The organism is Stenotrophomonas lactitubi (assembly GCF_002803515.1).
Classification (GTDB): Bacteria; Pseudomonadota; Gammaproteobacteria; order Xanthomonadales; family Xanthomonadaceae; genus Stenotrophomonas; species Stenotrophomonas lactitubi.
Map to the genome: position 1 here is coordinate 3,119,893 of NZ_PHQX01000001.1, position 57,671 is coordinate 3,177,563.

The following is a 57,671-nucleotide window of genomic DNA, read 5'->3' on the forward strand; positions in this document are numbered from 1 at the left end:
ACTGAGAGCCCCTGGCGATGACGCCAGTACCGGCGGTTATCAGGTTGCCCGGGATTCAGGCAGTCGTCATGGGCCATTGCTAGGCTTCGCCGCCGGGCCTTTCGCCCCGGACAAGGACGCCCTACCGATGCAGCCCTCCCCGTGGACTCCCGCCACCGGCAACCCGACCCAGGTGCTGCTGGTCGAGGACGACCGCCGCCTGGCCGAGCTGGTCAGCGACTACCTGCGCGAACATGGATTTGCCGTGCAGCACGTACCGCGCGGCGACCTGGCCAGCGCGGCCTGTCGCCAGCACGCGCCGGAACTGGTGGTGCTGGACCTGATGCTGCCTGGCCTCGGTGGCATCGACGTGTGCCGGCAGATCCGCAGCTTTTCCGACGTGCCGATCCTGATGCTGACGGCGTGCGAGGACGATATCGAACAGGTGCTGGGCCTGGAGTCCGGCGCCGATGACTACGTGCACAAGCCGATCGAGCCGCGCCTGCTGCTGGCGCGCCTGCGCGCACTGCTGCGCCGTCGCCATGGCAGCGGCCCTGCGGGCGTGCCTTGCCGGCTGATGCATGGCAAACTGCTGATCGATCGCGTGCAACGCGAGGTTCACCTGCATGGGCAGCCGGTGGAACTGGGTACCACCGAATTCGAGATCCTCTGGCTGCTGGCCAGCCAGCCCGGGCAGATCCTCTCGCGCGACCAGATCCTGCAGGCGGCGCGTGGCATCGGTTTCGATGGCCTGGACCGCAGCGTGGATGTCTGCATCGGCAAGCTGCGCCGCAAGCTGGGCGACGACGCGCGCGAACCTCGCCGGATCAAGACCGTCTGGGGCCGCGGCTACCAGTTCAACCCGTCGGCCTGGTCGGCGTGAAGCGCCTGTTCCTGTGGCTGTGGTTCGTCACTGGTGCCTGCCTGCTGGTGTCGGTGTTCAGCCTCAACCATCTGCTGGACCGCATCTACACGCCCCTGCAGGAACGTGTCTTCGTCGAACAGGTGCGCGGCCAGGTGTATGCACTGCGCAGCGGACTGGCCGGCCTGGACCGCCCGCAGCAACAGCAGCGTGTGGCGCAATGGCAACCGCACTACGGCATTGCACTGTCACTGCTGGATGCGCCGCCGCAACTCGATGACGAAGAGCGCGCTGCCCTGCGCGGGGACGGCTTCATCGTCCGCAACCGCTACCAGCAGGTACTGCTGCCCATCGAGGGTGCTGACGGACGCTGGCTGGAGCTGCGCTTTCCCGGCGAAGTGCAGATGACCCTGTACATGACCGCTGCCGCCTACCTGTGCATCCTGCTGCTGGTGGGCGCCTGCCTCTATGCCTGGGTACGCCTGCTGTGGCGCGACCTGGAGGCGCTGCGGGGTCATGCAGACCGCATCGGTGCCGGCGACCTGCAGGCGCGTGCGCAGGTATCGCCGCGCTCGCAGATCCGGGTCATCGTCGAGCATTCCAACCGCATGGCAGCGCGCGTGGCCGAACTGGTGCAACGGCAGCGCGATCTGACCCATGCCATTTCCCACGAGCTGCGCACGCCGATCGCGCGCCTGGCCTTCGGCCTGGACCTGATGCAGGACAGCAACGATCCGGCGCGACGGGCACACCTCGCTGCCGGCCTGCATGGCGATCTGGCCGAGCTCAACCGGTTGGTCAGCGAGCTGCTGGCCTACGAGCGGCTGGAACATCCCAGCGACGCCGAGCCCATGCAGCGGATCGAAGCGAACGACTGGCTGCAGGCCTGCATGGAAGACGCACGGCGCGATGCCGAGCGCGCGGGCCTGCTACTGCAGGTCTGGCCCAGTGCGCTGCCACGCGTGGATGCCGAGCCGCGCCTGCTGCAGCTGGCCCTGAGCAACCTGGTCGGCAACGCGATGCGTTATGCACGCACCCGTGTGGAGGTGTCACTGGTCAGCGTGGCCGGCAAGGCCTGCCTGCGCGTGGATGACGATGGCCCCGGCATCGCCGAAGGTGATCGCGAAAAGGTGCTGCGCCCGTTCACCCGCCTGGATGACAGCCGCAGCCGCGACACGGGTGGCTTCGGCCTGGGCCTGGCCATCGCCGGGCGCATCGCGGTTCGTCACCACGGAGAGCTCCGCGTGGGACGCGCGACCCTCGGTGGCGCGCGCCTGGAAATGCACTGGCCAATGGCTGCCAGCTGAACGGCGCAGGCCGCCCTTACAGTTGCTTACAACTCCCGCACAACTGCGGACGGATTGGTCGCCGGCGTCCCGCCACGCTGGCGACCCTGCAGCACGCGCCGGATGCGCGCGCTGCACTTCCTCCCAATTTAGAGAGTTGCCATGTCCCACCTTCGCCGTTTCCCCACCCTGCTCGGCCTGGCCCTGTTGCCCTTGTTCGCGACGTCCGCAGCGCATGCCAAGGATGACAAGTGGACCTTCGAGCTTGCTGCTGGCGGCGGTGTCGCCCCGCGTTACAGCGGCAGCGAGGAATTCCAGGCCGCACCCACACTGTCCTTCGACGTGACCTCGCCGGGTGGCTGGTTTCTGGGTACCAGCGGTGCGGGTTGGGGTACGGCGATCGGCGAACACACCCGCGTGCGTGCCTACGTCGGTGGCAGCGGCAGCCGCCGCGAGAAGAACTCGATCCTCGGCGGCTCGGACTTCCTGCGTGGCATGGGCGATATCGATACCCGGCCCCTGGTCGGCCTGGCAGCTGGCTATACGCTGGGTGAGGCAGTACTGAGTGGTTCGTGGCAGTACACGCTGAAAGACGACGACAAGGGCGACAACGGCCTTGCCACCCAGCAGATCCATCTGAATCTGGAGATGCCGTTGTTCGATCTGGCCGGTGGTGTGGTCAGCGGCAGCGTCTCCACCGACTACGGCAACCGCGGCTACATGCAGACCTGGTATGGCGTCAGCCCTGACCAGGCCGCTCGCACCGGTTTCGCCCAGCACAAGCCCAAGGCCGGTCTGGTCAGCGCCGGCCTGGGCATGAAATGGAGCCATCGCGCCGGTCGCAACGGCAACTGGTACATCGCCGTGGAAGGCACCCGCCTGCTGGGCGGTGCGGCAGACAGCCCGATCGTGCAGAAGGCCAACCAGTTCGGCTTGATGACCGGGTATACGCACCGGTTCTGAGCATTGCCGGCATGCGCCGGATGCGGCCGGTCGCTACAACGGAAACGGGGCGCTGCGATCATGCAGCGCCCCGTTCGGCTCAGGCCTTGGCGAACACCAGATGGCCGCCGTCGTTGCCCACTTCGATGGTATCGCCGTTGGCGAACGCACCGGACAGGATCTGCTGCGCCAGCGGGTTTTCCAACTGCGCCTGGATCGCACGCTTCAGCGGGCGCGCTCCGTAGACCGGATCGAAGCCAACGTTGCCGAGCAGATCGAACGCCGCATCGGACACCACCAGCTTCAGGCCACGCTCGGCCAAGCGCTTTTCCAGGCCACGCATCTGGATGCGCGCGATCTGCTTGATCTGCTGCTTGTCCAGCGGATGGAACACCACGATGTCGTCCAGGCGGTTGATGAACTCCGGACGGAAGTGCGCCTGCACCACCCCCATCACCGCCGCCTTCATCTGCGTGTAGGCCTCCGGCGTGTCATCGCCACTCATGTCCTGGATCTGGTGCGAACCCAGGTTGGAGGTCATCACGATGACGGTGTTACGGAAGTCCACCGTGCGGCCCTGGCCGTCGGTCAGGCGACCGTCGTCCAGCACCTGCAGCAGGATGTTGAACACATCCGGATGCGCCTTCTCCACCTCATCCAGCAGGATCAACGAATACGGGCGACGGCGCACGGCCTCGGTGAGGTAACCACCTTCCTCGTAGCCCACGTAGCCCGGGGGCGCACCGATCAGGCGTGCAACGCTGTGCTTCTCCATGAACTCGCTCATGTCGATGCGGATCATCGCGTCGGCGCTGTCGAACAGGAACTCGGCCAGTGACTTGCACAGTTCGGTCTTGCCCACGCCGGTCGGGCCCAGGAACAGGAACGAGCCACCCGGTCGATTCGGATCGGACAAGCCAGCGCGCGAACGACGCACCGCGTCGGACACCACCTTGATCGCCTCTTCCTGGCCGACCACGCGGTTGTGCAGCACCTCTTCCATGCGCAGCAGCTTGTCACGCTCGCCTTCCAGCATCTTGTTGACCGGGATGCCGGTCCAACGCGAGACGACCTCGGCGATCTCCTCGTCGGTGACGCGGTCCTGCACCAGCTTGAAGTCGTGGTTCTCCACTTCCTGGGCGGCGGCCAGCTGCTTCTCCAGCTGCGGCAGCACGCCATACTGGATCTCGCTCATGCGGGCGAAATCCTGCCGGCGCTGCGCAGACTCCAGTTCAACCTTGGCCTGCTCGACCTGTTCCTTGAGCTTGGTCGTGCCCTGCAGCGCGGCCTTCTCCGACTTCCAGACCTCGTTGAGATCGGAGAACTCGCGCTCCAGCGCGTCGATATCGTTTTCCAGGTCGGCCAGACGTTGCCGCGAGGCATCGTCCTTTTCCTTTTTCAGCATCTCGCGCTGGATCTTCAACTGGATCAGGCGACGTTCCAGCCGATCCAGTTCCTCCGGCTTGGAGTCGATCTCCATGCGCAGGCGCGAAGCAGCTTCGTCCATCAGGTCGATGGCCTTGTCCGGCAGCTGGCGGTCGGTGATGTAGCGGTTGGACAGGGTGGCCGCGGCGACGATGGCCGGGTCGGTGATCTCCACCCCGTGATGCACCGCGTACTTTTCCTTCAGGCCGCGCAGGATCGCGATGGTGTCCTCCACCGTCGGCTCACCCACGAACACCTTCTGGAAGCGGCGCTCCAGCGCGGCGTCCTTTTCGATGTATTTGCGGTACTCGTCCAGCGTGGTCGCCCCGACGCAGTGCAGTTCACCGCGTGCGAGTGCCGGCTTGAGCATGTTGCCGGCATCCATCGCGCCGTCGGCCTTGCCCGCGCCGACCATGGTGTGCAGCTCATCGATGAACAGGATGATCTGCCCTTCGCTCTTGGCCAGGTCGTTGAGCACGCCCTTCAGGCGCTCCTCGAATTCGCCGCGGAACTTCGCACCGGCGATCAGCGCGCCCATGTCCAGCGACAGCACGCGCTTGCCACGCAGGCCTTCGGGCACTTCGTCGTTGATGATGCGCTGGGCCAGGCCTTCGACGATGGCGGTCTTGCCCACGCCGGGTTCGCCGATCAGCACCGGGTTGTTCTTGGTACGACGCTGCAGCACCTGGATGGTGCGGCGGATCTCCTCGTCACGGCCGATCACCGGGTCGAGCTTGCCGCTCTCGGCACGCGCGGTCAGGTCGATGGTGTACTTCTCCAGCGCCTGCCGCTGTTCTTCGGCGTTCTCCGACTGCACGTTCTCGCCGCCACGCAGCTTGTCGATGGCGGTCTGCAGGCGCGCCTTGTCGGCACCGGCAGCGCGCAGCGCCATGCCCAGCGTGCCGCCGTCTTCCAGCGCGGCCAGCACGAACCACTCGCTGGCGATGAAGGCATCGCCCTGCTGCTGTGCCAGCTTGTCGGTGTGGTTGAGCAGGCGGTTGAGATCGTTGCCGATCGACAGGTTGCCGGCCTGGCCGGACACCTTCGGCAGTGCTTCAAGCGCCTCGTCCAGGCGCTCGCGCAGCACCGGCACGTTGACGCCGGCCTGGGCCAGCAACGGCCGGGTGCTGCCGCCCTGCTGGTCCAGCAGGGCACTGAAGACATGTACCGGTTCAATGATACTGTTGTCGCGGCCTACCGCCAGCGACTGCGCGTCTGCCAGCGCCTGCTGGAAACGCGAGGTGAGCTTGTCCATGCGCATTGTGAAACCTCATCGGTCATCTTGGCCGGCCGCGCCGGCGATGCTTGAGAGATGCGGTTGCCCCACCCCGTTTCAAGGGTGGCTGCGACTGCATTCGAAGGCCAGTCAGCCTGCGGCCAGCATGCCGGACGGGGTGTTGTCGGCGCGTTGATCCGGATCACATCCGCACGACGGGGGCTCTCAACGGGTGATCGCGCCCCGGATCGCCCGCAGCTGCTGCTTGACCGCCCGCGCCTGCCCCGCGTCCATGCGCAGCAAGGCCTTCTGGCCGATCGAGCGCGACTGAAGGGTGGCATCGACGAAGCGGTAGCGTCCGCGCTCATCGCGCTCCACCAGCGGCGCTTGAGCCAGCTCAGGGGTATCCAGCAGATGATCGATGACTGACACCAGGCGATCATTGAAGTAGCCATCGGGCTTTCCAAGATCGACGTAGGCCTGCTGGATCAACGGATAGAAGCGCTTGTAGGCCAAGGCCGCCGCCGCCGGGTCGAGCGCAGTGAAGGCCTGCACATAGGGCGCATAGCGCGCTGCATTGGCCGCAGCGATGCGTTCGCCGCCCTCGCCCTGCTCCACCTGCAGGCTGCCCGGCAGCGGCCGAGCGGCCAGCGCGGTAGGCGGCACACTGGCCTTGTCCAGGTTGTCGACCTGGGTAACCAGCCGCTGGATCAGGTGATCACGCAGCAGCACGGTCAACGCACCCTCGCCCTTGAACAGTTCGCTCAATGCGCTCCAGGCGGCGGTATCGCTGTCAGCGAGCTTCGGCAGCGCCGGGTCAGCGGCGGCCTCGGAATCCAGCGGATGCCTGATCGGCGGTGGTGCGGGCTCTTCGACGGCAACAGGCTTCGGTGCGGCGCCTGCCGAGGTCGGCGCGGATTGCACCGGCACCGATACGCCATCTGCCAGGCTCTGCAACTGGTCGCGGAACAACCATGTGCCCGCGCCCCCCACCACCACCACGCCCAGAACCCAGGGCCAGACCGCTTTTCCACTCTGCATGATGCAGTACCTCGCTTTTCACCTGCATGGACAAGGTGTGACTCCCCTCATTCGGCAGGGTTCCCCATCCATTCCGCTGGCGTTGTGGTTCACGCCTGCTTTGCGCGATACGCGCGACCCTGCTGTTCTTGTCTTGCGGAGAAGCCTTCATGCAGTACGCGCTGTACTACTGGACCGGCATCCAGGGCCGTGGCGAATTCGTGCGGCTGGCGCTGGAAGATGCCGGCGCCGACTATGTCGACATGGCGCGGGTGCACGGCGACGCGGTGATGCAGCCGTTCCTCGACGGCCACAGCGAAGGTGCGCAACCTTTCGCGCCACCGTTCCTGAAGGCCGGGCGACAGGTCATCGCACAGGTTGCGGCCATTCTCGATTTCCTCGGCCCGACGCTGGATCTGGTCCCGCAGGCCGCCTCGCGGCGCATGCAGGCGCTGCAGTGGCAGCTGACCATCGCCGATCTGGTGGCCGAGGTGCACGACACCCACCATCCGATCGCTGCGTCGAAGTACTACGAAGACCAGAAGACCGAAGCGAAGGCACGCGCGGCAGCGATGCGCGGTGAGCGCCTGCCGAAGTTCCTCGGCTACTTCGAGCAGGTGCTGAAGGCCAACGGCGGTCGCCACCCGTTGCGCGAACACTCCTACGTGGACCTGTCACTGTTCCAGCTGCTGAGCGGGCTGGACTACATGTTTCCGCGTCGCATGCAGGCGTTGTGGCCCACCCTGCCGCTGCTGCGCGCATTGAAGGATCGGGTGGAGCAACGGCCCAACATCGCCGCCTATCTCGCTTCGGAGCGGCGGCTTGCCTTCAACACCAACGGCATCTTCCGGCATTACCCGGAGCTGGATTCAGAGCGGTAGCGCCGGGCCATGCCCGGCGGCGACGCAACCCAACGCCGGGCATGGCCCGGCGCTACCGGTCAATGGGCGTTTTCAGCCAGCGGCTTCACCGCCTGCTTCTGCAGCGACAGCAGCCCCAGCAGGATGGCCAGTGCCACATACGCGCCGGCGAACTGCCAGCTGATGACACGGGCCAGGCCCTGCAGATCCCACGGCAGGTAGATGCCGCCGCGCGGATCCACCGAATGGATCAGGCCGAACAGGGTGAGCCCCGCCGCCACCAGCAGGAAGCCACAGGCGCGACGCAGGCGCCCATCGACCATCGCCGCGACGGTGGCAATCCACAGCATCGACGTGATGATGAAGCCGTTGCCCAGTGCGAAGATCACCGCCAGCTCCGGCAGGCCGTGGCCATCGACGTGGGTCAGCAGTGCGCCCATCTGCTCGGCCGGAATCCAGCCCGGTGCCTTGATGGCCAGCAGGTAAGCTGCCGACGGCAGGAAGCCCAGCACCATCGCGCCGGCATGCTGGCGCGGCGTCGCCTGGAACGCCTGGGTGGTGATGTCGATTGACACGTACACGATGATCGGCGCCAGCACCGCCAGCGGCAGCCACTGCACCAGCCCGGAAATGATGCCGAGCATGCCGCCGATGCCAACGAAAAGGCCGGTCAGCAGCGTGTAGCCGCTGCGCGCGCCCATGTGCTTGTAGGCCGGCTGACCGATGTACGGGGTGGTCTGCGCAACGCCGCCGCAGACGCCAGCCACCAGCGTGGCCACCGCTTCCACCAGCAGGATGTCGCGGGTGCGGTAGTCATCGCCGGCCGCGCGCGCGCTCTCGGATACGTTGATGCCACCCACCACCATCAGCAGGCCGAACGGCAGCAGCAGCGGCAGGTAGGTCATCGCGGTCGGCAGGCCCTCGATGAAGCCCAGCGTCGGCAGCGGCAGTACCACCTGCGGCGGCACCCAGGCCGGAATCTGGAAGCCGGGCACGCCCAGCCCGGCCAGGCCAAGCCCGTAATACAGGACGGTGCCGAACACGAACGCCAACAGCACACCCGGACCACGCAGCGGCAGCTTGCCCTTGGCGATCAGCACGTACAGCAGCAGGCCCAGCGTGGTGAAGCCGACCAGCGGCGAGCGCAGGGTTTCCAGCAACGGCAGCAGGCCCATCAGCACCAGTGCAATGCCAGCGATGGAGCCCAGCAGCGCGGCACGTGGCAGCGCGCGGGTCACCGCTTCACCGAAGAAGGACAGGATCAGCTTGAGCACGCCCATGATGACCAGCGAGGCCATGCCCAGCTGCCAAGTGGCGATGGCGGCGGCATGCGGGTCCAGGCCCTGCTGCTTGAAGGCCAGGAAGGCCGGGCCCAGCACCAGCAGTGCCATGCCGATGCTGGTCGGCGCATCCAGGCCCAGCGGCATGGCGGTGACGTCATCGCGCCCGGTACGCGCGGCCAGGCGCCGTGCCATCAGGGTGTACAGCAGGTTGCCGACCAGCACGCCCAGGGCAGTGCCGGGGAACATGCGGCCGAAGACCACGTCGGCGGGGAACTGGAACATCCCGACCAGGGCCATGGCAATGAAGCCGAGGATGGAAAGATTGTCGACGACCAGGCCGAAGAAGCCATTGAAGTCGCCAGCGACGAACCAGCGGCGCGGCGCGGTGGAAGCGGGAGCGGACATGGAAGGGGCGGTGGGGGTGGGGACCGCCGATGGTAGGCCCAGCGGGGCCGGCGCGCCAATTCCCGCGTGGAATGATGGGTTCCAGCCAACGGCGGAGCCCCTCGTGGTTGGTCGCGAACTACGATTTTCCGTGTTGGGCCGGGTGGGTAGGCTGCGCGGGGGACGCCGTGAACCCATCCTTGGGGGCTTGGCCGCGGCATCCATGCCGCGGACACCCCCGCGCAACCTACCCGCCCGGCCCCTGACAGTTTCCTGCGGGCGCCAGCCACGGAAGAGAATCAAAAGATCAAAAGCAGAAGCCGGTCGCTTCGCTCGCGAGCCGGGCATGGCCCGGCTCTACAGAGATCACATCCGTCGATATGCCCAGAAATCCACCCACGCATCGCGTGGATCGACGTGTCGACCAAGGTCGACACCCACCAAAAGCAGTCGACACCCACCAAGAGCAGGCCATGCCATTCCGACAGATCGTGGAAATCTGTCGAAGGCGGGGTGGGTCCGGTTGCGGGGGTGTCCGCGGCATGGATGCCGCGGCCAAGCCCCCAAGGATGGGTTTACGGCGTCCCCCGCAACCGGACCCACCCCGCCATCCCAGGGATAGCAAGCTGTTGCTGTTGCTTCGGCTGTTGCTTTGGCTTCGGCTGTTGCTTTGGCCTCGGCGGGTGCAGGGCGCAGCCCTGCATCAAACCCAACCTCTTACTTCTTCAGGAAGTTGTCCACCAGCAGATGCTTGACGTCATCGATGCGGCCGCTCAGCACCGCCTTGGCCGCGTACAGCGCCGTACCCGCCACCTGCTTGGCCTCGATCTGCGGCGGCATCACCAGCTCCGCGCGACTGGTGTGCACGTCCAGCAGGGCCGGCCCACGCTGGGCCAGGAAATCCTGCACCGCTTCCTCCAGATCCTCGCTGCGGGTCACCGTGCGGCCGTGGAAGCCGATCACCTCGGCCAACCGCCCGAAGTCCGGATTCTTCAGGTCGGTGTAGTTGTCCAGCAGGCCCTCCACCTTCTGCTCCAGCTCGACGAAGTTCAGCGAGCCGTTGTTGAACACCACCACCTTGATCGGAAGATTTTCCTGCACCGCCGTCAGCAGATCGCCCAGCAGCATCGCCAGCCCGCCATCGCCGGACAACGAAATGACCTGCCTTCCCGGAAATGCCTTCTGCAGACCCAGCGCCTGCGGCATCGCGTTGGCCATCGTGCCGTGCAGCAGGCTGGTCAACGTGCGGCGCCGGCCGTTCACCCGGATGTGGCGCAGCACCCACACCATCGGCGAGCCACCGTCCGCGGTGAACAGTGCGTCGTCGGTAGCGTATTTGGACAGCAGCGCGGTCAGGTGCTGCGGATGGATCAGCTCGCCTTCACCCGGCTGCTCCTCCTGCTCGCGCTTCTTCAGCGCCTTGTCGCGATGCTCGATGCATTCGTCCAGGAAGCTACTGTCTTCGCGAGGAGGCAGCAGCGGCAGCAGCGCATCCAGCGTCGGCGCGATATCACCGACCACGCCCAGGTTCACCGGGTGACGACGACCGAGGTGGCTGCCGTCGCGGTCGACCTGGATGATCGTGGCCTTGTCAGGATAGAACTGGCCCCAGGCGAAATCCGCGCCGAGCAGCAGCAGCGTGTCGCACTCCATCAACGTATGGAATCCGGATTCGATGCCGAAAACACCGGTCATGCCCATGTTGTACGGGTTGTCCGGTTCGACGAAGTCCTTCGCACGCGACGTGTGCGCCACCGGTGCCTGCAGGCGCCGCGCCAGTTCCAGCAGCTGCGTATGCGCGCCCTGGCAACCGGCGCCGGCATAGATGCCGATACGCTTGCCCTGCCCCAGCAGTTCGGCAATCTGCTGCAGTTCGCTATCGGATGGGCGCAGCACCGGCTGGGTGTAATGCACCGAGAACGGCACATCGTGCTTCACTTCCGCTTCGCTGATGTCGGCCGGCAGGATCACCACCGCCACGCCGCGACGGCTGATCGCCGCCTGGCAGGCCAGCGCCACCACGCGGCGTGCCTGCGCCGGGCTGTGCACCTGCTCGCAGAACACCGTGCAGCTGCCATACACCGCCTTGAAATCCACTTCCTGCGGGAACTCCATGCCGAGTTCGCTGGTGACCACCTGGCTGGCGATCAACACCATCGGTGCACGGTTGCGGTTGCTCTCGAAGATGCCGTTGATGAAGTGCAGGCCACCAGGCCCGCACGAGCCCGCGCAGGCGGTCAGCTGGCCACTGATCAATGAATCGGCACCGGCCGCGAACGCGGCGACCTCTTCATGGCGCACATGCACCCACTCGATTTCACTGCGATGCAGTGCGTCGGTGACATGGTTCAGGGTGTCGCCGACGATGCCATAACAACGGCGGACGCCCGCCTGCTGCAATGTATCGACGACGATCTCGGCAACGCGCTTGCTCATGGTGCTGCAGCCTGGTTCGGGGGAAACCCGAGGCTAGACCCGGTGAAGTGATGCTCCCGTGGGCAAGAGGCCGATCGCCTTGTTGTGCAAACTCCGGGCAGCGCTGCCGTCAATCGTTGACGTTGATCCAGCCCTCGATCGCGCCCTGTTTCGGAGTGCGGTAACGCAGCTTCACCCAACCATCCTGCTCATCCAGCATCTCCACGCGATCGCCCTGTACCAGGTAGCGCTTGGTGCTTGATGCGCCGGGCCGGTCGAACAGGAACAGGCGCGCAGGCAGCACGGTGGCATCCAGGCCCCGCAGCGGTGCGCCGCTGGCGGGTGCACCCAATCCGTCACCAATGGCGCTTTCCAGCACCTTGCCGGCGGGATCATAGGTGCGCCACACCGCCAGCGGGCCTTGGCTTTCGGTCTCTTCCCAGTGCAGCGCCCGGTTGAGCGTATCGCCCAGCATCAGCACATTCTCACCCCGATACAGATAGAGCTGCGGGCCGTTGAAGCGATACACGTCGGTGTACCACATCGGCCCGCTGCGGCAACTGGCAGTCAGCGTGCGCGTGGCGGCATCGGCAGTGAGGCCCATCAGCTCACCGCACTGATCGTGTCCATGAGTCACCGCCTTCAGCGCGCGGAATTCACCACTGCCCGCGTCGAAGCGATAGACCGCAACAGCCTCATTGACCATGCCCACCGCTGCGCGCACGACCAGTTCAGGGTGTCCATCGAAATCGAGGTCTTCTGCGCTCAGGCGCGAATTGCCATCGGCGTCCGGCGCGCCAGGCAATCGCTGGCGCTTCCCTGCCGGCTGCAGCAGCACGGCAAGCATGCCGTCCTCCTGCACCTCGGCCGACACCTGCACGCCCGCTGCCGGCGAGAACCGCAGCGGGCTCCGGTCCTCATCCTGCGCCCGCGCCACGGGCACCAACACGCCGGCAAGCATCGCACCCAACAACACATCCCTGGGTTTCATCGTCATTCCCTGCAGCGCCACTATGGCGCCTCTGGGTCAGAACGATACGTCAACCGGCTGCCGCGACCACAGCACCGACTGGTGCTTGGTCTGCTGCTTCCACGCCAGCCGGATCGCTTCGATGTCGGCACGGCGCTGCGGGCTGTCCTCGTGCAGCACCACCAGCACCTTGGTGCGCAGGCGGTTGGGCGTGGCATCGCCGCGGAACAGCCACTGGCCGTAGGCATCGAACACAGTCAGCCCATCCGGGAAGCGCGGTGTCACTTCCTTGTCCAGGAAAGCGCGCCACTGCGCATCGCTGATGGTGTCGGCCTGCGGGCGGTCACCGGCGCCCTGCTCCTCGCCCACACCGAAGTACAGCTCGCTGCGCACCCAGCCGTGGCCGCTGGACGGACGCGCGGCGTCGCCCTGCAGGTCGGCGGTGGTGGCATAGGCGCTGGGCGCCTTGGAAGACAGGCTGGCGCAGCCACTGGTTGCCAGCAGCACGGCGAAGACAAGGCCAAGGTGTTTCATCGGGAACAGCACTCCGGGAAGGGGAAAAAGCACGACGAAGGGGCACGGAGGGTACACCTGCGCCTCGGTTGCGGCTGCAACCAATGGCCTCATGCCGGCAGGGCATGAAGTGATGCGATGGGAGCCGGGGCTTGCATCGCACCACCTCCTCACGCCAAGATAATATATCGCTTCATCCGGATGGATGTAAGTGAAACTATCTCCCCCCCTTCCCCACGTCGTTGCTGCTGGAGTCCGCATGTCCCCCCGCCTGTCCGCGTCGCCGCTCGGCCTCGCCATCGCGCTCGCCCTGTCCCCCGCCCTGGCTTCGGCCCAGGACGCTGCCACCAACCTGGACACGGTGATCGTCACCGGCACCCGCGCTGCCGACCGCACCGTGCTTGAATCCACTTCGCCGGTGGACGTGCTGACCGCCGAGGACATTCGCAAGGCGGGTGTGGTCAATGGCGAGCTCGGCAGCGCCCTGCAGGCCCTGCTGCCCTCGTTCAACTTCCCGCGCCAGTCCAACTCCGGCGGCGCCGACCATGTGCGCGCCGCGCAGCTGCGCGGACTGTCGCCGGACCAGGTGCTGGTGCTGATCAACGGCAAGCGCCGCCACCATACCGCGCTGGTCAACACCGACAGCAAGATCGGCAAGGGCACCACCCCGGTCGATTTCAATTCGATCCCGGTCAGCGCCATCAAGCGCATCGAAGTGCTGCGCGATGGCGCCGGTGCGCTGTACGGCTCCGATGCGGTGGCCGGCGTGATCAACGTGATCCTCGACAACGGTGGCGACGGTGGCGAGATCGAAGCCAGCTACGGCGCCAACCACACCGATCTCAAGCCGATCGGCCGCACCCTCACCGATGGCCAGACCGGCAACATCAGCGCCAAGGTCGGCACCTCGCTGGGCGAGGACGGCGGCTTCCTGCGCGTGGGTCTGGAATACAAGAAGCGCAACGGCACCAACCGCGCCGGCTTCGACCAGATTCCGCCGTGGGACCAGACCGAGGCCAATCTCGCCCTGCAGGGCAAGCGCAACTACGTGCTCGGTGATGGCGCCAGCAAGGACATCAACCTGTGGCTGAACACCGAGATCCCGGTCGGCAAGACCGCGACGTTCTATGCGTTCGGCACGTTCAACCAGCGTGATACCGAGGGCGCGAACTACTTCCGCTACCCCGACGGCGATGCCAACTGGAAGCAGGTCTACCCCAATGGCTACCGGCCGATCTCCGAAGGCGAGAACCGCGACGTGCAGGCGGTGGCCGGCGTGCGCGGGCAGTGGGGCGAATGGGCTTACGACGGCAGCCTGGATTACGGCCAGAACGACTTCACCTACCGCCTGCGTGATTCGCTGAACGCCTCGCTGGGCCCGACCAGCCCGACCCGCTTCAAGACCGCCGACTACGAGTACGCGCAGACCGTGGGCAACTTCGATCTGAGCCGCGTGTTCTCCCAGTCCGACAGCATCAGCCACACCCTGGGCCTGGGTGCGGAAGCCCGCCACGAGCGCTACCAGACGCGTCCAGGCGACCCGGCCAGCTACGCCGCCGGCCCGTACACCGATCGTCCGACAGGCTCGCAGGCAGGTGGCGGCCTGACCCCGCAGGACGCGGCCACCCTCTCGCGTGATGTGGCCAGCGCCTACGCCAGCCTGTCCAGCCAGTTCGGCGAGAAATTCTCCACCGATCTGGCAGCGCGCTACGAACACAGCGATGACTTCGGTGGCGAGCTGACCGGCAAGCTCGGCCTGCGCTACGAATTCACCCCCGCATTCGCCCTGCGCGGCGCGATCTCCAACAATTTCCGCGCGCCGTCGCTGGCGCAGATCGGCTACGAATCCACCTCCACCGGCTACAACGCCGGTGGCCAGCTGGTGCAGGGCCGCCTGCTCTCGGTCAACAACCCCATCGCCCGTGGCCTGGGTGCGCAGGACCTGAAGCCGGAGAAGTCGCTGAACACTTCGCTCGGCTTCACCAGCCGCATCGGCGAGCACTTCGACCTGTCGCTGGACTTCTTCCAGATCGACATCGATGACCGCATCGCATTGTCGGAGAGCATCACCGGCGATGCGCTGACCGACTACGTGGCCGCCAACTACGGCGTCAGCGGCCTGCAGAGCGCCAGTTTCTTCGTCAACGCCGCCGACACGCGTACCCGCGGCGCCGAGCTGGTGAGCAACTGGCGGCAGTCGCTGGGCGATGGCCAATTGTTGCTGACCGGCACCTACGCCTACACCAAGACCACCTTGAAGAACGTATTGGCCACGCCCGCGCAATTGCAGGCGCTCGACCCGGACTACGTACTGTTCGGCATCGAAGAGACCAATACGCTGACCGATGCCACGCCGCGCACCCGTGGCAGTTTCGCGGCCAGCTGGAGCAACGACCGCTGGTCGCTGAGCAGCCGGGTGAACCGCTACGGCAGCGCCACCCGCGTATTCAACTTCGGCGATGGCTACATTCCGCGCCAGACCTACCAGGCCGAGTGGCAGCTGGATGCGGAAGTGGAGTACCGCATCACGCCGCAGTGGAGCGTGGCCATCGGTGGGCAGAACCTGACCGACAACTACCCGGATCGCTCCAACGAGGACATCCACTACTTCGGCAACCTGCCCTACGACGTTCTGTCGCCGATCGGCAGCAACGGTGCGTATTACTACGGGCGCGTGCGTTACACGTTCTGATTGCTGCGAACGGCGTGCCGACCAACGGTCGGCACCCACCGGGACGCCATTGATCGCTGCGGGTGGGTGCGGACCGTTGGTCCGCACCAGCCGGCGCTACCAGCCGTAGCCTGACCTCGACCCCACGTACACGCTGGCGCTGGCATGGTGGTCGCCATGGCTGAACCGCTCCCCCTGCGTCCGCCACCTCCATTGCTGGACGACGCCTGTGCGTTGTTCCTCGATGTGGATGGCACCCTGATCGAATTCGCTGCACGCCCCGACGCCGTGCAGCTTCTCCCCGATGTGCGTGAAGCCATCGGCCGCATCAGTGATCGACTGGAAGGTGCCGTGGCACTGGTCAGTGGTCGCCCGCTTGAACAGCTGGACCAGTTGTTCGCGCCGCTCAAGCTTCCCGCCGCGGGCCTGCATGGCCACGAGCTGCGTGCACAGGACGGGCACGTGATACGCGATGAGCATGGCGACGACACCGCCGACTGGCTGCATGCCCTTCATCAACAAGCCATGCGTTTCGCCCATGGCCACCCCGGCGTACTGGTCGAGAACAAGGGCGTAGGCCTGGCCCTGCACTGGCGTGGCGCGCCGCATGCAGCCAACGACGTGCGTGCCTTCGCCGACCGCCACATCCGCGGCCGCGCCAGCTACCGCCTGCAGCCCGGCGACCATGTCGTTGAATTCGTTCCGGTGGCTACCAACAAGGGCCGGGCCGTACGTCGGCTGATGCAGTACCTGCCGTTCCGTGGGCGTCTGCCGGTGTTCCTCGGTGATGACCTGACCGATGAATTCGGCTTCGATGCAGCCAACGGCCTGCATGGCTGGAGCGTGTTGATCGGTGAACGTGAACCCAGCGCGGCGGTGTTCGCGCTGCCCGACATACGCAGCGTGCACGCCTGGCTGCGTGAGAATGCGTATTGACCCCGGCCCCCACGGCCGCAACCGAGATGTACCGCGTGATGACCCAACCCGATCTTGATCTGGGCGTGGTCGGCAACGGCAGCTTCGGCGCCCTGGTCGACAAACACGCCCGTGTTGTCTGGAGTTGCCTGCCGACCTTCGACGGCGACCCGACCTTCTGTGCCCTGCTCAGCCCCAACCAGCAGACCGGCGGCGACTTCGCCATCGAGCTGGAGGACTTCGCCGACAGCGAACAGGAATACCTCACCAACACCGCGATCCTGCGCACCGTGCTGCGCGATGCGCATGGCGGCGCGCTGGAAATCCTAGATTTCGCCCCGCGCTGGCGCCAGAACGATCGTTTCTACCGGCCGGTCAGCCTGATCCGCCAGGTGCGTCCGTTGTCCGGCAGCCCGCGCATTGTCATCCGTGCGCGCCCACTGGCCGACTGGGGCGCGCGCGTGCCCGAGTCCACCTGGGGCAGCAACCACGTGCGCTGGATCCTGCCCGAGCATGTGCTGCGCCTGACCACCGACGTACCTGTGCGCTTCGTGCGTGATGGCATGCCGTTCGTGCTCAACCATCCCATCCACCTGATCCTGGGCGTGGATGAATCGCTCAACCGTTCCATCAGCGGCTACGTGCAGGAAGCCTTCCAGCGCACGCGCGACTACTGGCGCGAATGGGTGCGCTACCTGTCCATTCCGCTGGAATGGCAGGACGCGGTGATCCGCAGTGCGATCACCCTCAAGCTCTGCCAGTACGAGGACAGCGGCGCGATCATCGCGGCGATGACCACCTCGATTCCGGAGGCACCCGGCAGCGTGCGCAACTGGGACTACCGCTACTGCTGGCTGCGCGACGCCGCCTTCGTGGTGCGCGCGCTGAACCGTCTGGGCGCCACCCGCACGATGGAGCAGTTCTTGGGCTACATCTTCAATCTGGCCACCACCGACGGCACCCTGCAGCCGCTGTATGGCATCGGCTTCGAAGCCAAGCTGGACGAGGATGAAGTACCCAGCCTGTCCGGCTACCGCGGCATGGGCCCGGTGCGGCGCGGCAACCTGGCCTGGGTGCAGCGCCAGCACGATGTCTACGGCAGCGTGGTGCTGGCCTCCACCCAGCTGTTCTTCGACCGCCGCCTGCAGGATCCGGGTGACAGCCATACCTTCGCACGGCTGGAACCGCTGGGTGAACAGGCCTTCGCACTGCACGACGTGCCCGACGCCGGCCTGTGGGAATTCCGCGGCCGCACCGAAGTGCACACCTACACCAGCGCGATGTGCTGGGCGGCGTGCGATCGCCTGTGCAAGATCGCCGTGCGCCTGAAGCGTGATGACCGCGCGCAGTACTGGCGCGAACGTGCCGACACCATCCACGCACGCATCATGGAAAAAGCCTGGAGCGAGGAGCTCGGCCACTTCACCGATACCTTCGATGGCCATCGACTGGATGCCTCGTTGCTGCTGCTGGCCGACATCGGCTTCATCGACGCCAACGACGCACGCTTCGTCGCCACCGTCGAGGCCATCGGCCGTGACCTCAAGCATGGCAACGCGCTGTACCGCTACATCGCACCGGATGATTTCGGCGAGCCGGAAACCAGCTTCACCATCTGCACGTTCTGGTACATCGATGCGCTCGCTGCGATCGGCCGCATGGATGAAGCGCGTGAGATGTTCGAAGCGCTGCTGCAGCAACGCAATCATCTGGGCCTGCTGTCGGAGGACCTTGCCTTCGACGGTGGTGAAGCCTGGGGCAACTTCCCGCAGACCTACTCGCATGTCGGCCTGATCACCGCGGCCATGCGCCTGTCGCGTTCCTGGCAGGAGGCCTCGTGAGCCGTCTTGTCATCGTTTCCAACCGCGTGGCCGTCCCCGGTGAAAACCGCGCCGGTGGCCTCGCCGTGGGCCTGCTGGCGGCATTGAAAGAACGCGGCGGGCTGTGGTTCGGCTGGAGCGGCAAAAGCGTGCGCGAGGCCAGTGGCGCGCTGCACGAACAGCGCGATGGTGACATCCAGTACGTCACCATGGACCTGGCCAAGCGCGATGTGGACGGCTACTACAACGGCTTTGCCAACCGCACCCTGTGGCCCCTGCTGCACTTCCGCCTGGACCTGGTCGACTACGACCGCGGCACCCGCGAGACCTACCACAGGGTCAACGCACTGTTCGCCGACAAGCTGGCGCCGCTGCTGCGCGAAGACGACATCGTCTGGATCCACGATTACCACCTGATTCCGCTCGGCGCGATGCTGCGCGAGCGCGGCATCGGCTGCCGCATCGGCTTCTTCCTGCACATCCCGATGCCCTCGGCCGACCTGCTGCAGGCCATGCCCGACCATCTGCGGCTGTTCTCGGCGCTGTATGCCTACGACCTGGTCGGCTTCCAGACCCAGCGCGATGCCGATCGCTTCCAGACCTACCTGCGCCTGTTCGGCGGCGGTCGGGTGCTCGACAACGGCAACCTTGAAGCGCCCGGTGGACGCCACTTCCGCGCCGCGGCGTTCCCGATCGGCATCGACACCGAGCTGATCGCCCGCCAGGCCAGCACCGCCGCCAGCAAGGCGGCAGTGAAGAACCTGCGCAGCAGCCTGCGCGACCGCCAGCTCGCCATCGGCGTGGACCGCCTGGACTACTCCAAGGGGCTGCCCGAGCGTTTCCTCGGCTTCGAACGCTACCTGCAGCGCCATCCCGACCAGCGCGGCTCGCTCACCTACCTGCAGATCGCGCCGGTCTCGCGCGGCGATGTCACCGAGTACCGGCAACTGCGCAGCCAGCTGGAGCAGATCGCCGGCCACATCAACGGTGGCCACGCCGAGCCCGACTGGACCCCGCTGCGCTACGTCAACCAGAACTTCACCCACGCCACCCTGACCGGTTTCTACCGCGCCGCCGCTGTCGGCCTGGTCACCCCGTTGCGCGATGGCATGAACCTGGTCGCCAAGGAATACGTGGCATCGCAGGACCCGGAAGATCCCGGTGTACTGGTGCTGTCCCTGCTGGCCGGCGCCGCCGATGAACTGAAGCAGGCACTGCTGGTCAACCCGCACGATCTGGATGGTGTGGCCGATGCCATTGCCACCGCCGCCACGATGTCACTGCGCAGGCGCCAGGAACGCTGGCACGCGATGATGGAACATCTGCGCACGTACGACATCAACCACTGGCGCCGCAGCTACCTCGAGGCGCTGGAGGGCTGAGGCAAGAGCTCCTGTAGAGCCGAGCCATGCTCGGCTGGCTCTTCCGTAGAGTCGAGCGGAGCAATCGAGCATGGCTTGACTCTACAAAAGCCAGCCGAGCATGGCTCGGCTCTACAACAACAGGCGATCAATCGAGGAAGCGCGCGGCCTGTGCCGGCGTCGGCAGGAAGCAGGCGTCATGCCGCCCGAACCAGCGATAGCGGTTGCGTGCCAGCACGCGGTACGCACCATCGCGCCAGCGCCGTGGCAGCACGCGCAGCACGCCCGCCAGGCGCCAAGCACCGCCCAGTGCGTCCAGAACGCGCAGGATCGCATCGGTATCGGTCCACGCGCCCTGCCCGTCCAGCAGCAGGAACGACGTCGGGTCGTGCGCGTCCAGGCCGTGCGCCCGCAACAGCGCGCTGCCCTGCGCGCCCTGCATTGCCGCGAAGCGAAAGCGCTCCTGCCGGTCGAACCGCAGCAGGAAACGCACCCAGCGGCTGCACAACGCGCAGACGCCGTCGAAGACGATCACACCGCCAGGTTCTGCCCCCGCAACGCGATCGCCCCGCATCAGTCCATCCACACCAGCGTCGCCATCCGGCCGGTACGGCGGTCGCGGCGATGCGAGTACAGGTCCGCATCCGCCATGGTCGAGACCGTGCCGCCGTGGATGTTGCCCAGGCCCATGCCCGCCGCCTGCAGGCGCTGTCGCGCCAGCGCGAACAGATCCACCTTCCAGTGGCCGGGCCGGGTCGCCATGAAGGCCGAAGCAGCGGCCGCGTCATGGCCGACGAAGGCGTGGTACACCTCTTCGCCGATCTCGTAATCAGCCGGTCCCGCTGCCGGGCCCAGCCACGCGCGCAGCTGTGCCGGCGGCGTCTGCATGGCGGCCACAGTGGCCTCCAGCATGCCGTCGGCCAGTCCACGCCAACCGGCATGGGCAGCGCCCACCTCGCTGCCATCGACGGCGGCGAACACCACCGGCAGGCAGTCCGCAGTGAGGATCGCCAGCACCACGCCCGGTACCGAGGTCACCGCGGCATCGGCCACCGGCTCGCTGGCTCCCTCCACCGGCGGCGCGCCAAAGCGCAGCACGGTGCTGCTGTGTACCTGGCGCAGCCAATGCGGCGCCGATGGCAACGCCAGCCCCTGCTGCAGCAACTGCCGGTTGTGCTCAACGTTGGCCGGCGTGTCACCGTCGGCCGCGTGCCGGTTGCCCAGGTTGAACTGGGCGAACGGCTCCGGCGAGGCGCCCGCGCCGTGCCGGCGCGTGGTCAGCGCATGCACACCCGGGGGCGTCGGCCAATCGGCCTGCAGCAGCGGCAGCGCGGTATTCATTACCAGCGGTCCCGCTCGCGTTCGGCGAAGGCGGCGCTGTCTTCGCGCAGCACCTTCATCAGGTGCAGCATGTCGGCCGGCGCCGGCGCGGTATTGCGCACCGGCTCACCGCTGATCGGATGCACGAACTCCAGAGTCTCTGCATGCAGGGCCTGGCGCTTGAAGCCGCGCAGCGCGGCCACCAGCTCGTCGCTTGCACCCTTGGGCAGCTTCAGCGCGCCGCCGTACAGCTGATCGCCCACGATCGGATGACGCAGGTGCGCCATGTGCACGCGGATCTGGTGGGTACGCCCGGTTTCCAGGCGGCATTCCAGCGCCGTATGCGCGCGGAAGCGCTCGCGCAGGCGGTAATGGGTCACCGCTTCCTTGCCATCCTCGCGCACGCCCATCTTCAGGCGGTCGCGCGGGTGACGGTCAATCGGCGCATCGGCCGTACCACCGGCCACCAGCGCGCCCATCACCACGGCAAGGTACTGGCGGTGCACGTCACGGGCGGCCAGCTGCTCGACCAGCGCGGTCTGCGCTTCCAGCGTGCGGGCCACGACCATCACGCCGCTGGTGTCCTTGTCCAGGCGATGCACGATGCCCGCGCGCGGCAGCACCGCCACCGACGGGTCGCGGTACAGCAGCGCATTGACCAGAGTGCCGCTGTGGTTGCCGGCGCCGGGGTGCACGACCAGACCAACAGGCTTGTTGATCACCAGCAGGTGCTCGTCCTCGAACAGCACGTCCAGCGGGATGTCTTCCGGCTCGGCGGTGGTCTGGGCTTCCAGCACCACCTGCAGGGTGACCACCTCGCCGCCGCGCAGTGCGTCGCGCGGGCGCGCCTGTGCGCCGTCCAGCAGGACGTCGCCGGCCTTGATCCACTCGGTCAGGCGGGAGCGGGAGTATTCGGGGAACAGCTCGGCCACGACCGCGTCGAAACGACGGCCGGCGGAGGTGTCGGGGACAATGGCCTGGCGGGCCGATTCGGAGGGTTGTTCAGACATGGCAGGGGGCATCTTTGAAATTTTGGGGTCCCGGCGAGCCGGTTTCAGTCGCTGGACAGGACACTAGGCTATCATCGACCCTTCGTATTCCAGCCGCGTCCCGCATTGACCCCATGATCCGACGCTCCGTCCTGCTCTCCGCGCCCGTCCGCCTCACCGCCCTTCTGCTGGTGCTGGTCATCGTCGCCACCGGCTGCAACCGCGGCACCAAGGGCGATCGCCCTGATGAAGGCACCCCGGTCGAACAGCTCTACGAAAAGAGCCACAAGCTGATGCAAGGCGGCAACTGGAGCGGCGCTGAAGCCAGCTTCCGCCGTCTGGTGGCGCAGTATCCCTACGGCCCGTACACCGAGCAGGCGATGATCGAATCGGCCTATGCCCAGTACAAGGCCGGCAAGCACGATGACGCGGTGTCCAGCATCGACCGCTTCATCCGTACCTACCCGACCCACCGCAACATCGCGTACCTGTACTACCTGCGCGGCCTGGCCAACTCCAACCGCAATACGGTTTTCCTGCGTCGCGTATGGTCGCTGGACGCAAGCCGCCGCGATCTGTCCACGCCGCACCAGGCGTATTCAGACTTCAACATCGTGGTCGACCGCTACCCCAACAGCCGCTATGCCGCCGATGCGCGCCAGCGGATGCTGGTGCTGCGTGACGTATTCGCCCAGCACGAGCTCGACAATGCCCTGTACTACATGCGCCGTGGCGCGTGGGTCTCGGCCGCCGGCCGCGCCAACTACCTGCTGGAAACCTACCCGCAGAGCGCGTTCCAGAACGATGCCGTGGCGGTACTGGCCGATTCCTATACCCACCTGGGCAACAAGACCCTGGCCGACGACGCCCGCCGCGTCCTGCAGCTGAACCAGCCGGACCACCCGTGGCTGGAAGGCAAGTGGCCGAAGTACCCGTGGATGGTCCGCAAGCTGAACCCGTTTGCCGGCGAGAAGTCCGCCGCCACCGGCCAGCGCAACGCGCGACTGGAAAAGAAGTAAGAAAAGAGGCCCCGCAAGGGGCCTTTTTTTTGCCTGGCGTCATCGCTAGGAATTCTCCGAATCCGCGATCGCTGCGACGTCCGTCCCAGTCAGCGCGAAGGACAGCTTCCAGACTGCGGCGCAAAGGCCATCCCGGCCTGCATGGAGCGCCACATGTCCTCATCGTCCCTGCGGTTCCGCCCCCGCCCGACCCTGCTGGTCACGGCCCTGCTCGTTCTGGCCGCCAGCCCCGTTGCCGCCCTCGCAGCGCAGCCGGGCGACCTGCTCTCAGCCTCGCCCTACCGCGCCAGCTGGGTGCCCTCCCAGGCCGCCCAGGCCTACAAGCTGGCCTACCGCACCCCCGATCATCACGGTCGCCTGGCCCAGGCCACCGGGCTGGTCTACCTGCCCGCCGGGCCTGCGCCGGCAGGTGGCTGGCCGGTGGTGTCCTGGGCACACGGCACCCAGGGCATCGCCGATCACTGCGCGCCTTCGGTATCGGGCCCCTACCAGCCCGAGCGCGATGGCCGCTTCCTCGACCAGTTCCTGGGACAGGGCTATGCCGTCGTTGCAGCCGATTACCAAGGCCTGGGCAGCCCGGGTGACCATGCCTACCTGCACGTGCGTACCTCCGCGCGCAACGCCATCGACCTCATCAAGGCCGGCCGCCATTTCCTCGGCAACGCCACGCTGTCACCACGCTGGGTCTCCGTGGGCCACTCGCAGGGCGGCGCCGCCGCACTCACTGCCGGCTATCTGGCACCCTCCTATGGACCCTCGCTGCAGTACCGCGGCAGCTTCACCACCGGCACGCCCACGGCCGTCGAACTGACCGCGCTGGTCATGAAGCCCGACAACCGCGCCCCCAATCCCGGGGCGGTCAACGCCTATCACGCCTACCTGCTCGATGGCCTGCTGCAGGTGGAACCGCGCATCGCGCAGGTGCTCAGCGATGAAGGCCATGCACGGGTCGCGCTGGCGCGCCAGCAGTGCCTCGGCCCATTGGCTGCCACCCTGGAAGGCGCCAATACAGGAGAAATGTTCAGCGCGCCGCTGACCTCGGTACCGGGCATCTGGGCACTGCTGCATGACTACCTGGGCGTGCCACGGCGGGGCTTCAGCCAGCCGCTGATGCTGGGCCACGGCAGCCAGGACCGCGACGTGCCCTATCTGACCACCCTGCTGTATGCGGTCGGCCTGGCCCTGCGCGCCGAACCGGTGGCATTCCGCCGATACCCGGTCGACCATCGGGGCACACTCGACGCCGCGGCGGCCGATGGCCTTGCATTCGTTCGTGCGCGGCTGGGCAACGATTCCTTCAACGAGGCCGCTGAAACCGCCGGCCTGGAACAGCTGCTCAACGAAGCCCAGTAGATCCACGCCATGCGTGGATGGGCGGTTCACGCGGTTGCCGGCCACCGGCCGGCACTACCTATCGTTTGGTAGCGCCGGGCTGGGCCCGGCGACCGGCCCTCAGCTCTTGTAGCCGTTGCTGATCGGGTACCGGCGCTCACGCCCGAACGCGCGGCGTGAGACCTTCGGGCCCGGCGCGGCCTGGTGACGCTTCCACTCGCTGATGCGCACCAGCCGCAGCACACGATCCACCACCGCCGCGTCATAGCCCGCGGCGACGATCTCGGTGCGCGACTGCTCCTGGTCGATGTAGCGGTACAGGATGCCGTCCAGCACATCGTAGGCCGGCAGCGAATCCTGGTCGGTCTGGTTCTCGCGCAGTTCGGCCGATGGCGGGCGGCTGATCACCGCCGGCGGGATCACCGGTGCGCCACCCACCGTGTTGCGCCACTTGGACAGGCCGAACACCTCGGTCTTGTACAGATCCTTCAGCGGCGCGTAGCCGCCACACATGTCGCCATAGATCGTGGCGTAGCCGACCGCGTATTCGCTCTTGTTGCCGGTGGTCAGCAGCAGGCCACCGAACTTGTTGGCCAGCGCCATCAGGATCACGCCACGGCTGCGCGACTGCAGGTTCTCTTCGGTCACATCCGGCGTGGTGCCCTCGAACATCGGCGCCAGCGCCTGCATCAGGCCCTGGAATGCCGGCTCGATGGAAACGGCTTCCAGCTTCACACCCAGCGCTTCGCACTGCTCGGCGGCCAGGTCGTTGGACATGCCTGCGGTATAGCGCGAGGGCAGGCGCACGGCGGTGACGTTCTCCGCGCCCAGCGCATCGACCGCCATCGCCAGCACGATCGCCGAGTCGATGCCGCCGGACAGACCCAGCCACACCTTCTTGAAACCATTCTTGCTGCAGTAGTCCTGGATGCCGCGGGTCACCGCGCGCCAGGCCAGCGCATCCATGCTTTCGTCGCCGTCGTCCATCCACACGTGCGGCATGAAGCGGCGCGTAGCGCCGTCGTACTCCACCACCAGCCACTGGTCGACGAAGGCAGCCGCCGCCGGATGCACCGTGCCATCGCCGTCGGCCACCACCGATGCACCATCGAACACCAGCGCATCCTGGCCGCCCACCACGTTGAGGTAGGCGATGGCCGCGCCGCTTTCGCGGGTACGTGCCGCCAGCACCGCATCGCGCTGGGCATGCTTGCCGCGTTCGTAGGGCGAAGCGTTGGGCACCACCACCAGCTGCGCACCGGCACGCACCGTATCGGCCAGCGGCTCGGCGAACCACAGGTCTTCGCAGATCAGCAGGCCCACCGGAATGCCATCAACCTCGAACACGCAGCTGCCACCGTCCGGGTCGACGTCGAAGTAGCGACGCTCGTCGAACACCGCGTAATTGGGCAGCTCGCGCTTGCGGTAGGTCTGCTCCACCAGGCCATCGCGCAGCACGCTGGCCGCGTTGTAGACCACCGCACCGGCCGCCTGCGGCCAACCGACCACGGCGGTGATGCCACGGCACGCCGCCGCAATGCGGGTCATCGCCTGCTCGCACTCGTACAGGAAGCCCGGGCGCAGCAGCAGGTCCTCTGGCGGATAGCCGCTGATTGCCAGCTCGGGGAACATCACCAGCCCGGCGCCGTACTCGTCGCGCGCCTGGCCGATCATCTCGATGATGCGCTCGGTGTTGCCGGCGACATCGCCAACCGGGAAGTCGAACTGCGCCATCGCGATGCGGATCGAAGCCATGAGGGTCCAGCCTGTGGTTGCAATACGCACATTGTAGCGCCGCGCCATCAGCGCGCCGGGCGCTCCCACTCCATGGACAGGCCCTGCTCAGTAGATCCACGCCATGCGTGGATGGGGTTGGCTGCGATGCTCAGGACACCAGACGCAGAAAGGCCGCCCGGAGGCGGCCTTTCTGTTTCAGGCAGCCGAGCGTTGGCTCGGCTCTACAGAATCGTCTGCCAGAGGCAGTCGATCTTATTTCACCAGCTTGGCGATGGCAGCACCCAGGTCGCCCGGCGAACGCACGGTGACGACGCCAGCAGCTTCCATTGCAGCAAACTTGCCTTCGGCAGTGCCCTTGCCGCCCGATGCGATCGCACCGGCGTGGCCCATGCGCTTGCCGGCCGGAGCCGAAGCACCGGCGATGAAACCGACGACCGGCTTCTTCACGTGGTTCTTGATGTACTCGGCACCGGCTTCTTCAGCGTCGCCGCCGATTTCGCCGACCATGATGATGCCTTCGGTCTGCGGGTCTTCGTTGAACAGCTTCAGGCAGTCGACGAAGTTCAGGCCGTTGATCGGGTCACCACCGATGCCGATGCAGGTGGACTGGCCCAGGCCGACTTCGGTGGTCTGCTTGACCGCTTCATAGGTCAGGGTGCCCGAACGCGACACGATGCCGATCTTGCCCGGCTTGTGGATGTGGCCCGGCATGATGCCGATCTTGCACTCACCCGGGGTGATGACGCCCGGGCAGTTCGGCCCGATCAGCACGGTGTCCGGATGCGAACGGGTCAGCACGTTCTTGACGCGCAGCATGTCCAGCACCGGGATGCCTTCGGTGATGCAGACGATGAGCTTGATGCCGGCAGCAGCGGCTTCCAGGATCGCGTCAGCCGCGTACGGCGGCGGCACGTAGATGACCGAAGCGTTGGCGCCGGTGCTCTGCACGGCGTCGGCAACGGTGTTGAAGACCGGCAGGTCGATATGGGTGGTGCCACCCTTGCCCGGGGTCACGCCGCCAACAACCTGGGTGCCGTACTCGATCATCTGAGTGGCGTGGAAGGTGCCCTGCTGGCCGGTGAAGCCCTGCACGATCACCTTGGTGTTCTTATTGATCAAAACTGACATTGGATTTCCTTCGGTGTCGGATCAGGCGGCGTTCTTGACAGCTTCGACGACCTTCTTGGCACCGTCGTTGATGTTGTCGGCCGGGATGATGGCCATGCCGCTGTCACGCAGCAGCTGCTTGCCTTCTTCCACGTTGGTGCCTTCCAGACGCACCACGACCGGAACCTTGACGCCCACTTCCTTCACAGCGGCGATGATGCCTTCGGCAATCATGTCGCAGCGGACGATGCCGCCGAAGATGTTGACGAAGATGCCTTCGACCTTGTCCGAGGACAGGATCAGCTTGAACGCTTCGATGACGCGCTGCTTGTTGGCACCGCCGCCCACGTCCAGGAAGTTCGCCGGCTCGCCGCCGTTGAGCTTGATGACGTCCATGGTGGCCATGGCCAGGCCTGCGCCGTTGACCATGCAGCCGATGTTGCCGTCCATGGTGACGTAGTTGATGTCCAGCTCCGAAGCGATCACTTCGGTCGGATCTTCCTGGGTCTTGTCGCGCATGGCGACCAGGGCCTTCTGGCGGAACGCGGCGTTGTCGTCGCTGTCGAACTTGCCGTCCAGCGCGTACAGGTTGCCGTCGTCCAGGATGGCCAGCGGGTTGATTTCAACCAGCGCCAGGTCCTTTTCGTTGAACAGGCGGTACAGGTTCACCATGATGTTGGCGAACTGGCCGGCCTGCTTGGCGGTCAGGCCCAGCTTGAAGCCGAAATCACGACCGTGGTAACCCTGCACGCCTTCGACGAAGTCGACGTTCAGCGAGTGGATCAGCTCCGGGGTTTCAGCGGCAACCTGCTCGATCTCCACGCCGCCTTCCGAAGAAGCGATGTAGGTGATGGTCTTGGTGCCACGGTCAACCAGCACCGACAGGTACAGTTCCTTGACGATCTCGCCAGCGGTGGTCACCAGCACCAGGTTGACCGGCAGTTCAACGCCAGCGGTCTGGTAGGTGGCCATCTTGGTGCCGAGCATCTTGGCCGCAGCGGCCTTCACGTCGTCGGTGGTCTTGCAGAACTTGACGCCGCCAGCCTTGCCGCGGCCGCCAGCGTGGATCTGCGCCTTGACCATCCAGGGGCCCTGGCCCAGGGAGTTGGCAGCGGCAACAGCTTCGTCCGGGGTCGCAGCGACCTTGCCGGCCGGGACCGGGATGCCGTACTCGGCAAGCAGTTGTTTTGACTGGTATTCGTGGAAATTCATGCGTCACCGTGGGAATAGGAACGACCGCACGCAATTCCTCAGGGCCCCGGCGGGGCGCCGGCATGGACCGCGGCGGGCCCACTATTGTGGCCGAGCCAGCGCCGGGGCGCAAAGAAGTATGGACAAAAGGCCGGAACCGGCCAGATTTCCACGGTCATTCAGGCAGTTGCGGCACGGCCTGGACCACGTCCCCCGGGTCGGCCCCGGCCGATTGCGCAGCCCAGCCCGCTACAGGCGCCCTATACTGACCCCGTAAATTCGAGCCCACGGTGCCGGTAACCGGGCAGCGAGCAGATCCGACGATCGGGGGACGTCGGGAAGGTTCGGCCCACCGCCGGCATGATCCAGTTCCAGGCAGCCAGAAGGGGAGTTCCGGCGTGTCACCCAGTGCTTCATTGATCGACCGCATCGAATCGATACCGCGGCGAGAGCTGTATTTCTTCGCCCTGTACCGGGTGCTGATCGCCTCGGTCATCGCCGCTCTGCTGTACAGCCCGCTGTCGGCCATGGTCGGCGAAGCCCATCACCCTCGCCTGGCCAACAGCGTAGGCGCGGCTTACCTGCTGCTGTCCCTGTTGTGGCTGGTGATCGGCCGCAACGAACGCTGGCTTCGGCAGATCGTGGTCGGCGGCGTGCTGCTGGACATCGTCGCCGCGAGCCTGCTGGCGCACGCGCTGCCCGGTGCCAGCGCCGGCATCTCGATGTCGCTGCTGTTCAACATCGCCGCTGCCGCCACCCTGCTGCCGCTCAGCTGGGGCCTGCTGCTGGCACTGGCCGCCAGCGTCGCCACGGCCGCCGAATACCTGTGGAAAGTGCTGGAAGGCGGCGATCCCACCCGCACCCTGGCCGAACTGGCGATGTTCGCCACCAGTTACCTGGCGCTGGCCTTCATCAGCTACCAGGTCGGCAACCGCGCGCGCCGCAACCAGCAGCTGGCCAACCAGCGCGGCGACGAAGTGGCCAACCTGTTCCAGATCAACGAACTGATCATCCGCCGCATGCGTACCGGCGTGGTGGTGGTGGACGCCGACAACCGCATCACACTGGCCAACGAAGCGGCCTCGATCCTGCTCGGCGACAGCGATGGCAACAGCGATTCCGGTCGCCTCGACCTGGCCAGCGTCGCCCCCGAACTTGCCAGGCGCCTGCAACGGTGGCGCAACGGCTGGGCGCAGGATGAAATGCCACTGCAGCTCAACCCCGACCAGCCGGAAGTGCAACCGCGCTTCGCCCGCCTGCTGGCCGGCAGCGACCTGGTGCTGGTGTTCCTGGATGACTCCAGCGTGGTCTCGCGTCGCGCCGAATCGCTCACCCTGTCGGCGATGGGGCGCTTCTCGGCCAGCCTCGCCCACGAGATCCGCAACCCGCTGGCGGCCATCAACTACGCCGTGCAGCTGCTCGAGGAAGGCACCGGCTTCAACGAGAGCGACCGCCGCCTGCTGCAGATCATCCACCAGCAGTGCCAACGCACCAACGGCATCGTTGAAAGCGTGCTGGGCCTGGCCCGGCGCGAACGCGCCAATCCGGAAAACGTCGACCTCGCTGCCTTCGTGCGCCGCTTCGTGCTGGAGTACAAGCAGGGGCAGACGCTGGAAACCGACAGCATCGAACCGATCATCAACGACACCTCGGTGCCGGCCCAGGTCGATCCGCGCCACCTGTACCAGGTGCTGACCGTGCTGGTGCACAACGCACTGAAGTACGGCCGCATCGGCGAGCAGCCCGCGCGCGTGCGGCTGCGCGTCGCCCAGCACGAACGCAGTGCGGTGATCGACGTGATGGACCGTGGCCCCGGCATTCCCGAGACCATCGCCGCGCAGCTGTTCCGCCCCTTCTTCACCACCTCCGAGCACGGCACCGGCCTGGGCCTGTATATCGCCCGCGAGCTGTGCCGGGCCAACCAGGCGCGGCTGGATTACATTCCCGTCCCCGCCGGCGGCTCCTGCTTCCGATTGGTTCTGCCCGGCCCGCACACCCTGCTTCCGCACTGATCCCACGCGTCAAACATTTGTCGCCTTCCACCCCCTCGGCTATCTTTCCCTCCCATGAACGAAACCCGCAGCGCCCTCGTCGTCGACGATGAACGCGATATCCGCGAACTGCTGGTGTTGACCCTCGGCCGCATGGGCCTGCGCATCAGCACCGCCGCCAACCTCGCCGAAGCCCGCGAACTGCTGGCCAGCAATCCGTACGACCTGTGCATCACCGACATGCGCCTGCCCGACGGCAACGGCATCGAGCTGGTCAGTGAGATCGCCCAGCACTACCCGCGCACGCCGGTGGCGATGATCACCGCCTTCGGCAGCATGGACCTGGCAGTGGAAGCACTGAAAGCCGGCGCCTTCGATTTCGTCAGCAAGCCGGTGGACATCACCGTGCTGCGCGGCCTGGTCAAGCATGCGCTGGAACTCAACAACAGCGAACGCCCCGTTGCCGGCCCCGCCGCGGAACAAGCCGCGCGCCTGCTCGGCGAATCGCCGGCCATGGACGTGCTGCGCGCCACCATCAGCAAGGTCGCGCGCAGCCAGGCACCGGTCTACATCCTGGGCGAATCCGGGGTGGGCAAGGAACTGGTCGCACGCACCATCCACGCACAGGGTGCACGCGCGGCCGGGCCATTCGTGCCGGTCAACTGTGGCGCCATCCCCACCGAGCTGATGGAGAGCGAGTTCTTCGGCCACCGCAAGGGCAGCTTCACCGGTGCCCATGCCGACAAGCCGGGGCTGTTCCAGGCCGCGCACGGCGGCACCCTGTTCCTGGATGAAGTGGCCGAACTGCCGCTGCAGATGCAGGTGAAGCTGCTGCGTGCGATCCAGGAAAAATCGGTGCGTGCGGTTGGCGCGCCCAGCGAAGAACCGGTAGACGTGCGCATCCTCTCGGCCACCCACAAGGACCTGGCCGAGCTGGTCGAAGACGGGCGTTTCCGCCACGACCTGTACTACCGCATCAACGTAATCGAACTGCGCGTGCCGCCGCTGCGCGAGCGCCGCCAGGACCTGCCGGCGCTGGCCGCGTCGATCCTGGCACGGCTGGCCCGCAGCCACGGCCGCGCCACCCCGCTGCTGGCGCCCTCGGCGCTGGACGCGCTGGCCCAGTACGGCTTCCCCGGCAACGTGCGTGAGCTGGAGAACATCCTGGAACGCGCGCTGGCGCTGGCGGAAGAAGACCGTATCGGTGCCGACGACCTGCGCCTGCCGCAGCATGCGCCACGCTCACCGGGCAGTGCTGCCCACGCCGAAGCCGTGGTCGACCTGCACCCTGGCAGTGCCGCCCTGCCCTCGTACATCGAGCAGCTTGAGCGCAGTGCGATCCAGCGCGCGCTGGAAGAAAACCGCTGGAACAAGACCCGTACCGCCGCGCAGCTGGGCATCACCTTCCGCGCACTGCGTTACAAGCTGAAGAAGCTGGGGATGGAATAGGTAGTGCCGGCCGCTGGCGGGCAACCTCATGCACCACGCATCCACGCATGGCGTGGATCTACTCAACGTTCTGCGTCGAAGTGGTAGTGCCGGCCGCTGGCCGGCAACCTCCTGCACCGCGCATCCACGCATGGCGTGGATCTACTGCATCAATCCTTGGTGACGCGGTTAATCTCGGCCAGGCTGGTCACACCTGCAGCCGCCTTCTTCAACGCCGACTGCCGCAGATCGTTCACACCGATCGCCTGCGCAGCCTCGGCAATCTGCAGCGCGTTGCCGCCGGCCAGCACGATGGTCGCGATCTCGTCGGTCATCGGCATCACCTGGTAGAGACCGGTACGGCCCTTGTAGCCCTCGGTGCATTCATCGCAGCCAACCGCTTCGTGCAGCTGGATGCCCGCATCCAGCTGCGCCTGGGTGAACCCCTCTGCCAGCAGCGCATGCGCGGGCAGGTCTGTCGGCCGCTTGCAGTTTGAACACAGGCGGCGTGCCAAGCGCTGAGCAATCACCAGCGTCACCGAGCTGGTGATGTTGTACGGCGCGATGCCCATGTTCATCAGGCGCGCGATGGTCTGCGGCGCGTCGTTGGTATGCAGCGTGGACAGCACCATGTGACCGGTCTGTGCAGCCTTGATCGCAATTTCCGCCGTTTCCAGGTCGCGGATTTCGCCGACCATGATGATGTCCGGATCCTGTCGCAGGAACGAGCGCAGGGCTGCGGCGAAGGTCATGCCGCGCTTGTTGTTCTGCTGCACCTGGTTGACGCCCGGCAGGCGGATTTCCACCGGGTCTTCGGCGGTGGAAATGTTGCGGGTCTCGTCATTGAGGATGCCCAGCGCGGTATACAGCGACACCGTCTTGCCCGAACCGGTCGGGCCCGTCACCAGCACCATGCCATACGGTTTGTGGATCGCTTCCAGGAACAACTTCTGCTGATCCGGCTCGTAACCCAGCTTGTCGATGCCCAGCTTGGCCGCGCTGCCATCGAGGATACGCAGCACCACCTTCTCACCGAACAGCGTCGGCAACGTGCTGACACGGAAGTCGATCTGCCGGGTCTTGGACAGGTTGAGCTTGATGCGACCATCCTGCGGCACGCGCTTTTCCGCGATATCCAGCTGCGCCATCACCTTCAGGCGCGCAGCGATGCGCTGGTTGAGCTTGGTCGGCGCGCGCGCGACCATCTTCAGCAGGCCGTCGATGCGCAGGCGCACGCGATAGTCGTCTTCGTAGGGCTCGAAGTGAATGTCCGACGCGCCCTTGCGGATCGCATCGATCAACACCTTATTGATGAACTTGACCACCGGAGTATCGTCGCCCTTGGCGTCGATGCCGCTGTCGGTGCTGGCCATGTCATCGTCGCCACCGCCGATGTCGAGATTGGCCATGGCGTCGTCGTCGCCGCCGAGCGCATCGCCCATGGTGTCGTGGCTGGCATGCCACTGCTCCAGCGTGCGACGGATCTGGTCCTCGTCCACCAGAATCGGTTCAACCACCAGATTGGTGTGGAACTTGATCTCATCCAGCGAGTGGGTGGGGTTGCTGGTACCGACGAACAGCTTGCCGCCGCGTTTGAACAGCGGCAGCACGTTGTGCTTGCGCAGCAGCTCCTCGCTGACCAGGCTCATCGCGTTCTGGCTGCTGTCGAACGTGGACACGTCGAACAGCGGCATGCCGAACTCGAGCGAGTTGGCGGCGGCCAACTGGGCCGCGCCGACGACCTTGTTCTGCGCAAACCACGTTGGCAACGGTTGGCGGGCCGCAGTGGCCTTGGCCATGGCGTCGCGGGCAGCGACTTCATCCATGGCACCGTCCTGTACCAGGCGGCGGGCCAGACCGGTGATGCCGACGAGGTTGGCGGTGGTAGCTGCGTTCATTGAAGTACTCCTGCTTTGAAGGCCAGACTACCGAACCTGACGACGTGTCGAAAGATCCAGATCAGCCAAGGCGTTGCTCACACTCCTGCCTGCAAAGCACAAGGAGTCAACACTCACCGGCATTCCGCTGGCACGTATTTGGAGTCACCGGAAACCTGCGCACATTTCCAGCGAACCAGGTCGCTCGGCCTGAAGGTCGGAGTCAACGTCAGTGACACGCCTCCAGCCTTGGTGGTCGTCATCATGGTAAGTACACCATTCCCCGTGCAGGTGAGGGTCTGAACGTTAACCGTCGCTGCGGGCAAATCATCCACACCCAAACAGGACGTAGAGTCCAAGGCATTGATGTTGTTTATGTTTTCAGTAACCGTCACCTTCGCATATGACGCAAGCACCAATGCCTCCGATACCCGGGCGCGAATGGTGTAAGTCTGGTATGCAGGCAATGCTATCGCCGCAAGGATTGCGATGATTGCGACGACGATCATTAGTTCAACCAGTGTGAAACCGCGATTCCTGTTCATGTCGATGCACCTCCCCTAGGGCACAGTTCTATATCGGTTTGAAAAACAAAACTTTTGGCTCCCTGCCGAATGTGAATCCAGTACTTGCAGCGATTAAATCCGCTGGTGATGTTCAGCATTTCTGACCGGCATGCAGGCCCACATCTTTTTCATGACAGACTCGGCGGTCGCATCAACATCCTTGGGGTCACCCTTGAAGTACGCCACGAGCAAACGATCACTTCCGTCGGTAGCCGCAATGGCAAGCGCCCCGGGGAGACGTCCGAAGTGAGACCACTCTGGATAGCCTGGCTTGGACCAGTGCCGCCAGGCATACGCGTAGTAACTCCCATCAGGGAGTGAAATCTCGGCTGGCATGGAATGAAGAGGAAGCATTTGTTGAAACACTGCATAGGCATCCGACAGCGAGCTGCGCCACCCCCCTGCGGCGCCCAAAGGACTTCGCACAGCTGCGTCGACATGGGGAGGAAGCGGGGTTGAATCAGATTTCAACAACTCACCAAGGACGCAGTAGCCAGCATTGCTGTAGATGATCCTTTCACCAGGCGGGAATTCGGGATTCCGCCCGAGGACAACGCCTGCAGCGAATTCGCAATCCGGCTCTCCACCGGCAAACAAAGGATCGCTAGCTGCACGATCAAAACCTGCCTGATGCTGGATCAATTGCCTCAATGTAACTGCACCTGTTTCGGCATCAACTCGATGGTCCTTCACAAGCGCCGCCAACGAGGTATCCAGACTGAATTGCCCTCGCTCAACGCGGAGCCTGATCTCTTCGGCGATCAATGGCTTGGTCAAGCTCGCCATGGGCAAAACAGCGTCTCGCCCGAACGCACTCCAACTCGCGTGAGCGCGGTTAATCACGCCTCGTCGATCACCGAATACAACCTGCCCATCATGGAGCTCCTCCTGCCCAAGCGCATGCCGCATGCAACCAACTTCCGGCCGATCGGAAGAGCAGGATGAAGCCGTCATCACTAGGAACAGCACTGCCGCTGATCTTGCGACATTCACGCAAAGACCCTCAGCCTGGCGGTCAGGAACCGCCGAAGCTTGGCAACAACCCCGTTTTCACGTATCCACTCCGTGTACTGGACATACACAGGATCCTGGCGCAGATGCCGCTCTTCGGTACGGGCTCTCAGGTAATAGATTGCGTTGACCCCGAGTAGCGCCATGCAATGCAACACCGCCTGCCCCCAACCCATAACGGGAAGGAAGGGAACGGAGATGAGCCACCAGGACAGGTTCTTCCCTAGATAGGCCGGATGCTTGCTCCATCGGTAGGGGCCCGACGTAATGATTCCTCGATGAGTCAGATTGGAGAAGCGTGGCCCGAACACGATGGTTGACCACGTGTAGATCCAGGTCAGCGCAAGGATTACACCACCCCAAGCATAGGCTGCAATGCTGCCGGCCTGCAGCCAAGCGGTCCAATCGCTGGCATGACGATAGACTAGGATCACATCAAAAATAAGAGCGCTCAGCGGTGGGTAACAGGCTAGGGCAGAAAGCCATCCCAACCACGTTGAATCAACCGAGCGAATATGCGCATCGATGCTTCGACTGGTGGACATGTAGCCTAGCGCTCCGAACGCAGTATCAATTGCATACATGCACAGGAACGGAGCCGAGAACCAGAACATGAAGTCCGTTCCATCAAGCTGTCGTTCAAAGCCATCAAGCCAAACCAAGGCCCAGCCCAGCATCAATGGCAGGAAAACCGCCTTCACGGCCCAACCCAGAAACGCCGTGCGTTCATCGGGATCGAGGGCCTTCCGGCGAACCATTTTCCGCACTGCATTGCCTGCAAGGAGAATGCTCATGCTGATAGAAGCGGGCCGAAGGAGCGCGAGAAGAAGCCCCACTGCCGCAACCAGCAATGCCGGCAGCAACAGCACACCAACAGCTGCCCCCTTCATCCCGCCCACTGCCAGTTGGATGAGGATGCTGCAGATCATAAGTGAGCAGACGACCAGCATTCCCGGCAGCGCCTCAGAGACCAAAGGTATTGCGTAGTCCCTGCGAACGGGCCTGTACTCCAACCACCACATCGGCACAGCTGCACCCACCAGCAGCGCAAGCAGTAGCGTCGCCGCCCCACCACCCAGCGCAAATGCCACGCCGAGTCCCAGCAAGGCCCCGGCAGCCCCTAAACAGCCTACCCGAGCACTGACAGCACTTTCCGGGCGTCCAGACATATCCCATTCCCCAATGGTCAAATGCCGAAACAAAGCGGGGGGGCATTAGCCCCCCCGCTGTACGTCACGTGCTACACGGAGTCAGCCGTGCATTAGCCACCCGTGGCCGGAGCAGCGGTACGGCATTCGGCCGGGTAGTACGCAGCCTTGCCACCGGTTGCCTTGCAGGACCACTTGGTGCCGGCAACACCGGCGCCTGCGGTCGGGGTGAAGGTCAGGGTCACGGAACCGGCCTTGGCAGTGGTAACAACACCGATCGCGCCGGAAGCATCAGCGCAGGTGAAGGACTGAACGTTGGTGGTGGCCGGAGCGGTGGTGTCAACGCCCAGGCACGAACCGGCAGCGATGGTGCCGCCATTGTTGGCGATGTTCTCAGCGACAGTCGTCTTTGCACCCGAAGCCAGGACAGCAGCTTCGGACACGCGAGCGCGGATGGTGTAGTCCTGGTAAGCCGGCAGAGCGATGGCGGCCAGGATGGCAATGATCGCAACAACGATCATCAGTTCGATAAGGGTGAAGCCCTTCTGGTTCTTCATAGTGATACATCCCCAAGATAGTGGTGGTTGAGTCAGTGCGCAGGATCGATCCGGCCATCGGCCGGCTGAGCGGGTCCTACACCCTGCGGGTGGATCAACGCAGGTTGCGTGCCAACCCCGGCACGCCTCCCCCTGGATTTCCCCGCGCCCATGATGGCAGCAATTTCCGGGATGTGAACCCCCCGGTCATCATTCTGCGACGGACCCAGCAATGTGACGCAGTGCGTCACCTTTGGTCGGCAACCGGCACGAATTCGCATTCTGGCCGGCTGCGGCTCTGCCAAGTCGGTGATGAACCCGCTACCATCGGCAGATGCCCGTCTGGGGATGGCGGGCCGGGGAGCCAACATGTCTGTCAGTCGCAGTGCGATCAAAAAAGAACCCGTGGCCCGCGCCACGATAGAGTTGCAACCGTTTGTCTGGGTCGGGACGGACAAGCGTGGTGTGAAGATGAAGGGCGAGCAGTTGGCAAAAAACGCCAACCTGTTGCGCGCCGAACTACGTCGACAGGGTATTAATCCGGGCCAGGTCAAACCCAAGCCAAAGCCGCTGTTCGGCGCAGCCGGTAAAGCCGTTGGCGCAAAGGACATCGCCTTCTTCAGTCGGCAAATGGCGACGATGATGAAATCCGGCGTGCCGATCGTGTCCGCACTGGAGATCATCGGCAGCGGGCACAAGAACCCGCGCATGAAGAAGATGGTAGATGGCATCCGCACTGACATCGAAGGCGGCTCGTCGCTGTATGAGGCCGTCAGCAAGCACCCCGTACAGTTCGATGAGCTGTACCGCAACCTGGTACGTGCGGGTGAAGGCGCGGGCGTGCTCGAGACGGTATTGGACACCGTAGCCACATATAAAGAAAACATCGAATCGTTGAAGGGCAAGATCAAGAAGGCCCTGTTCTACCCTGCGATGGTGGTGGTGGTGGCCTTGCTGGTGAGCGCCATCATGCTGATCTTCGTGGTTCCGCAGTTCGAGGAAGTTTTCAGTGGCTTTGGTGCGGAACTGCCGGCCTTCACCCAGATGATCGTCAACCTGTCCAGGTTCATGGTGTCCTGGTGGTGGCTGATGGCCATCGTTCTGGTAGGTACGTGCGTGGCCTTGGTCATGAGCTACAAGCGCTCCCTCAAGATGCAACACACGATGGATCGCCTGATACTCAAGGTCCCGGTCATCGGCCAGATCATGAACAACAGCGCGATCGCTCGTTTTGCCCGGACTACAGCCGTGACCTTCAAGGCCGGCGTGCCGTTGGTGGAAGCGCTGGGCATTGTCGCGGGCGCCACGGGCAACAAGGTCTACGAAGAGGCCGTACTGCGCATGCGCGACGATGTATCAGTCGGCTACCCAGTCAACATGGCCATGAAACAGCAGAACCTGTTCCCGCACATGGTCATCCAGATGACCGGCATCGGCGAAGAGGCCGGCGCCCTGGATGCCATGTTGTTCAAGGTTGCCGAGTATTATGAGCAGGAAGTCAACAATGCAGTGGATGCCCTGAGCAGCCTGCTCGAACCGATGATCATGGTCTTCATCGGCGTCGTCGTAGGCGGTATGGTCATCGGCATGTACCTGCCCATCTTCAAACTCGGCGCCGTCGTCGGCTAAAGGTAACAATGGCATTTCTCGACCAGCATCCCGGCCTCGGCTATCCCGCTGCGGCCGGTCTGGGACTGCTTCTGGGCAGCTTCCTGAACGTTGTCATCCTGCGCCTGCCCAAGCGGCTGGAATGGCAGTGGAAGCGCGATGCGCGCGAGGTTCTGGAAGAGCCGGACTTCTACGAGCCGCCCCCGCCGGGCATCGTGGTGGAGCCTTCGCACTGCCCGCACTGCAAGCACAAGCTGGCCTGGTACGAGAACATCCCGCTGTTCAGCTGGATGATCCAGGGCGGCAAGTGCCGCCACTGCAAGGCGCCCATCTCCATCCAGTACCCGCTGGTGGAAGCGCTGACCGCGGTGATGGTGCTGGCCTGCGTGTGGCAGTTCGGCTTCGGCTGGCAGGGCTTCGGCGCGATCGTGCTGACCTGCTTCCTGATCGCCCTGTCCGGCATCGACCTGCGCACCCAGCTGCTACCGGATCAATTGACCCTGCCCCTGATGTGGCTGGGGTTGATAGGCAGCATCGACAACCTGTACATGCCCGCCAAACCGGCCCTGCTCGGCGCCCTGCTGGGCTACCTGTCGCTGTGGTCGGTGTGGTGGCTGTTCAAGCAGCTGACCGGCAAGGAAGGCATGGGCCACGGCGATTTCAAGCTGCTGGCCGCGCTGGGCGCCTGGTGCGGGATGAAGGGCATCCTGCCGATCATCCTGATGTCGTCGGTGCTGGGCGCCATCATTGGCTCGATCTGGCTGTACAGCCGTGGCCGTGACCGGGCGACGCCGATCCCGTTCGGCCCTTATCTGGCGCTGGCCGGCTGGCTGTTCTTCATGTGGGGCGAGCCCCTGTTGAACCAGTATCTGGTGATGAGCGGGCTGCGCTGAGGGGAGTCCCCATGAGCCAGTATGTGGTTGGCCTGACCGGCGGCATCGCCTCGGGCAAGAGTGAGGTGACCCGGCGCTTCGAGGCGCTGGGGATTGTTGTGGCCGACGCCGATCTTGCCGCACGCGCGGTGGTGACGGTGGGCAGCCCTGCCCTGTCCCTAATTGCAGAGCGCTTCGGCGCGGACATGCTGCTGGCCGACGGCAGCCTGGACCGTGCCCGCCTGCGGGCCCACATCTTTGCAGACCCGGCCGAGCGGGCGGCTTTGGAAGCAATCACCCACCCGGCCATCCGCCGGTTGATGCAGCAGCAGTGCGAGCAGGCCGCCAGCCCCTATGCGCTGGCGGCGATCCCGCTGTTGACCGAAGTGGGCGGACGAACGGCCTACCCGTGGCTGGACCGGGTGCTGCTGGTGGACGCGCCCGAGGCCGTACAGCACGCCCGACTGATGCAGCGCGACGGCATCGACGCCGCGCTGGCCGACCAGATGATCGCCGCCCAGGCCAGCCGCGCGCAGCGCTTGGCGCTGGCTGATGACGTGGTGGTCAATGATGGCCATCCGAATGACTTGCAGGCGCAGGTGGAGCGCTTGCATGCTCGATATCTGGGGTTGGCAGTCGGGTAAGCCGGCAGGTCTACCGGCTCCGACCGAACAGGCATCCACGCATGGCGTGGATCTACTTCACCAGTACCGCGCGAACAGGCATCCACGCATGGCGTGGATCTACTCCAGCTGCTGGCGGGCGTAGCGGGCGAGTTCGCGGGCGGCCAGCAACAGGCCTTCCACTACGTCCGGCGGCAGTTGCTGGCCTGCACTGCCCTGCACCCGTGCCGCTTCGGCGGCGTGCAGCATCTGGATCAACGCATTGAGACCGGCCAGGGTGCGGCTGAGGCTGGCCAGGGTTACCGCTTGCGTCGGGGTGAGACCGGCGCCCTGCCGGGTCTGGCCATCGGCGTTGTCGCGGCCATCCATGCGTGCCATCAGTGCCGGCAGCAGGTCGCTGGGTTCGGCCAGCACGTCTTCGATGCGTTCGGCGATGTCGGCCGGCAGCTGGTCGGCGGATTCGCCGACCAGGCGGCGCAGGTTCGGATAGGTGGTGCGTGTAGACATGGCAGTGCTCCTCGCAGACGGCAAGGCCACCCGCAGATGCGAGGTGGCGGACGGTGCGGGTTGGCGTACCGGATCACAACAATCAACAAAACACTCCGGCGGACTCTTCAAAGTCCCCACGCACCGCCCGCCAAAGCAAGGGCATCGCGGTGCATTTTCCATGACGGCCTTCGGCGCATCAGAGGTTTGTTGATTGTTGGGTCGATTTCAGGACGCCAATCCCGGCCAGGGCGATGACCCCAGCCATGCCATCTCGCCAGCTGCATGCAATGCGGTCATGAGGCGAAAACGCCAAGCGGGCCAACCGTCTGCGGAACCGTGCGGTGTGACACGCACAGGGCGCGGAGTGCGTCACGCAGGTGTCGTGCGGGGCCAGAAACGCCGCGCCTTCGCGAAAACTGCATTGGCGTTGCATGCGACATTTCGCGCCGAGTGGGAGATTTCGACGACGGATGGATTCGTGCCGACCAAGGTCGGCACCTACCAAAGGAGCAGCCAGAATGAATTACAGCGGCTTCGGCGAGAACGTCAGGGTGGCGATCACGCCACGGGCGCCGCCCGGGCGCACGCTTACCTGCCAGCCGTACAGGTCGCACAGGCGGCTGACGATCGACAGGCCGATACCGCCGCCCTGCGAATGACCGGCATGGGTGCCGCGATAACCGCGCTGGAACAGCTTGGCGGCATCTTCCTCGCTCAGGCCCGGCCCGCTGTCGGTCACCGATACGGCGTTGGCACCCACATGCACGCGGACTTCGCCATCCTGCGAATACTTCACCGCATTGCCGATCAGGTTGCCCAGCGCCACCGACAACGCCGCTTCGGGGGCGTCGATGACCAGATCGCGTTCGCCATCCAGATGCAGTTCCAGCGGCTTGCCACCCAACTGCGCGCGATGCGCATCCAGCAGCTGTTCGGCCACACGCGCCACATTGCTGCTGCCCTGGCCGCGTTCGTTGCGCGACAGCAGCAACAGCGCGCCGATCAGATCGCTGCACTGTTGCTCGGCACGTTGGATGCGCTGCAGGCGCTGCAGCACCTTCTCGTCCAGGCCCGGGCGGGTCAGCAGCAGCTCGGTAGCGCCACGGATCACCGCCAGCGGCGTACGCAGCTCATGGCTGACGTCCGCATTGAACTCACGGTCGCGCTGCACCACTTCGGTCAGCCGCGAAGAATAGTCATCGAGCGCCTGGGCCAGCTGCCCCACTTCGTCATCGGGGAAGCGCGGCGCCAAGGGTTCGGGGTCGCTGGTGCCGCCACGGTACGCACGCAGGCGCGCGGCCAGATCCGAGACCGGCTTCATCACCTTGGAGGCCGACCACCAACCCAGCACCAACGACAACAGGCTGAACACCAGCACCGACAGGAACAGCGCGCGGTTGAGCTGCTGCCCACCGCGAACGCTGTCGGTCATGTCGTAGGCCAGGAACGCCCAGGCATCAGGGGTCTTGCGCACGGCCAGCTTGTAGGAATAGCGCTCTCCGCGCTCGTCCACACCGCCCATGTTGTACAGGCCGTCCTTGAACTCGTACCAGTCCGGCTCCTCCTCGCGCAGCGCCTCGAACTTGTCCGGCTTGATCAGGCGCGCGCGCATCTGCTGCACCGGCAGGTCGGGGTTGCGGTCCGGGCTTTCGTAGTAACGCCGCACGTACTCGCTGATGTTGCGGTTCATCACGTCTTCCACCAACTGGTTTTCCACCCGCATGCGGGCCCAGTTGGTGGCAAACGCGAACAGTGTCGTCAGGCAGAAGCCCAACAACACGAACGAGACGATGATGCGGCTGCGCAGACGCCGCCGATAAGGCGTGCGCCGGCGCTCCCCCTTGCTTGCCACAGAATCAGGCTTCCGGCGTGGCGATGCGGTATCCGATGCCATGGCGGGTCTGGATCATCGGCACTTCAAAGGGCTTGTCCACCACAGCGCGCAGGCCATGGATGTGCACGCGCAGCGAATCGGAGTCCGGCAGCTCTTCGCCCCAGACACGGGTTTCCAGTTCCTGCCGGGTGACCACGGCCGGGGCCGCTTCCATCAACGCCTGCAGGATCTTCAGTGCGGTCGGGTTGAGCTGCAGCAGCTTGCCCTGGCGACGCACTTCCAGCGTGTCCAGGTTGTATTCCAGGTCACCGGTTTCCAGCACGCGGGTCTGCACGCCCTTGCCGCGACGCGACAGGGCGTTCAGACGTACTTCGACTTCCTGCAGCGCGAACGGCTTGATCAGGTAGTCGTCAGCACCGGAATCAAAGCCAGCCAGTTTGTTGTCCAGCGAATCGCGCGCGGTCAACATCAGCACCGGGGTCTGCTTGCGTGCTTCGTTGCGAAGCTTGCGGCAGACCTCGATACCGTCCATGCCCGGCAGGTTGAGATCCAGGACAATCGCGTCGAACTCGTGCACGACAGCCAGATGCAACCCGGTCACTCCGTCGGCAGCGAAGTCCACGGTGTGGCCCCGGTCCTCCAGGTAGTCGCCCAGATTGGCCGCAATGTCGCTGTTGTCTTCGATTACCAGGATTCTCACTGTCACCTCTAATTGACGAATTTACCGACGCGCTGGGCCTGGCCCATGTCGCGCTGTGCCTTGTCCTTCTGCCGAGCACGCTCGGCGACGGTCATGCATTGCGTGGACGACATGTTGGAACCGATGGCCTTCTCACGTCGGCATATTAGACGACTATCTTCACGCGCCTGTGTCAAAACGGTGTTCACGACCTGCTGATCGTTGAAGACCTCAGTTCGTACCGATTCAGGCATCGCCTCCCTGGTCGGATACTGCTCGGCGGCGGCACGGATGCGAACCAGGGTCTCACGGACCTTGCCGCGCTCTTCCTGGCGCAGCTCGGAATAGGTTTCGCCGTCGTTGAGTTCGATCTCGATGCGCTCAATCTGCTGCAGCAGCGGCTTGCCCGGCAAGAACACCTCTTCGGCACTCTTGGCCGCTGCCGAGGCAGCAACCAGCACCAATGCCGAAACCAGAACCGCTGATATCACTGGATGCTTCATACAAACGAATCCCTGTCTGAGGTGAACGCCGACTGTATGCGGATGCGCGCTCTGCCAGCAAGTGCTGGCCGGCAGGGTGCAGGCGGCCCTAAAGCTTGGAATCCGGATTCAAATTGCTATTGGTGCGCTGGTCGTTGAGCAGGGCCTTGCCCTTCTCTTCGATACGTCGCCGCTGGGCGACGGTCAGGCAGCGGCTCTTGGGCATATTGCTGCCCGTAGTGCGCTGGTATGAGCAGATCTGGCGACTGTCGTCGTGGGCGCGCGTGAGGATGATGTTGACCCGCTCCTGATCGTTGAAAACGTCGTTCTGCACCTGCGGCGGCAACTCCTGGACGGTCTGGCGGTCGCCCATCCGCTGGGTGATCCGCGCCAGCGCCTGCTGGACCTGACTGCGGTCCTCGGCGGAGATTTCGTTGTAATCGCCCTGCTGCAGGGCTTTTTCGACCTGGCGGACCTGCTCGGCCACCGGGCTCTGGCGGTCCATCTGCACAGCCGCCTTTTCCGGCTTGGCCAGTGCAACGCCAGGCAGGCACAGCAACAGCACGATCATCGTGGTGCGGTACATCGCCAACCTCCCGATCCTTCGGAACGAAGGCCCAACTCTACGAGTGTCCCCGCGCGCCCACAAGGGACCCTTGGCAGGGGGGCATCGAGCATAAAAAAGACCCAGGCGGTGCACCCGCCTGGGCCTGAAGTTGTATCCCGATACCGATCCTGCTGAGAGGCAGAGCTGCGGTTCGTTGAAGGCTACGCCCGGGGCGATTAAAGCGGTGTTAAACCCGCCAACCCTGCCTGAATTAAATTTCAACCCGCTGAAATATCAAGGTTTTTTGATTTTCTCGACATGCGCGATGATGCGTGCGGCCACGTCCACCCCGCAGGCAGCCTCGATCCCTTCCAGACCCGGGGTGGAGTTCACCTCCAACACCAGCGGGCCGCGCTCGGAGCGGATCAGGTCCACGCCACAGACGCCCAACCCCAGCGCCTTGGCGGAACGCACCGCCACCTGCTGCTCGGCCCGGCTGGCCTTGGACGCCACCGCGGTACCGCCGGCATGCAGGTTCGAGCGGAAATCCCCTTCCGGGGCCTGACGCTGCATCGACGCCACCACCTGGTCGCCGACCACGAAGCAGCGCAGGTCGGCGCCCTTGGCCTCGCCGATGAACTCCTGCATCAGGAAGTTGGCATACAGCCCACGCAGGGCTTCGACGATGCCGCGCGAAGCGCTGGCCTTCTCGGTGAGGATCACACCGCGGCCCTGGGTGCCTTCGTTGAGCTTCACCACGTGCGGCGGCGGGCCGAGCATGGACAGCAGGTCGACGGTGTCGTCAGGGTTGTCGCCAAAGACGGTGACCGGCATGTCGATGCCCTTGGCCGCCAGCAGCTGGTGCGCCCGCAGCTTGTCGCGCGAACGCAGGATCGCGTCGGACGGGTTGGGCGTGCGCGCGCCCATCAGCTCGAACTGGCGCAGCACGGCGGTGCCGTAGCGGGTGACCGAAGCGCCGATGCGCGGGATGACCGCGTCTACGCCGGTCATCGGCCGGCCCTTGTAGTGCATGGAAAAGCCGTCCGCGGCGATGCGCATGTAGCAGCGCAGCGGATCCAGGATGCGTACGGTATGGCCGCGCGCGCGCGCGGCCTCGACCAGCCGACGGGTGGAATAGAGCCGGGTGTTGCGGGACAGGATGGCGAGCTTCATCGCAGTGGGATCGGTCGGCAGGCGCGCAGCATAGCGTGGCGACGTTGCGTCTGGATGATGCTGTTCGGTCCATGCGCGGCAGGGGCTGCCCAGCTCAATCGGGGCCTGGCAGCACCGACGGATATGTGCGCGCCGCTTCGCCCAGCGCCGCGATGCAGGCCATCTGGATCGCCGATCCACTGAAGGCCTCCTGATAGATCTGCCCGATCAACTGCGCCGCCTGCGGGCCACCGGCGCGCCCGAGTGCTCGAACCGCTTCAACCTGTTTGGCCGAGCCAATGCCAGCGGAAAGAAAGATCCGATGCAGCGCGGTGACGACGTCATCCCTGCGATCCATGCCGGCGTACTCCCTGAAATGAGAGCAATACGCTAGCGGAGGCCGCAGCGGCCGGACATGCGGATTGTTTGAATCTGTACGCCGTGCGCAAACGAAAAACCCCGGAAACGACAATGCCGCTTCCGGGGTCTGGATTCTGGAGCGGGCGAAGGGATGATACCCAACCCAACGCTAAGTCACTGTCCTGCCTCACGTTTCGAAGAAGAGACAGCTAAAAAAACGATACCTCAAACGATACCCCACTATATGCAGATGAAGGCCGCTACTCAAGTCACCCTCGATAGGATCCTAGCTCACTGGCTGGCACGACTGCTGCGAACTTACACAAATTCCTGACTCGGTCATCGCAAAGCTACAGCGATCATCATCAGTGGAGAGAAATCACCGCATTGAGAGCCCAAGGTATCCCTTCGCTTCATAAGCAGGCGCCGACGACGCCCGATTAAAAATATAGCAAGCATAACGGACCGCCACCGGGCAGCCTACAATCCAAATATGCTTGTTCTCGTTAGGACGAAATCCAAGATTCGGAAGAATCCAAAATAGAAAACCCGCCACCACCAAAAGCGCTGATCTCAGGCCAGGACGCAGCCATAGCTGCGACCTGGCGCGCTCCCACGAGAACTAGAGGACAACTAGGCTACAAACTAACCATTGTTGCGGACAGTTTAGGAGATGCTCGAAAGGGCCCGCCCATACGCTCAACTGGGCCCTTCTAAAGCAGCCCAACCAAAGTTTCGGCCATTGGCTCATAGAGCTCTCGTGTTTCCCGCGCTTTAGACTGGTGCGCTCCGCGCAGCCCATCGCGCGCAGTGCAATCGAAAATTGGCTTCCGCGCCTCCTGGGAATACGGAACCAAGCTATGAAGATTAGGAATTCCACCTAGATCCCAGCCATCATCTGACCAGTGCTGTACCTGACCCAGCGGTTCCAGCTTTTCAACAATGTTTTGCTGGATTGCAGCCTCAAGGCGATTTCCAAACATTGCCCAGCCCCTCGTCATCCCATCCTCATTTGACCGCATATTGTGCTGCTGGCGGACGTAGCCTAGAAACACAGGCCGGCCACTCGGAAGATCTATATCAACCGCCTGAGAAGCACCCTTGACCTGATCCCACTCCGAGCGCCACGAGACCAGTTTGTTGCCTAGGTTCTGCGTGCCGCGAATTGAGAAAAGATCGGGCGCAACAGGCACAATGAAATAATCGCAAGCCGTCAGAATCGTGCGGTTCAGCGGCCCAAGATTAGGACCCATGTCGATAAACGTTACATCCGAATCAATTTTCTCCTCCGCTGCATTAATATAGCGATGAATGGCCGTCTGCTTGCGGATGTCCGCGCTGCTCCCCCCCTTAGCCCTATTCCAGGTATCAGCAAGAACGTCTTCGAAATCACTAAGCATAGGATCACCGGGCACGATCCAAATCCCCTCATATTCCTCACTAGCAACCGAAGGGCGGCGGTCATAAATATCGCCAATACTTTCATGAACACGTTCAATATTCTTAAAGAGGCTGTTTCCGCTGGGCGACCACGCCTGCTCAATTGACTTATCGGCGAGACAATATGCCGAAAGATTGCACTGCGGATCTGCATCCACGAGCAAAATATTCTTCCCCATTCCGGCCAACACATGCGCAACGTGGTAGGTATATGTAGTCTTACCCACGCCACCCTTGTTATTAAATATACCAATCCTCAAGCTTACTCTCCCGGCGTACAATTGAAATAAACCAACAACTCATAAGCCAACAGCAATCAAGCTCTGAAAGCCCCCCAAGCTAATCACGACTCCACACTACGCCGAGCTCGTCCGAGCCCCTCATCCGAGTGACTGCCACGACGTGATTCTTGATATCAGGAACTCCATACTCAATGACCAGCTCCACAACCTCTTTTTGCGGCAATCCACTGGGACGCACGGGATACTCATCAATAGATTTGAAGATCGACGCATCACGTGGATGGGGCATTGGCCATGTATTTCCAGAATTCATGTGGCAAAGGCGGACCCGCGATGCATGACTCGTCAAAAGGCTTGATGTATCTAAAGTAAGCACATCATGCTCAAAATCTCGATACGAGTTCAGCAATCGAAGCAGTCGCTCTTTGCGCGCCCAGAAGAACACCTTCCCGTTGATCAGGCGATACCAGTCTGCGGCGCTAACATCGGACGGCAGCGCCATCTCAATTCGCTTGGGTGGCATTGGCTTTTGGTCCCGCAACACAATGTCATCTGAAAGCCCCGGATGGATTGACGCCATCTCGGGACGATGGCGATCCTCGAAGCCAGCGCGCTCTGGCCCGCTGACGTTGAGAATATCCAACGCAGCCGTTGCTGAGAGGAGCCCCCTGTCTCGAATGCTTGGCCAAGAGCCAGCATTGGCCATATGGAAAACCTGCGGGTAGCGATTTACGAGGAAGTTGATGTCCAAGTGTAACGTCCAATTCAAGATCGAGCGGTCCAATTCCTGCGATCAATGATGGATCGCAAGTCGTCAAAATCGGCATCCTTTTGGGGGAAGCGCGTGTTGATCAGCGACACCGGGGCCTGAGCGACACGCTCCACTTCCTCGATAAACTTGATCGTATCTACAGCCAGCTGGTCAAACCGCCTAGCCTGTTGATTGGCTTGATCCAGGTAGTCAACAAAAGTGAGCACAATATCGGTTGGTGCGTTCAAGTTGCAGGCTCGACGAAACTCTCGCCACTCGAACCACCCAACCCGGCGCTTCCGCCTTGTGGTTGATGTAATCTCCGCCGCGACAACATCATCGGCAACAAGCTTGGCTTTCCTGGCTACTTCCTCGAAAGTAGTCTCATTCTTCAAAGATCCAGAAACATGACCCTCTTCTCCGTCAGGATTGGCGACCCTGATGGGCGTCGTCCGTACGACCATGAGTATTTTTCGCACGCGACTTGGTGAAATCCCCGCCTCAGCCAAGCATCCCGCAACGTTCGTATCTCGTGACGTCACATAGGGGTAGGTTCCGTGGTAAAGGCTAAGAGCACTACCCTGAGTTCCTTCTAAAAGCACAGATCGACGGAAGCGATAAGCCTCTTCCAAGACCTCCTCCGTGGGTCGCAAAAAGCTAGCTAGCTCGGGGATGTGCTTGGCAAGCCTAACAGGGCTGGACAGCGAGCCCCGATGTCTAATCCTCCGAGCCTTGGCGGCACCGCTGCCGCTACCGGTCGATGCGATGGCCCCCACCACACCGCCGCCCTCCTCAGCAATATCCTCCTGCTCGATGATTGTTGCCTGAGGATCGATGAAGATGCGCTCCTGCTCGATCCTGAACTGGTGAATTTCAGCGAGCAGCTTCTCGACATTGATGGTAAAGCCTGGCCCTAGAACGAGAGAGGCCTTAGAGAAACTTGCTCCTGATGGGAGCTGATGGTGGATCGCTTTCCCAGAGGCGTTGGCGACTGTGTGCCCGGCATTGGGTCCGCCAACTCGAACGAGAACGTCATACTCGTTTGCGAGATAAGCGACAATATTTCCCTTACCCTCGCTCCCGTACTGTCCACCAACGAGCACATCGACGCATCTTACATCCGGCGAGGTGAGGAGGTGCAGGTGCGCCGCGACACGCACCAACGTGTCGCCGTGATCTGATCGAGTGGTCGAGATGCGCACGTCAGCATCGGCCTTCAGTGCATCCACCTCTTCTTCGGACAGCACATCTACCTCTTCGTAGGACGGCGCGCCTGGCGCGGCCCCGTCGCCATCCATATACGTCGCATGAAGTCTCTCCCTGGACGCGTACAGATGTACGTGCGTCAGTCGACCCGTAAAGCGGGACCTCAGTTGATTGACCACCGAAGAAGACGGTGCGCCGTCAACGACGAGCCCAGGCTCCGCCTCTCCAAGCTTCTGTACGCCCTCCAAAATCTCAGTGAGGATGGCTTGTTCAAAGGCTAAGCGCTGAGCAGTTGCGAACGACGCTGTGTCGCCGCTTTCTGCTGGACGACCAGCGCTTTGCATAGCTCTTGGAGCGTGAACGCGAAACCCATAGGTCTCTTGCAGCGCGTGGGCAAGCCCGGACTTTCCAGCACCTAGCTTTCCTGTAATGACGACAATGGCATGCTGATTCACGCTAATTCACCTCATGCACAATCATTGCGGCCAGCTCTGCTGGCGAGAGGGTGCCGACGTCGATCACCGCATCCGCGATAGCGCCCAAGGAGCGAGCACTGACCTCGTTCGGACGCGATACCGCCGCAGCGTATTGCTCGTCTGAACCGAGATAGCGTGAGCGCAGCAGCTCTTCGGTCGCACGGAGGTGAACGTGACGAACGGCGGCACCGAACTCTTGGCGGAAATAGTGAACTTGGAGAGGTTTCCGCACTGCATCTATGATCCAGCGGGACGCCGAGGGATGCGCTTTCAAGGCCTCCACGGCAACTGGCCTTACGATCCATTGAAAATTGGTATCAACGTCGAGCTGATCACCCGTAAGCTGCTGCGCGTGGCGAAGCTCCGCCACACCAAGATGGTCAGCCCCAGGAATGAAATTGTTAAGGTATGCGCTCGTGCTAATTCTTTCGAAGTCATAGATCGACGTAAGCTCTCTGGTTAGGCTTGATTTGCCTACGCCAAAAGGGCCGCTCAGCAGCAGAACTCGGCTTGCATCCATCCAGAAGACGCCCCCCGCGTCATAGTGTGATGTTGAGCACAACTAGCGTGGAGATCCTGACATGGCCTAGGTCATGTTTGCAATGGCGGTAATCTTATCCTTTAATCTTGTAGGATAAATCCTACCCAGCCCGGACCCTGACACATTTTCAGTTAAGGCGAGCCAGATCGATCTAAATGCTCGGCGGGCTTATCTCCTCTAGTGAGACTGGCGCAGGATATGCTCGTGGGCACCAGGCCTCAGGAGAGCCAGTGCCCTTCAATAGAATGCAGTCCCGATTCGTTGTTTCGGTAGCCGGTGACGCTCCTCTCGCCAGGGGAGCCGGGCTAGGCGGTCGCACCCAATGCGGGCAGGGATCAGCCACAATGTCAGACCCGCCCGAGCAAATTTTCGCGGTCCCTCGGCTGCATGCTGGTCCTGCTAATCGCTCAGACTGCGGGGCTCTATCGTTGGTCACGAGGAGATCCAGAGCTGCAAGTTGTGTGACTGCTTACTCAGGGAGACTCAGGAAGGGAGGTGGGGGCTATCACCGCTGTCTCGGCCCCTCGAAGTGCTACTCAATCAACCAGTTAGCGCCTGTCACGTCGCGACACAGCGAGGACCAAAATGCAGTTCCGGCTCGGCTCTGCCATTCTACTTTTCCTAGGCTCTTACCTACCCCTAGCGTTGATACTGTTGGTCCAAGACGTGCCCAAAGCGCTCTGGGGCACGCCCCTGTGCGCCTTGGAAAGCAGCTCTCACTGCACCTACCAGTTGCTTGAGCATCCTTGGCTTTCCCTAGGCGCAGTAGCCGCCACGCTGCTTTGTGTTGTGAGAACGATGCAGGTGACCAAGTCGGTCACGCCAGCCTTCGCAGTGCAGGTGCACGAGGTCCGGCCTGTGCCTAACGACCTGATCAACTACGTCTTCCCCTATGTCGTCTCCTTCATGGGCTTAAGCTACAGCGAACCGCAGAAGCTCGCGGGATTTGCCGTCTTTCTCATAGCGCTCTTCGTCATAACTTATAAGTCAGGTCAGATTCTGATGAACCCGCTGCTGATTGTGCTTGGATGGCAGCTCTACGAGGTCAAGATGACCCTTGGCCAGGCAAAGGTGTCGCGTGTTGCCAGGGTATTGAAACGCGGTAAGCTGCTGCCAGGGCCTCAGCGGGCCGAAAAGATACAAGACGTCTACTTGATGGGGGATCTATGACGCAGGCAGCATTTCAGGCCTTTAAGGCCTTTAATTTTGATGAAACGGAGGTTTATCTCTGGGTCTTTAAGCGAACATCGAAGTTCACTGCACGGCACGTGACGGCCGACCCGGCGCTTCAAACAGCACTTAGGAACTTTGCTAAGGCCGGACAGGCACGCGTTGTTGAGCAGGTGCCCTATTCGCACCTAGCGCAGACGAACGAGAATAGCTGCTTGTCGGTGAGTATCGGCGACACAAGCTTTGGACTCGTAAAGGAAGTTGTCGATCAACCTGAACCAGAAAACCATGTAACCGAGGAGAAGGAGCTTCTGAACTCAACGGGCTACTTGGTTAAGTTCGTTAAAGGTGATGAAGTCCTCTATGCGATGCGCCGGTCATCGAGCAACTGGAAGACAAGTTACAGCAAGAAGAACAGGCTAAACGTCTTCTTTAAGAATGGAATGCTTTCGGCTGCGGAAGAGCGCGAGTTCACGCTTGACCCCAACTTTGATATGTTTGTCCTTGGCGACAACATATGGGTGACGAACAAGCCAGGGTTTGAATCAATCCTGCAATATAAGACCCCTTACGTTGATGCATTTGCGCAACTCCGGGAATTGCCGGAGTTCGTCGCTATTTTTACGGACATGTCGCCTCTAGTTGAGCATGTTGGGAGCAACACTATTCATTTGCGGCGCATGGCGGTCATTCAAGAAAGGTCAATTTATCAAGACCCAGTCTTCCTAGCATCGGTGAAAGCAGTGGCACTCAAGAGAGGCCTTGGCATTCAATTTGATGATGAAGGCAAGATTGTCCCGACCGCAGAAAGCGCTGGCCTTATCATGCAGATCCTACTGGATCACGTCTTGGTGAGCGAGGTGACCCAACATATGTATTCAGTCATCTCTGACGCGGTTCGCATGGATGGATAGAGAAATGAGTGTAGTTGAGCATCACTTTTTCCAAGCCTCATGTGCAACAATTGCCCTCCTTTTTTAGCGGAGTCTTTCCACACTATGACCAAGCTCACACTCGACTCTATTGCGTCGGCAAAAGCCAAGCTCGCCGAAGAGCTGCGTAAGCTGGAAGAGCAGGAGGCAAAGCTTATTGAAGATGAAGCATCCGATGCTTTCCTTCAAGTCTCAGATATTCTGAGCCGCTACGGCCAGCACTTCACCGCAAAGCAGAAGGCCGATATTGCTAACCAGGTTGGCGGTTCGTCTAACGGGCAGGCTCGCCAAAAGAAGGCTTCTGGTGAAAAGAAAGCAGTCGCCCAGAAATACTGGCTGCCGCACACGCAGGAAACTTGGTCTGGCCGAGGCCGCACCCCTCGCTCGTTCGTAGCGTGGGAAGGCACGGCGGCCTATAAAGAATGGAAGTCCAATCACCCTGATGAGAAGTTCCCCGCGTATCCGGGCTGATTTTTAGTGAGACGGGCTCTGTCTAAGCGGAGCCCGCGCCTTTGGACAGTAGTCTCAGCAGAACGCTCTGCAAAGCCTGATGGGTATACGCCCAACTCCGCCCCCCCCCTCTTCCACGCCGCTGTTCAGCTCAAAGACCTAGGGCTAAACCCGCAAGCCAAGCGTCGCTTTGACTTCCAGCAGAGCAAAGTCCAACGTCTGATAGACGACACGGACAGCAGCTGCATAACCAACTGCGACCACAAACAGCCCGATGAACGAGATTGCGGCAGCAATGGTTGGGAAAAGACTCGTCTCCAAAACATCCCGGGCAACAGTCGGGGAAAGCACGCGTGCCGTGGCAAGCCAGAACAAGGCGCCCCAGACGATGCCAATGAAGACGTTGAACCGCGCTATTCGCTCGGTCGTTTGCGTTTTTACGAGCTGCACCCCAGACGACAAGCGCTCCAAATCCCCCTGATCTTTCACCAGGCCCTCGATGGCGCCAGCAAGCTCTCCAACGGACTTTGCGGTGACACCAGCAAGGACCGTGCGAGTAGGAAGGCCAAAGTAGACGCTGATAACGCCCAGCGTCAGCGCGGCGAGGATCATGACGGGATTGAAAGCCCGCTCAACAAGGCAAAGACCGGCCACGATGATCGACGTCAGGACGAAGACCCAGAGCAAACGCTTCCAGATGATGCCGAGGCCACTCATGATCAACCACGGGCCGACTAAGAGCTCCTCTGAGAGGGCACGTAGTGCGTCTTCCTTCGTTCGAAGCGGTCGCCGATTGACGACCGCGTATTCGGCGAGCCTGACCGATGACCGGATCTTCTCGAACTCCATTTCTGCCCCCTCCTTATAGTCGTCAACGCAGCATATCCAAATATTGATGATGCTTCTCACACCTGTGGCAGGTGGATAGGAATCAAGGGGCGAAACGGGGACGCCTGATCTTCAGCTCCCAGTTCCCTGCTTGCTGCGCCGCTGACTCATCTGCTTCGTTCCTCGTCACATCAGCGCTTGGAACCTCCAATTTCGGCACTGCGAAGTTCTTCTCCAAGCTTTTGCAGGCGTCCGTCATCTTCTGGCGTGCCTGATTGATCCGCCAATTTTGGATGGCGACAATCCGAGGTGACACATGGACCTTTGATCGGGCTAGCGCCCTTCGCGCTCGAATGGCAGCTTGGCTGGTCGGAGCATCTCCATGCTCAGAAAGCGCTGCTTGGGCATTCAGCACCTCCATGCGGGCCCGGTAGGGCCTGATCACCATCCGCGCGTAGGTGCTTACCGCCTTTGCTAGGGACTCGGTGTCTTCAAACAAGAACGATTTGTTCGCATAGCTGTCGACACGACGGCAAACCAAGGCCGAGTGCGCTTGCTGGAATTCGGGCTCGATTTGGATGCCAGGAACAAGGCGCAACACTTCCAATGCCTGTTGGGCAACTTCGCGCTGCGCTTCCAACCAGTCTTCGATCAGCTTCGCCTCAGCGTTCAACATCTCCGCGTCTTTGCCTGTTGACCGGGCTAAGCGCGCAACCCGACTCAAGTGTCGTGTCTGGCCGCTGTAAGCGGTATGGATGCCCTTGGGCATCGAGGCACCCGCCAATCGGCTCTTGGCCTGGCTGACAGGGTTACCCGTCGCGTCCCGTGCGGGCAGACCAGCATCGCTATCCTTGCCTAACTGCTCCCTTCGGAGTTCGCGCAAAGCTGCTGCGTGAGTGTGGTTGCTTGGGGTGTCGTGGAGGATGCCCCCACTTAGCTTCATGTGTGCCGTCAAGATCCGACTGAGGGACATCGCGGCCTCTCTCCCACCGACACCGTGTATCTCTGCGGTGAACTTAGACTTCCGCTGGACAGCAACTCTTGCCTTCCCAAGGTGACGGATTGGCTTGCGGGTGAGGGTTCGTGCGCGCTCAAAGTCGCCTTGGAGTGCAGCGTCCCTGGCTTGGGCCCTGAGTGACCGGTGATCCACCCGACTCTTGTGTCCGGCCATCGCCAAGTGTCCATTGATCACCTGTTCGATGTCTTTCCTAATCTGCCGTAGCGCACGTGTTCCGCCCCCTTGGCGAGCATCAAACTCGGCACATGCGCGCTCGCCTAGGCCATCAGCGCCCACTTTGCGGGCAGACATCAGCAAGTGGACGTGGTGGTTGCGTTGATCGCCCTGTTTGCTCGGCTTATGCACAGCCACGAGGACAGCGACTTGAAAGCGATCCACTAGAAGTTGCCCCAGCGCAAGAGCGAGCTCTTGGCGCTGATCAGCAGATAGGCTATGGGGGAGAGACACTTCGATCTCCCGGCAGACCCTGGCATTCAGGCGCGTTTCGGCAGCCTCATTGGCGTTCCAGAACTTCTTGGCATCCAAGCACCAACTGGGAGCGCCTCTGGGCGCGAGCATCTGGTGGAAGGCCACGCCGTGACGTCGGGAGTAGTTATGACCGAGACCGGTGCCGACGTCTAGCACGTCAAAGCCAGCTCGGTAGGCCGCTGCAGCGACTGACGAGTCCCCCTTTCCCCGGCTGAAAGATTTCATAGTTGCGTGGTAGATCGCCATCTTGGAACTCCTAGATTGATTTGAAAATCTAGGAAAAGGGCGAAACATTTCTTGTCTAGGCCTAAATAGCAGGCAATTTTGAGCGTTTGGTCACAGGGTTTCTTGCTTTGTTGATCAGCGAAAGCGGATCAACGAGGTGGCCCAGCCACCGCAAAACGCGCCGAGAGGCGCAGCACGGAATTTGCGAAGCAAAATCCATAAGTGCGCTATTGCATCGCCTTCACAGAGCACCGCCCTCCGCTTCGCCGATCCTCCGCTTCAAGTCACACATGCGGCATCGACCTATTACGCTTTCCCCTAATTCGAACGACCATTGAAATCCTGGTTGCATAAATAATATTTCTCTTTATATTCACTTAACAGCCAAGGGATTTTTCAATGAGCGTTAAAACAAATAACAGGATTATTGCCAGCATCGATAGAATCCTAGACAAAATCACTGACCGCGCGCTTTACCTGATGCAGCCCCATGTCACTCTTGCCTACGGGATAGTGGCGCTCCTATTACTCTGGATTTTCTTGCTCTTTATTCCTCCACCAACTTTGCCGCTTCCGTAGCGATGCTCTACCAAAGTCCTGCCAAAATTTTTTCGATCTCGCTTGTCCCATCACGGTAGATCACATAGCACCACCAGCAGAAACCGGCAGTGGAGAGTATCAGTAGCGCCCAAGCAAACATCCAACCCGCACGATTCAAGCAGTTGCTGCCTTCCGGAGGCCTTTTCCATTTTTCCGAGCGCAGTCCCCAGAAGAACATCGCGCTAGCAAGTCCAGGCGGGAAAAATAGAGCCGCAAGCATTGCACTGCCCTTGTTTTCCGTCATTACGAAAGCAGCAAGACCGCCCATTAGAAGGAACATCGATGCCTTGTAGCAAAATGCCTCAGGCTTATTCTTAATAAAAGATGGGAAGCCCTTTAAACGCGAATCGTCACCAGAAAAATATATACCCATCCCAGCAACTATCGCCGCCAAAATAGGCAACAGGTATGCCATGTAGAAGGCAATGCGCCCTGCGCGCCAGAACACTATCGACCCAACAATCCCAGTAAGCAGAAAGATGCTCATAAGGTAGGAAAAAAACGTCAAATACTTTTCTGGCGTGGGCGCATTTTCGTCGCCCCCCTTCTGTTCATTGTTGACTTCATCTCTACTGTCGTCCTGAGCCTTCTTCTGCTCGTTTCGCAATGCCGCAAGATCAACGCCTAAATCGACGATCTCGTCGTTCTGCTTTTTTTCTAGCGCCGCGAGCTTCATCCTGAGATCGGCGAGTTCACCATCACGACACTCAGGAACTCTCAGGAAGCTACGAAAAGATTTTCTGAGATGTTCGCTAAAATTCGTTCTGCTCATTACACGCTCCTTGTTAGCAATTTTCCATTGTCAGCCGCAACAGAGAAAGTCAGTTTGAGTCAGGGGGCAAGCTCTAAATTAACGTGCGTTCCTTTTCTTAACCCCAGCCAACACCTCCCTCTGCTCCTTCACCGGCAGAGACGCGAATTCCTTAATAAGTTCAGCAAGCTCCTCCGTCTCCGCATATAGATAGGCTAACGACACCCCTAAGGCTTTCGCCATCTTCTGGGCAGTCTCCGTATCGCAATCGTGCACAGCCCGCTCGTATCGGTTGATCCGAACACCTGCAACGTCCTCCGGCAGTCCCATCGCCACCCCTAGTGTCTTCTGACTAATCCCGAGATCCCGCCTCAGCTTTTTCATACGGAGGGCAAAAATTTCTCGGGCACTGCGGGCGTTAGGAGCATTCATGCCCCAAGGATGAACGTAAGCTACGTTGCTCGTAAATTACGTTGCCCGTAGCATACGTTTATCGTACTCTTTGCCCTGTAGCAACCCGGTCTTGCACTGCCCACCCTCTCAAAGGACCCGTCATGTTGAAGTCTCGCCTTGCCGCCATTGGCGCGCTGATCGTCTCTCTGGCTGCCTGCTCCGGTGGTGGGCCCTCCCACGACGACCGTCAGAACGCGTTCCTGCAATACGTCAAAGACAACAGCAACGACAAGGCCAAAATCAGGGATTTCGAAAGCGGCAAGTGCGTCAAGGCCGAGGGGGCGCCGAGCTACAACTGCG

51 protein-coding genes (1 of these 51 running past the window's edge) are annotated in these 57,671 nt (G+C 63.0%); 19 read left to right on the forward strand and 32 right to left on the reverse strand.

Going from position 1 to position 57,671, the window contains the following annotated elements; all coding sequences use genetic code 11:
* Positions 1-127: 127 nt before the first annotated feature.
* The 3 genes from CR156_RS14660 to CR156_RS14670 all read left to right on the forward strand — a co-directional run bounded on the left by CR156_RS14660 (position 128) and on the right by CR156_RS14670 (position 3,090).
* Entirely contained in the window at positions 128-862 is a 735-nt protein-coding gene (locus tag CR156_RS14660; RefSeq protein ID WP_100553362.1) for a response regulator transcription factor, read from the forward strand.
* On the forward strand, positions 859-2,148 hold the full coding sequence (locus CR156_RS14665; protein WP_100553363.1) for an ATP-binding protein: 1,290 nt from the start codon (positions 859-861) through the stop codon (positions 2,146-2,148). The genes CR156_RS14660 and CR156_RS14665 overlap by 4 nt, the downstream gene beginning before the upstream one ends.
* A 141-nt stretch (positions 2,149-2,289) precedes the next feature.
* Entirely contained in the window at positions 2,290-3,090 is an 801-nt protein-coding gene (locus tag CR156_RS14670; RefSeq protein WP_100553364.1) for a MipA/OmpV family protein, read from the forward strand.
* 79 nt (positions 3,091-3,169) lie between these two features.
* On the opposite strand, the gene clpB is transcribed toward CR156_RS14670, so the two are convergent.
* Positions 3,170-5,755, reverse strand: a complete 2,586-nt coding sequence (clpB, locus tag CR156_RS14675; protein WP_100553365.1) for an ATP-dependent chaperone ClpB — start codon at positions 5,753-5,755, stop codon at positions 3,170-3,172.
* 180 nt (positions 5,756-5,935) lie between these two features.
* The gene (locus CR156_RS14680; RefSeq protein ID WP_100553366.1) at positions 5,936-6,751 is read right to left on the reverse strand and encodes a DUF3014 domain-containing protein; all 816 of its coding nucleotides are present in this window, start codon (positions 6,749-6,751) and stop codon (positions 5,936-5,938) included.
* A gap of 149 nt (positions 6,752-6,900) precedes the next feature.
* Between CR156_RS14680 and CR156_RS14685 the strand changes: the two genes are divergently transcribed.
* On the forward strand, positions 6,901-7,611 hold the full coding sequence (locus tag CR156_RS14685; protein ID WP_100553367.1) for a glutathione S-transferase: 711 nt from the start codon (positions 6,901-6,903) through the stop codon (positions 7,609-7,611).
* A gap of 59 nt (positions 7,612-7,670) precedes the next feature.
* Here the strand turns inward: CR156_RS14685 and CR156_RS14690 are convergent, their stop codons facing one another.
* The 4 genes from CR156_RS14690 to CR156_RS14710 all read right to left on the reverse strand — a co-directional run bounded on the left by CR156_RS14690 (position 7,671) and on the right by CR156_RS14710 (position 13,176).
* Positions 7,671-9,278, reverse strand: a complete 1,608-nt coding sequence (locus CR156_RS14690) for a SulP family inorganic anion transporter (RefSeq protein WP_100553368.1) — start codon at positions 9,276-9,278, stop codon at positions 7,671-7,673.
* 696 nt (positions 9,279-9,974) lie between these two features.
* Positions 9,975-11,693, reverse strand: coding sequence for a thiamine pyrophosphate-dependent enzyme (locus tag CR156_RS14700; RefSeq protein ID WP_100553370.1), 1,719 nt, complete (start codon positions 11,691-11,693; stop codon positions 9,975-9,977).
* Positions 11,694-11,802: 109 nt separating this feature from the next.
* Entirely contained in the window at positions 11,803-12,663 is an 861-nt protein-coding gene (locus CR156_RS14705) for an SH3 domain-containing protein (protein WP_100553371.1), read from the reverse strand.
* Between the two features lie 36 nt (positions 12,664-12,699).
* Complete coding sequence (locus CR156_RS14710) at positions 12,700-13,176, reverse strand: DUF3574 domain-containing protein (RefSeq protein ID WP_165780999.1); 477 nt, start codon at positions 13,174-13,176, stop codon at positions 12,700-12,702.
* Between the two features lie 238 nt (positions 13,177-13,414).
* On the opposite strand from CR156_RS14710, the gene CR156_RS14715 reads away from it, so the two are divergent.
* The 4 genes from CR156_RS14715 to otsA all read left to right on the forward strand — a co-directional run bounded on the left by CR156_RS14715 (position 13,415) and on the right by otsA (position 19,943).
* On the forward strand, positions 13,415-15,847 hold the full coding sequence (locus CR156_RS14715) for a TonB-dependent receptor plug domain-containing protein (RefSeq protein ID WP_100460156.1): 2,433 nt from the start codon (positions 13,415-13,417) through the stop codon (positions 15,845-15,847).
* 156 nt (positions 15,848-16,003) lie between these two features.
* Positions 16,004-16,762 carry a trehalose-phosphatase gene (gene otsB, locus CR156_RS14720; RefSeq protein WP_099820904.1) on the forward strand — a complete coding sequence of 253 codons (759 nt, stop codon included), beginning with the start codon at positions 16,004-16,006 and terminating at the stop codon, positions 16,760-16,762.
* Positions 16,763-16,800: 38 nt separating this feature from the next.
* Positions 16,801-18,582: a glycoside hydrolase family 15 protein gene (locus CR156_RS14725; protein ID WP_099820903.1), complete on the forward strand. Its 1,782-nt coding sequence runs from the start codon at positions 16,801-16,803 to the stop codon at positions 18,580-18,582.
* Positions 18,579-19,943, forward strand: coding sequence for an alpha,alpha-trehalose-phosphate synthase (UDP-forming) (otsA, locus tag CR156_RS14730; protein WP_100460157.1), 1,365 nt, complete (start codon positions 18,579-18,581; stop codon positions 19,941-19,943). Before CR156_RS14725 ends, otsA begins: the two co-directional genes overlap by 4 nt.
* Positions 19,944-20,070: 127 nt before the next feature.
* Here the strand turns inward: otsA and CR156_RS14735 are convergent, their stop codons facing one another.
* Genes CR156_RS14735 through rluD form a run of 3 tightly spaced genes read right to left on the reverse strand, consistent with a single transcriptional unit; the run spans position 20,071 to position 22,252 of the window.
* A complete protein-coding gene (locus CR156_RS14735) occupies positions 20,071-20,496 on the reverse strand; it encodes a thiol-disulfide oxidoreductase DCC family protein (protein ID WP_100553372.1) in 426 nt (141 codons plus the stop codon).
* Positions 20,496-21,263 (reverse strand): peptidoglycan editing factor PgeF, encoded by a 768-nt coding sequence (pgeF, locus tag CR156_RS14740; RefSeq protein ID WP_100553373.1) that lies wholly within the window; start codon positions 21,261-21,263, stop codon positions 20,496-20,498. Before pgeF ends, CR156_RS14735 begins: the two co-directional genes overlap by 1 nt.
* Entirely contained in the window at positions 21,263-22,252 is a 990-nt protein-coding gene (gene rluD / locus CR156_RS14745) for a 23S rRNA pseudouridine(1911/1915/1917) synthase RluD (protein WP_089236593.1), read from the reverse strand. The genes pgeF and rluD overlap by 1 nt, the downstream gene beginning before the upstream one ends.
* Before the next feature lie 113 nt (positions 22,253-22,365).
* Here rluD and CR156_RS14750 point away from each other — a divergent pair, with 113 nt between their 5' ends.
* Together CR156_RS14750 and CR156_RS14755 are read left to right on the forward strand one after the other, a co-directional pair.
* Complete coding sequence (locus CR156_RS14750) at positions 22,366-23,250, forward strand: outer membrane protein assembly factor BamD (protein ID WP_100553374.1); 885 nt, start codon at positions 22,366-22,368, stop codon at positions 23,248-23,250.
* Between the two features lie 153 nt (positions 23,251-23,403).
* Positions 23,404-24,603, forward strand: coding sequence for a lipase family protein (locus CR156_RS14755; RefSeq protein WP_100553375.1), 1,200 nt, complete (start codon positions 23,404-23,406; stop codon positions 24,601-24,603).
* Between the two features lie 99 nt (positions 24,604-24,702).
* Here the strand turns inward: CR156_RS14755 and CR156_RS14760 are convergent, their stop codons facing one another.
* The 3 genes from CR156_RS14760 to sucC all read right to left on the reverse strand — a co-directional run bounded on the left by CR156_RS14760 (position 24,703) and on the right by sucC (position 28,638).
* Entirely contained in the window at positions 24,703-26,337 is a 1,635-nt protein-coding gene (locus tag CR156_RS14760) for an NAD+ synthase (RefSeq protein ID WP_100554186.1), read from the reverse strand.
* Positions 26,338-26,571: 234 nt separating this feature from the next.
* Positions 26,572-27,447 (reverse strand): succinate--CoA ligase subunit alpha, encoded by an 876-nt coding sequence (gene sucD, locus CR156_RS14765; RefSeq protein ID WP_100553376.1) that lies wholly within the window; start codon positions 27,445-27,447, stop codon positions 26,572-26,574.
* Positions 27,448-27,468: 21 nt separating this feature from the next.
* Positions 27,469-28,638 (reverse strand): ADP-forming succinate--CoA ligase subunit beta, encoded by a 1,170-nt coding sequence (gene sucC / locus CR156_RS14770; protein WP_025874298.1) that lies wholly within the window; start codon positions 28,636-28,638, stop codon positions 27,469-27,471.
* Positions 28,639-29,015: 377 nt separating this feature from the next.
* Between sucC and CR156_RS14775 the strand changes: the two genes are divergently transcribed.
* A complete protein-coding gene (locus CR156_RS14775; protein ID WP_100553377.1) occupies positions 29,016-30,629 on the forward strand; it encodes a sensor histidine kinase in 1,614 nt (537 codons plus the stop codon).
* Between the two features lie 54 nt (positions 30,630-30,683).
* The gene (locus CR156_RS14780; RefSeq protein ID WP_100553378.1) at positions 30,684-32,057 is read left to right on the forward strand and encodes a sigma-54-dependent transcriptional regulator; all 1,374 of its coding nucleotides are present in this window, start codon (positions 30,684-30,686) and stop codon (positions 32,055-32,057) included.
* A gap of 149 nt (positions 32,058-32,206) precedes the next feature.
* On the opposite strand, the gene pilB is transcribed toward CR156_RS14780, so the two are convergent.
* The 5 genes from pilB to CR156_RS14805 form a co-directional block, all read right to left on the reverse strand.
* Positions 32,207-33,934: a type IV-A pilus assembly ATPase PilB gene (pilB, locus tag CR156_RS14785; protein ID WP_100553379.1), complete on the reverse strand. Its 1,728-nt coding sequence runs from the start codon at positions 33,932-33,934 to the stop codon at positions 32,207-32,209.
* A 113-nt stretch (positions 33,935-34,047) separates the two neighbouring features.
* Positions 34,048-34,458, reverse strand: coding sequence for a pilin (locus tag CR156_RS14790; RefSeq protein WP_100553380.1), 411 nt, complete (start codon positions 34,456-34,458; stop codon positions 34,048-34,050).
* A 93-nt stretch (positions 34,459-34,551) separates the two neighbouring features.
* Positions 34,552-35,433: a serine hydrolase domain-containing protein gene (locus CR156_RS14795; protein ID WP_341476978.1), complete on the reverse strand. Its 882-nt coding sequence runs from the start codon at positions 35,431-35,433 to the stop codon at positions 34,552-34,554.
* Positions 35,434-35,468: 35 nt separating this feature from the next.
* Positions 35,469-36,581, reverse strand: a complete 1,113-nt coding sequence (locus CR156_RS14800; protein WP_133120093.1) for a methyltransferase family protein — start codon at positions 36,579-36,581, stop codon at positions 35,469-35,471.
* 170 nt (positions 36,582-36,751) lie between these two features.
* The gene (locus tag CR156_RS14805) at positions 36,752-37,195 is read right to left on the reverse strand and encodes a pilin (RefSeq protein WP_100553383.1); all 444 of its coding nucleotides are present in this window, start codon (positions 37,193-37,195) and stop codon (positions 36,752-36,754) included.
* A gap of 348 nt (positions 37,196-37,543) precedes the next feature.
* On the opposite strand from CR156_RS14805, the gene CR156_RS14810 reads away from it, so the two are divergent.
* From CR156_RS14810 to coaE, 3 genes are read left to right on the forward strand one after another with little or no spacing between them, the layout of a single operon-like run.
* Positions 37,544-38,803: a type II secretion system F family protein gene (locus CR156_RS14810; protein ID WP_100554187.1), complete on the forward strand. Its 1,260-nt coding sequence runs from the start codon at positions 37,544-37,546 to the stop codon at positions 38,801-38,803.
* A gap of 8 nt (positions 38,804-38,811) precedes the next feature.
* Positions 38,812-39,675, forward strand: a complete 864-nt coding sequence (locus tag CR156_RS14815; protein WP_100553384.1) for a prepilin peptidase — start codon at positions 38,812-38,814, stop codon at positions 39,673-39,675.
* Between the two features lie 11 nt (positions 39,676-39,686).
* Positions 39,687-40,298, forward strand: coding sequence for a dephospho-CoA kinase (coaE, locus tag CR156_RS14820; RefSeq protein ID WP_100553385.1), 612 nt, complete (start codon positions 39,687-39,689; stop codon positions 40,296-40,298).
* A gap of 99 nt (positions 40,299-40,397) precedes the next feature.
* On the opposite strand, the gene CR156_RS14825 is transcribed toward coaE, so the two are convergent.
* From CR156_RS14825 to CR156_RS14875, 11 genes are all read right to left on the reverse strand, one after another.
* A complete protein-coding gene (locus CR156_RS14825; protein WP_100553386.1) occupies positions 40,398-40,784 on the reverse strand; it encodes a hypothetical protein in 387 nt (128 codons plus the stop codon).
* Positions 40,785-41,289: 505 nt separating this feature from the next.
* Positions 41,290-42,660 (reverse strand): sensor histidine kinase, encoded by a 1,371-nt coding sequence (locus tag CR156_RS14830; protein WP_100460170.1) that lies wholly within the window; start codon positions 42,658-42,660, stop codon positions 41,290-41,292.
* Complete coding sequence (locus CR156_RS14835) at positions 42,623-43,300, reverse strand: response regulator transcription factor (RefSeq protein WP_025874286.1); 678 nt, start codon at positions 43,298-43,300, stop codon at positions 42,623-42,625. Before CR156_RS14835 ends, CR156_RS14830 begins: the two co-directional genes overlap by 38 nt.
* 8 nt (positions 43,301-43,308) lie before the next feature.
* The gene (locus CR156_RS14840; RefSeq protein ID WP_100553387.1) at positions 43,309-43,782 is read right to left on the reverse strand and encodes a hypothetical protein; all 474 of its coding nucleotides are present in this window, start codon (positions 43,780-43,782) and stop codon (positions 43,309-43,311) included.
* Between the two features lie 88 nt (positions 43,783-43,870).
* On the reverse strand, positions 43,871-44,347 hold the full coding sequence (locus CR156_RS14845) for a hypothetical protein (protein ID WP_100553388.1): 477 nt from the start codon (positions 44,345-44,347) through the stop codon (positions 43,871-43,873).
* A 255-nt stretch (positions 44,348-44,602) separates the two neighbouring features.
* Complete coding sequence (gene rimK, locus CR156_RS14850; protein WP_100553389.1) at positions 44,603-45,481, reverse strand: 30S ribosomal protein S6--L-glutamate ligase; 879 nt, start codon at positions 45,479-45,481, stop codon at positions 44,603-44,605.
* Positions 45,482-45,575: 94 nt separating this feature from the next.
* Positions 45,576-45,818, reverse strand: a complete 243-nt coding sequence (locus CR156_RS14855) for a hypothetical protein (RefSeq protein ID WP_100553390.1) — start codon at positions 45,816-45,818, stop codon at positions 45,576-45,578.
* Positions 45,819-46,533: 715 nt separating this feature from the next.
* Entirely contained in the window at positions 46,534-47,541 is a 1,008-nt protein-coding gene (locus CR156_RS14860) for a ParA family protein (RefSeq protein WP_341476975.1), read from the reverse strand.
* A 58-nt stretch (positions 47,542-47,599) separates the two neighbouring features.
* Positions 47,600-48,253, reverse strand: a complete 654-nt coding sequence (locus tag CR156_RS14865; RefSeq protein WP_100554189.1) for a DUF7002 family protein — start codon at positions 48,251-48,253, stop codon at positions 47,600-47,602.
* A gap of 14 nt (positions 48,254-48,267) precedes the next feature.
* Complete coding sequence (locus tag CR156_RS14870) at positions 48,268-49,914, reverse strand: adenylosuccinate synthetase (RefSeq protein ID WP_100553391.1); 1,647 nt, start codon at positions 49,912-49,914, stop codon at positions 48,268-48,270.
* Between the two features lies 1 nt (position 49,915).
* A complete protein-coding gene (locus CR156_RS14875; RefSeq protein WP_100553392.1) occupies positions 49,916-50,455 on the reverse strand; it encodes an AAA family ATPase in 540 nt (179 codons plus the stop codon).
* A gap of 606 nt (positions 50,456-51,061) precedes the next feature.
* Between CR156_RS14875 and CR156_RS14880 the strand changes: the two genes are divergently transcribed.
* From CR156_RS14880 to CR156_RS14890, 3 genes are all read left to right on the forward strand, one after another.
* The gene (locus CR156_RS14880; RefSeq protein WP_100553393.1) at positions 51,062-51,646 is read left to right on the forward strand and encodes a hypothetical protein; all 585 of its coding nucleotides are present in this window, start codon (positions 51,062-51,064) and stop codon (positions 51,644-51,646) included.
* Positions 51,643-52,560: a Kiwa anti-phage protein KwaB-like domain-containing protein gene (locus CR156_RS14885; RefSeq protein ID WP_100553394.1), complete on the forward strand. Its 918-nt coding sequence runs from the start codon at positions 51,643-51,645 to the stop codon at positions 52,558-52,560. The genes CR156_RS14880 and CR156_RS14885 overlap by 4 nt, the downstream gene beginning before the upstream one ends.
* An 84-nt stretch (positions 52,561-52,644) precedes the next feature.
* Entirely contained in the window at positions 52,645-53,049 is a 405-nt protein-coding gene (locus tag CR156_RS14890) for an H-NS histone family protein (RefSeq protein ID WP_100554190.1), read from the forward strand.
* A 144-nt stretch (positions 53,050-53,193) separates the two neighbouring features.
* Here the strand turns inward: CR156_RS14890 and CR156_RS14895 are convergent, their stop codons facing one another.
* The 4 genes from CR156_RS14895 to CR156_RS14910 all read right to left on the reverse strand — a co-directional run bounded on the left by CR156_RS14895 (position 53,194) and on the right by CR156_RS14910 (position 57,302).
* Complete coding sequence (locus tag CR156_RS14895) at positions 53,194-53,877, reverse strand: hypothetical protein (RefSeq protein WP_100553395.1); 684 nt, start codon at positions 53,875-53,877, stop codon at positions 53,194-53,196.
* A gap of 82 nt (positions 53,878-53,959) precedes the next feature.
* On the reverse strand, positions 53,960-55,588 hold the full coding sequence (locus CR156_RS14900; protein ID WP_100553396.1) for a MobA/MobL family protein: 1,629 nt from the start codon (positions 55,586-55,588) through the stop codon (positions 53,960-53,962).
* A gap of 565 nt (positions 55,589-56,153) precedes the next feature.
* Positions 56,154-56,939, reverse strand: coding sequence for a hypothetical protein (locus CR156_RS14905; protein ID WP_133120094.1), 786 nt, complete (start codon positions 56,937-56,939; stop codon positions 56,154-56,156).
* A 78-nt stretch (positions 56,940-57,017) separates the two neighbouring features.
* On the reverse strand, positions 57,018-57,302 hold the full coding sequence (locus CR156_RS14910; protein ID WP_100553398.1) for a helix-turn-helix domain-containing protein: 285 nt from the start codon (positions 57,300-57,302) through the stop codon (positions 57,018-57,020).
* 170 nt (positions 57,303-57,472) lie between these two features.
* Between CR156_RS14910 and CR156_RS14915 the strand changes: the two genes are divergently transcribed.
* A protein-coding gene (locus CR156_RS14915; protein WP_100553399.1) for a hypothetical protein crosses the window boundary here: on the forward strand, positions 57,473-57,671 show its 5' portion. It continues 113 nt past the right edge of the window; 199 of the gene's 312 nt are visible here — the first part of the coding sequence; it begins with the start codon at positions 57,473-57,475; its stop codon lies off the right edge, out of view.

What these genes read in the sequence shown, in the direction of transcription:
- CR156_RS14900 (WP_100553396.1), bottom strand. Translation starts at nt 55,588, where the DNA reads ATGGCGATCTACCACGCAACTATGAAATCTTTCAGCCGGGGAAAGGGG.
- CR156_RS14875 (WP_100553392.1), bottom strand. Translation starts at nt 50,455, where the DNA reads ATGGATGCAAGCCGAGTTCTGCTGCTGAGCGGCCCTTTTGGCGTAGGC.
- rluD (WP_089236593.1), bottom strand. Translation starts at nt 22,252, where the DNA reads ATGTCTGAACAACCCTCCGAATCGGCCCGCCAGGCCATTGTCCCCGAC.
- CR156_RS14790 (WP_100553380.1), bottom strand. Translation starts at nt 34,458, where the DNA reads ATGAACAGGAATCGCGGTTTCACACTGGTTGAACTAATGATCGTCGTC.
- CR156_RS14680 (WP_100553366.1), bottom strand. Translation starts at nt 6,751, where the DNA reads ATGCAGAGTGGAAAAGCGGTCTGGCCCTGGGTTCTGGGCGTGGTGGTG.
- CR156_RS14845 (WP_100553388.1), bottom strand. Translation starts at nt 44,347, where the DNA reads ATGTACCGCACCACGATGATCGTGCTGTTGCTGTGCCTGCCTGGCGTT.
- CR156_RS14725 (WP_099820903.1), top strand. Translation starts at nt 16,801, where the DNA reads ATGACCCAACCCGATCTTGATCTGGGCGTGGTCGGCAACGGCAGCTTC.
- pgeF (WP_100553373.1), bottom strand. Translation starts at nt 21,263, where the DNA reads ATGAATACCGCGCTGCCGCTGCTGCAGGCCGATTGGCCGACGCCCCCG.
- CR156_RS14755 (WP_100553375.1), top strand. Translation starts at nt 23,404, where the DNA reads ATGTCCTCATCGTCCCTGCGGTTCCGCCCCCGCCCGACCCTGCTGGTC.
- CR156_RS14825 (WP_100553386.1), bottom strand. Translation starts at nt 40,784, where the DNA reads ATGTCTACACGCACCACCTATCCGAACCTGCGCCGCCTGGTCGGCGAA.
- CR156_RS14805 (WP_100553383.1), bottom strand. Translation starts at nt 37,195, where the DNA reads ATGAAGAACCAGAAGGGCTTCACCCTTATCGAACTGATGATCGTTGTT.
- CR156_RS14670 (WP_100553364.1), top strand. Translation starts at nt 2,290, where the DNA reads ATGTCCCACCTTCGCCGTTTCCCCACCCTGCTCGGCCTGGCCCTGTTG.
- CR156_RS14905 (WP_133120094.1), bottom strand. Translation starts at nt 56,939, where the DNA reads ATGAGCAGAACGAATTTTAGCGAACATCTCAGAAAATCTTTTCGTAGC.
- otsB (WP_099820904.1), top strand. Translation starts at nt 16,004, where the DNA reads ATGGCTGAACCGCTCCCCCTGCGTCCGCCACCTCCATTGCTGGACGAC.
- CR156_RS14685 (WP_100553367.1), top strand. Translation starts at nt 6,901, where the DNA reads ATGCAGTACGCGCTGTACTACTGGACCGGCATCCAGGGCCGTGGCGAA.
- CR156_RS14910 (WP_100553398.1), bottom strand. Translation starts at nt 57,302, where the DNA reads ATGAAAAAGCTGAGGCGGGATCTCGGGATTAGTCAGAAGACACTAGGG.
- CR156_RS14830 (WP_100460170.1), bottom strand. Translation starts at nt 42,660, where the DNA reads ATGGCATCGGATACCGCATCGCCACGCCGGAAGCCTGATTCTGTGGCA.
- CR156_RS14885 (WP_100553394.1), top strand. Translation starts at nt 51,643, where the DNA reads ATGACGCAGGCAGCATTTCAGGCCTTTAAGGCCTTTAATTTTGATGAA.
- CR156_RS14810 (WP_100554187.1), top strand. Translation starts at nt 37,544, where the DNA reads ATGTCTGTCAGTCGCAGTGCGATCAAAAAAGAACCCGTGGCCCGCGCC.
- CR156_RS14780 (WP_100553378.1), top strand. Translation starts at nt 30,684, where the DNA reads ATGAACGAAACCCGCAGCGCCCTCGTCGTCGACGATGAACGCGATATC.
- CR156_RS14840 (WP_100553387.1), bottom strand. Translation starts at nt 43,782, where the DNA reads ATGAAGCATCCAGTGATATCAGCGGTTCTGGTTTCGGCATTGGTGCTG.
- CR156_RS14895 (WP_100553395.1), bottom strand. Translation starts at nt 53,877, where the DNA reads ATGGAGTTCGAGAAGATCCGGTCATCGGTCAGGCTCGCCGAATACGCG.
- sucD (WP_100553376.1), bottom strand. Translation starts at nt 27,447, where the DNA reads ATGTCAGTTTTGATCAATAAGAACACCAAGGTGATCGTGCAGGGCTTC.
- clpB (WP_100553365.1), bottom strand. Translation starts at nt 5,755, where the DNA reads ATGCGCATGGACAAGCTCACCTCGCGTTTCCAGCAGGCGCTGGCAGAC.
- CR156_RS14880 (WP_100553393.1), top strand. Translation starts at nt 51,062, where the DNA reads ATGCAGTTCCGGCTCGGCTCTGCCATTCTACTTTTCCTAGGCTCTTAC.
- CR156_RS14855 (WP_100553390.1), bottom strand. Translation starts at nt 45,818, where the DNA reads ATGGATCGCAGGGATGACGTCGTCACCGCGCTGCATCGGATCTTTCTT.
- coaE (WP_100553385.1), top strand. Translation starts at nt 39,687, where the DNA reads ATGAGCCAGTATGTGGTTGGCCTGACCGGCGGCATCGCCTCGGGCAAG.
- CR156_RS14690 (WP_100553368.1), bottom strand. Translation starts at nt 9,278, where the DNA reads ATGTCCGCTCCCGCTTCCACCGCGCCGCGCCGCTGGTTCGTCGCTGGC.
- CR156_RS14735 (WP_100553372.1), bottom strand. Translation starts at nt 20,496, where the DNA reads ATGCGGGGCGATCGCGTTGCGGGGGCAGAACCTGGCGGTGTGATCGTC.
- CR156_RS14750 (WP_100553374.1), top strand. Translation starts at nt 22,366, where the DNA reads ATGATCCGACGCTCCGTCCTGCTCTCCGCGCCCGTCCGCCTCACCGCC.
- rimK (WP_100553389.1), bottom strand. Translation starts at nt 45,481, where the DNA reads ATGAAGCTCGCCATCCTGTCCCGCAACACCCGGCTCTATTCCACCCGT.
- sucC (WP_025874298.1), bottom strand. Translation starts at nt 28,638, where the DNA reads ATGAATTTCCACGAATACCAGTCAAAACAACTGCTTGCCGAGTACGGC.
- CR156_RS14705 (WP_100553371.1), bottom strand. Translation starts at nt 12,663, where the DNA reads ATGAAACCCAGGGATGTGTTGTTGGGTGCGATGCTTGCCGGCGTGTTG.
- CR156_RS14890 (WP_100554190.1), top strand. Translation starts at nt 52,645, where the DNA reads ATGACCAAGCTCACACTCGACTCTATTGCGTCGGCAAAAGCCAAGCTC.
- CR156_RS14700 (WP_100553370.1), bottom strand. Translation starts at nt 11,693, where the DNA reads ATGAGCAAGCGCGTTGCCGAGATCGTCGTCGATACATTGCAGCAGGCG.
- CR156_RS14710 (WP_165780999.1), bottom strand. Translation starts at nt 13,176, where the DNA reads ATGAAACACCTTGGCCTTGTCTTCGCCGTGCTGCTGGCAACCAGTGGC.
- pilB (WP_100553379.1), bottom strand. Translation starts at nt 33,934, where the DNA reads ATGAACGCAGCTACCACCGCCAACCTCGTCGGCATCACCGGTCTGGCC.
- CR156_RS14815 (WP_100553384.1), top strand. Translation starts at nt 38,812, where the DNA reads ATGGCATTTCTCGACCAGCATCCCGGCCTCGGCTATCCCGCTGCGGCC.
- CR156_RS14795 (WP_341476978.1), bottom strand. Translation starts at nt 35,433, where the DNA reads ATGACGGCTTCATCCTGCTCTTCCGATCGGCCGGAAGTTGGTTGCATG.
- CR156_RS14760 (WP_100554186.1), bottom strand. Translation starts at nt 26,337, where the DNA reads ATGGCTTCGATCCGCATCGCGATGGCGCAGTTCGACTTCCCGGTTGGC.
- CR156_RS14715 (WP_100460156.1), top strand. Translation starts at nt 13,415, where the DNA reads ATGTCCCCCCGCCTGTCCGCGTCGCCGCTCGGCCTCGCCATCGCGCTC.
- CR156_RS14660 (WP_100553362.1), top strand. Translation starts at nt 128, where the DNA reads ATGCAGCCCTCCCCGTGGACTCCCGCCACCGGCAACCCGACCCAGGTG.